This is a genomic window from Rhodococcus sp. H-CA8f, assembly GCF_002501585.1.
Classification (GTDB): domain Bacteria; phylum Actinomycetota; class Actinomycetes; order Mycobacteriales; family Mycobacteriaceae; genus Rhodococcus_F; species Rhodococcus_F erythropolis.
On the sequence record NZ_CP023720.1, the window covers coordinates 1,709,216 to 1,764,339 of the forward strand.

General features: G+C 62.9%; 59 protein-coding genes and 1 tRNA gene (2 of these 60 running past the window's edge). 37 read left to right on the top strand and 23 right to left on the bottom strand.

Annotation, left to right across the window (positions count from 1 at the left end; genetic code table 11):
• The 8 genes from CPI83_RS08230 to CPI83_RS30945 form a co-directional block, all read left to right on the top strand.
• Positions 1-221, top strand: partial view of a type B 50S ribosomal protein L31 gene (locus tag CPI83_RS08230; RefSeq protein WP_003946367.1) — the 3' portion only. 34 nt of this gene lie to the left of the window's left edge; 221 of the gene's 255 nt are visible here — the last part of the coding sequence; the start codon falls outside the window, past its left edge; it ends in the stop codon at positions 219-221.
• Entirely contained in the window at positions 221-394 is a 174-nt protein-coding gene (gene rpmF, locus CPI83_RS08235; protein ID WP_007727540.1) for a 50S ribosomal protein L32, read from the top strand. Before CPI83_RS08230 ends, rpmF begins: the two co-directional genes overlap by 1 nt.
• 18 nt (positions 395-412) lie before the next feature.
• Positions 413-1,024: a trimeric intracellular cation channel family protein gene (locus CPI83_RS08240; protein ID WP_003946409.1), complete on the top strand. Its 612-nt coding sequence runs from the start codon at positions 413-415 to the stop codon at positions 1,022-1,024.
• Between the two features lie 70 nt (positions 1,025-1,094).
• The gene (locus CPI83_RS08245) at positions 1,095-1,781 is read left to right on the top strand and encodes a response regulator transcription factor (protein WP_003946387.1); all 687 of its coding nucleotides are present in this window, start codon (positions 1,095-1,097) and stop codon (positions 1,779-1,781) included.
• 65 nt (positions 1,782-1,846) lie between these two features.
• A complete protein-coding gene (locus CPI83_RS08250) occupies positions 1,847-3,226 on the top strand; it encodes a HAMP domain-containing sensor histidine kinase (protein WP_020908630.1) in 1,380 nt (459 codons plus the stop codon).
• Between the two features lie 226 nt (positions 3,227-3,452).
• Positions 3,453-4,922, top strand: a complete 1,470-nt coding sequence (locus CPI83_RS08255) for a trypsin-like peptidase domain-containing protein (RefSeq protein ID WP_229756543.1) — start codon at positions 3,453-3,455, stop codon at positions 4,920-4,922.
• Positions 4,923-5,002: 80 nt separating this feature from the next.
• Positions 5,003-5,500, top strand: a complete 498-nt coding sequence (locus CPI83_RS08260) for a MogA/MoaB family molybdenum cofactor biosynthesis protein (RefSeq protein WP_176720912.1) — start codon at positions 5,003-5,005, stop codon at positions 5,498-5,500.
• Positions 5,501-5,506: 6 nt separating this feature from the next.
• Positions 5,507-5,683 carry a hypothetical protein gene (locus CPI83_RS30945; protein ID WP_020908628.1) on the top strand — a complete coding sequence of 59 codons (177 nt, stop codon included), beginning with the start codon at positions 5,507-5,509 and terminating at the stop codon, positions 5,681-5,683.
• A 60-nt stretch (positions 5,684-5,743) separates the two neighbouring features.
• On the opposite strand, the gene mscL is transcribed toward CPI83_RS30945, so the two are convergent.
• The 4 genes from mscL to CPI83_RS08280 all read right to left on the bottom strand — a co-directional run bounded on the left by mscL (position 5,744) and on the right by CPI83_RS08280 (position 8,091).
• The gene (mscL, locus tag CPI83_RS08265) at positions 5,744-6,166 is read right to left on the bottom strand and encodes a large conductance mechanosensitive channel protein MscL (protein ID WP_029255923.1); all 423 of its coding nucleotides are present in this window, start codon (positions 6,164-6,166) and stop codon (positions 5,744-5,746) included.
• A 99-nt stretch (positions 6,167-6,265) separates the two neighbouring features.
• The gene (locus CPI83_RS08270; protein WP_198586339.1) at positions 6,266-7,012 is read right to left on the bottom strand and encodes an SAF domain-containing protein; all 747 of its coding nucleotides are present in this window, start codon (positions 7,010-7,012) and stop codon (positions 6,266-6,268) included.
• Between the two features lie 77 nt (positions 7,013-7,089).
• Positions 7,090-7,401: an FmdB family zinc ribbon protein gene (locus tag CPI83_RS08275; RefSeq protein WP_003946378.1), complete on the bottom strand. Its 312-nt coding sequence runs from the start codon at positions 7,399-7,401 to the stop codon at positions 7,090-7,092.
• Positions 7,402-7,512: 111 nt separating this feature from the next.
• A complete protein-coding gene (locus CPI83_RS08280) occupies positions 7,513-8,091 on the bottom strand; it encodes a 5-formyltetrahydrofolate cyclo-ligase (RefSeq protein WP_021332313.1) in 579 nt (192 codons plus the stop codon).
• Between the two features lie 59 nt (positions 8,092-8,150).
• Between CPI83_RS08280 and CPI83_RS08285 the strand changes: the two genes are divergently transcribed.
• From CPI83_RS08285 to CPI83_RS08305, 5 genes are all read left to right on the top strand, one after another.
• Positions 8,151-9,062 carry a UTP--glucose-1-phosphate uridylyltransferase gene (locus CPI83_RS08285; RefSeq protein ID WP_019744725.1) on the top strand — a complete coding sequence of 304 codons (912 nt, stop codon included), beginning with the start codon at positions 8,151-8,153 and terminating at the stop codon, positions 9,060-9,062.
• A 125-nt stretch (positions 9,063-9,187) separates the two neighbouring features.
• Positions 9,188-10,447: a gephyrin-like molybdotransferase Glp gene (gene glp / locus CPI83_RS08290; RefSeq protein WP_003946353.1), complete on the top strand. Its 1,260-nt coding sequence runs from the start codon at positions 9,188-9,190 to the stop codon at positions 10,445-10,447.
• Between the two features lie 21 nt (positions 10,448-10,468).
• The gene (locus CPI83_RS08295; RefSeq protein ID WP_007727523.1) at positions 10,469-11,104 is read left to right on the top strand and encodes a GNAT family protein; all 636 of its coding nucleotides are present in this window, start codon (positions 10,469-10,471) and stop codon (positions 11,102-11,104) included.
• Positions 11,105-11,371: 267 nt separating this feature from the next.
• Positions 11,372-12,106: a gephyrin-like molybdotransferase receptor GlpR gene (gene glpR, locus CPI83_RS08300; protein WP_020908625.1), complete on the top strand. Its 735-nt coding sequence runs from the start codon at positions 11,372-11,374 to the stop codon at positions 12,104-12,106.
• A 116-nt stretch (positions 12,107-12,222) separates the two neighbouring features.
• Positions 12,223-12,298, top strand: a tRNA-Ala gene (locus CPI83_RS08305).
• 292 nt (positions 12,299-12,590) lie between these two features.
• Here the strand turns inward: CPI83_RS08305 and CPI83_RS30710 are convergent.
• Both CPI83_RS30710 and CPI83_RS30715 read right to left on the bottom strand, forming a co-directional pair.
• On the bottom strand, positions 12,591-12,845 hold the full coding sequence (locus tag CPI83_RS30710) for a hypothetical protein (protein WP_157920613.1): 255 nt from the start codon (positions 12,843-12,845) through the stop codon (positions 12,591-12,593).
• Positions 12,845-13,609 (bottom strand): hypothetical protein, encoded by a 765-nt coding sequence (locus tag CPI83_RS30715; protein ID WP_157920614.1) that lies wholly within the window; start codon positions 13,607-13,609, stop codon positions 12,845-12,847. Before CPI83_RS30715 ends, CPI83_RS30710 begins: the two co-directional genes overlap by 1 nt.
• Before the next feature lie 178 nt (positions 13,610-13,787).
• On the opposite strand from CPI83_RS30715, the gene CPI83_RS08315 reads away from it, so the two are divergent.
• Entirely contained in the window at positions 13,788-14,288 is a 501-nt protein-coding gene (locus tag CPI83_RS08315; RefSeq protein WP_003946241.1) for an ImmA/IrrE family metallo-endopeptidase, read from the top strand.
• Positions 14,285-15,286, top strand: a complete 1,002-nt coding sequence (locus tag CPI83_RS08320) for a hypothetical protein (RefSeq protein ID WP_097387072.1) — start codon at positions 14,285-14,287, stop codon at positions 15,284-15,286. The genes CPI83_RS08315 and CPI83_RS08320 overlap by 4 nt, the downstream gene beginning before the upstream one ends.
• A 42-nt stretch (positions 15,287-15,328) precedes the next feature.
• Here CPI83_RS08320 and CPI83_RS08325 read toward each other — a convergent pair whose 3' ends face one another.
• Positions 15,329-15,745, bottom strand: a complete 417-nt coding sequence (locus CPI83_RS08325; RefSeq protein WP_003946231.1) for a helix-turn-helix domain-containing protein — start codon at positions 15,743-15,745, stop codon at positions 15,329-15,331.
• Positions 15,746-16,237: 492 nt separating this feature from the next.
• Here CPI83_RS08325 and CPI83_RS30950 point away from each other — a divergent pair, with 492 nt between their 5' ends.
• The 3 genes from CPI83_RS30950 (at position 16,238) to CPI83_RS08335 (ending at position 17,900) form a co-directional block, all read left to right on the top strand.
• Positions 16,238-16,381: a hypothetical protein gene (locus CPI83_RS30950; RefSeq protein ID WP_162267916.1), complete on the top strand. Its 144-nt coding sequence runs from the start codon at positions 16,238-16,240 to the stop codon at positions 16,379-16,381.
• Positions 16,382-16,523: 142 nt separating this feature from the next.
• Complete coding sequence (locus CPI83_RS08330) at positions 16,524-17,369, top strand: SDR family oxidoreductase (protein ID WP_019744717.1); 846 nt, start codon at positions 16,524-16,526, stop codon at positions 17,367-17,369.
• Positions 17,370-17,417: 48 nt separating this feature from the next.
• Positions 17,418-17,900: a DUF2505 domain-containing protein gene (locus tag CPI83_RS08335; RefSeq protein WP_029255916.1), complete on the top strand. Its 483-nt coding sequence runs from the start codon at positions 17,418-17,420 to the stop codon at positions 17,898-17,900.
• Here CPI83_RS08335 and soxR read toward each other — a convergent pair.
• Together soxR and CPI83_RS08345 are read right to left on the bottom strand one after the other, a co-directional pair.
• Complete coding sequence (gene soxR, locus CPI83_RS08340; RefSeq protein WP_019744715.1) at positions 17,886-18,365, bottom strand: redox-sensitive transcriptional activator SoxR; 480 nt, start codon at positions 18,363-18,365, stop codon at positions 17,886-17,888. The genes CPI83_RS08335 and soxR overlap by 15 nt on opposite strands.
• A 5-nt stretch (positions 18,366-18,370) precedes the next feature.
• Positions 18,371-18,859, bottom strand: a complete 489-nt coding sequence (locus tag CPI83_RS08345) for an FABP family protein (RefSeq protein ID WP_020970333.1) — start codon at positions 18,857-18,859, stop codon at positions 18,371-18,373.
• A gap of 99 nt (positions 18,860-18,958) precedes the next feature.
• On the opposite strand from CPI83_RS08345, the gene arcA reads away from it, so the two are divergent.
• Positions 18,959-20,176, top strand: coding sequence for an arginine deiminase (gene arcA, locus CPI83_RS08350; RefSeq protein ID WP_097387073.1), 1,218 nt, complete (start codon positions 18,959-18,961; stop codon positions 20,174-20,176).
• A gap of 10 nt (positions 20,177-20,186) precedes the next feature.
• Here arcA and arsC read toward each other — a convergent pair whose 3' ends face one another.
• On the bottom strand, positions 20,187-20,540 hold the full coding sequence (gene arsC, locus CPI83_RS08355) for an arsenate reductase (glutaredoxin) (protein WP_020970331.1): 354 nt from the start codon (positions 20,538-20,540) through the stop codon (positions 20,187-20,189).
• A 94-nt stretch (positions 20,541-20,634) separates the two neighbouring features.
• On the opposite strand from arsC, the gene CPI83_RS08360 reads away from it, so the two are divergent.
• From CPI83_RS08360 to CPI83_RS08375, 4 genes are all read left to right on the top strand, one after another.
• Positions 20,635-21,318 (top strand): SDR family oxidoreductase, encoded by a 684-nt coding sequence (locus tag CPI83_RS08360; RefSeq protein ID WP_020970330.1) that lies wholly within the window; start codon positions 20,635-20,637, stop codon positions 21,316-21,318.
• A 25-nt stretch (positions 21,319-21,343) separates the two neighbouring features.
• Positions 21,344-21,703 carry a GntR family transcriptional regulator gene (locus CPI83_RS08365; RefSeq protein ID WP_097388142.1) on the top strand — a complete coding sequence of 120 codons (360 nt, stop codon included), beginning with the start codon at positions 21,344-21,346 and terminating at the stop codon, positions 21,701-21,703.
• Between the two features lie 48 nt (positions 21,704-21,751).
• The gene (locus CPI83_RS08370) at positions 21,752-22,183 is read left to right on the top strand and encodes a DoxX family protein (protein WP_020908616.1); all 432 of its coding nucleotides are present in this window, start codon (positions 21,752-21,754) and stop codon (positions 22,181-22,183) included.
• 84 nt (positions 22,184-22,267) lie between these two features.
• Complete coding sequence (locus tag CPI83_RS08375; protein WP_019744709.1) at positions 22,268-23,902, top strand: BCCT family transporter; 1,635 nt, start codon at positions 22,268-22,270, stop codon at positions 23,900-23,902.
• Positions 23,903-23,952: 50 nt separating this feature from the next.
• On the opposite strand, the gene CPI83_RS08380 is transcribed toward CPI83_RS08375, so the two are convergent.
• The gene (locus tag CPI83_RS08380; RefSeq protein ID WP_024487795.1) at positions 23,953-25,512 is read right to left on the bottom strand and encodes a phospholipid carrier-dependent glycosyltransferase; all 1,560 of its coding nucleotides are present in this window, start codon (positions 25,510-25,512) and stop codon (positions 23,953-23,955) included.
• A gap of 23 nt (positions 25,513-25,535) precedes the next feature.
• On the opposite strand from CPI83_RS08380, the gene rsmI reads away from it, so the two are divergent.
• Complete coding sequence (rsmI, locus tag CPI83_RS08385; protein WP_019744707.1) at positions 25,536-26,366, top strand: 16S rRNA (cytidine(1402)-2'-O)-methyltransferase; 831 nt, start codon at positions 25,536-25,538, stop codon at positions 26,364-26,366.
• On the opposite strand, the gene CPI83_RS08390 is transcribed toward rsmI, so the two are convergent.
• Together CPI83_RS08390 and metG are read right to left on the bottom strand one after the other, a co-directional pair.
• Positions 26,363-27,610 carry a DUF2786 domain-containing protein gene (locus tag CPI83_RS08390; RefSeq protein ID WP_232816884.1) on the bottom strand — a complete coding sequence of 416 codons (1,248 nt, stop codon included), beginning with the start codon at positions 27,608-27,610 and terminating at the stop codon, positions 26,363-26,365. The genes rsmI and CPI83_RS08390 overlap by 4 nt on opposite strands.
• An 81-nt stretch (positions 27,611-27,691) precedes the next feature.
• Entirely contained in the window at positions 27,692-29,290 is a 1,599-nt protein-coding gene (metG, locus tag CPI83_RS08395; RefSeq protein WP_020908613.1) for a methionine--tRNA ligase, read from the bottom strand.
• Positions 29,291-29,311: 21 nt separating this feature from the next.
• On the opposite strand from metG, the gene CPI83_RS08400 reads away from it, so the two are divergent.
• Together CPI83_RS08400 and CPI83_RS08405 are read left to right on the top strand one after the other, a co-directional pair.
• On the top strand, positions 29,312-30,139 hold the full coding sequence (locus CPI83_RS08400) for a TatD family hydrolase (RefSeq protein ID WP_047888456.1): 828 nt from the start codon (positions 29,312-29,314) through the stop codon (positions 30,137-30,139).
• A 77-nt stretch (positions 30,140-30,216) separates the two neighbouring features.
• On the top strand, positions 30,217-30,606 hold the full coding sequence (locus CPI83_RS08405) for a DUF6578 domain-containing protein (RefSeq protein WP_020908611.1): 390 nt from the start codon (positions 30,217-30,219) through the stop codon (positions 30,604-30,606).
• A gap of 36 nt (positions 30,607-30,642) precedes the next feature.
• Here CPI83_RS08405 and CPI83_RS08410 read toward each other — a convergent pair whose 3' ends face one another.
• Together CPI83_RS08410 and CPI83_RS08415 are read right to left on the bottom strand one after the other, a co-directional pair.
• On the bottom strand, positions 30,643-31,410 hold the full coding sequence (locus CPI83_RS08410) for an amino acid ABC transporter ATP-binding protein (protein WP_097387075.1): 768 nt from the start codon (positions 31,408-31,410) through the stop codon (positions 30,643-30,645).
• Positions 31,407-32,855 (bottom strand): amino acid ABC transporter substrate-binding protein/permease, encoded by a 1,449-nt coding sequence (locus CPI83_RS08415; RefSeq protein WP_020908609.1) that lies wholly within the window; start codon positions 32,853-32,855, stop codon positions 31,407-31,409. Before CPI83_RS08415 ends, CPI83_RS08410 begins: the two co-directional genes overlap by 4 nt.
• A 236-nt stretch (positions 32,856-33,091) precedes the next feature.
• Between CPI83_RS08415 and CPI83_RS08420 the strand changes: the two genes are divergently transcribed.
• From CPI83_RS08420 to rsmA, 3 genes are read left to right on the top strand one after another with little or no spacing between them, the layout of a single operon-like run.
• The gene (locus tag CPI83_RS08420; protein ID WP_019744700.1) at positions 33,092-34,216 is read left to right on the top strand and encodes a resuscitation-promoting factor; all 1,125 of its coding nucleotides are present in this window, start codon (positions 33,092-33,094) and stop codon (positions 34,214-34,216) included.
• Positions 34,217-34,249: 33 nt separating this feature from the next.
• Positions 34,250-35,377 (top strand): transglycosylase family protein, encoded by a 1,128-nt coding sequence (locus CPI83_RS08425; protein ID WP_020908607.1) that lies wholly within the window; start codon positions 34,250-34,252, stop codon positions 35,375-35,377.
• A gap of 9 nt (positions 35,378-35,386) precedes the next feature.
• Positions 35,387-36,286 carry a 16S rRNA (adenine(1518)-N(6)/adenine(1519)-N(6))-dimethyltransferase RsmA gene (rsmA, locus tag CPI83_RS08430; protein ID WP_003946263.1) on the top strand — a complete coding sequence of 300 codons (900 nt, stop codon included), beginning with the start codon at positions 35,387-35,389 and terminating at the stop codon, positions 36,284-36,286.
• 58 nt (positions 36,287-36,344) lie between these two features.
• On the opposite strand, the gene CPI83_RS08435 is transcribed toward rsmA, so the two are convergent.
• The 3 genes from CPI83_RS08435 to CPI83_RS08445 are packed head-to-tail and all read right to left on the bottom strand — an operon-like array spanning position 36,345 to position 39,737.
• Positions 36,345-38,606 carry a heavy metal translocating P-type ATPase gene (locus CPI83_RS08435; RefSeq protein WP_084325301.1) on the bottom strand — a complete coding sequence of 754 codons (2,262 nt, stop codon included), beginning with the start codon at positions 38,604-38,606 and terminating at the stop codon, positions 36,345-36,347.
• Entirely contained in the window at positions 38,606-39,520 is a 915-nt protein-coding gene (locus CPI83_RS08440) for a hypothetical protein (protein ID WP_092763138.1), read from the bottom strand. Before CPI83_RS08440 ends, CPI83_RS08435 begins: the two co-directional genes overlap by 1 nt.
• A gap of 7 nt (positions 39,521-39,527) precedes the next feature.
• Positions 39,528-39,737 (bottom strand): heavy-metal-associated domain-containing protein, encoded by a 210-nt coding sequence (locus CPI83_RS08445; RefSeq protein ID WP_097387076.1) that lies wholly within the window; start codon positions 39,735-39,737, stop codon positions 39,528-39,530.
• A 314-nt stretch (positions 39,738-40,051) separates the two neighbouring features.
• Here CPI83_RS08445 and CPI83_RS08450 point away from each other — a divergent pair, with 314 nt between their 5' ends.
• Positions 40,052-40,255, top strand: coding sequence for a cold-shock protein (locus CPI83_RS08450; RefSeq protein WP_003946232.1), 204 nt, complete (start codon positions 40,052-40,054; stop codon positions 40,253-40,255).
• Positions 40,256-40,352: 97 nt separating this feature from the next.
• Here the strand turns inward: CPI83_RS08450 and CPI83_RS08455 are convergent, their stop codons facing one another.
• Positions 40,353-41,321 (bottom strand): YafY family protein, encoded by a 969-nt coding sequence (locus CPI83_RS08455; protein WP_097387077.1) that lies wholly within the window; start codon positions 41,319-41,321, stop codon positions 40,353-40,355.
• Between the two features lie 96 nt (positions 41,322-41,417).
• On the opposite strand from CPI83_RS08455, the gene CPI83_RS08460 reads away from it, so the two are divergent.
• From CPI83_RS08460 to CPI83_RS08475, 4 genes are all read left to right on the top strand, one after another.
• A complete protein-coding gene (locus tag CPI83_RS08460) occupies positions 41,418-42,413 on the top strand; it encodes an ATP-binding cassette domain-containing protein (RefSeq protein WP_097387078.1) in 996 nt (331 codons plus the stop codon).
• 37 nt (positions 42,414-42,450) lie between these two features.
• On the top strand, positions 42,451-43,227 hold the full coding sequence (locus tag CPI83_RS08465) for an ABC transporter permease (RefSeq protein ID WP_019744694.1): 777 nt from the start codon (positions 42,451-42,453) through the stop codon (positions 43,225-43,227).
• 81 nt (positions 43,228-43,308) lie between these two features.
• Complete coding sequence (locus CPI83_RS08470; RefSeq protein WP_060939748.1) at positions 43,309-44,244, top strand: 4-(cytidine 5'-diphospho)-2-C-methyl-D-erythritol kinase; 936 nt, start codon at positions 43,309-43,311, stop codon at positions 44,242-44,244.
• The gene (locus CPI83_RS08475) at positions 44,244-46,052 is read left to right on the top strand and encodes an ABC-F family ATP-binding cassette domain-containing protein (protein WP_003946255.1); all 1,809 of its coding nucleotides are present in this window, start codon (positions 44,244-44,246) and stop codon (positions 46,050-46,052) included. The genes CPI83_RS08470 and CPI83_RS08475 overlap by 1 nt, the downstream gene beginning before the upstream one ends.
• Here CPI83_RS08475 and CPI83_RS08480 read toward each other — a convergent pair.
• The gene (locus CPI83_RS08480) at positions 46,049-46,546 is read right to left on the bottom strand and encodes a TetR family transcriptional regulator (protein WP_042952546.1); all 498 of its coding nucleotides are present in this window, start codon (positions 46,544-46,546) and stop codon (positions 46,049-46,051) included. The two genes, CPI83_RS08475 and CPI83_RS08480, sit on opposite strands and share 4 nt — an antisense overlap.
• Positions 46,547-46,819: 273 nt before the next feature.
• Between CPI83_RS08480 and CPI83_RS08485 the strand changes: the two genes are divergently transcribed.
• Entirely contained in the window at positions 46,820-48,058 is a 1,239-nt protein-coding gene (locus CPI83_RS08485) for an HNH endonuclease signature motif containing protein (protein ID WP_097387079.1), read from the top strand.
• Positions 48,059-48,124: 66 nt separating this feature from the next.
• Here CPI83_RS08485 and CPI83_RS08490 read toward each other — a convergent pair whose 3' ends face one another.
• Positions 48,125-49,615, bottom strand: a complete 1,491-nt coding sequence (locus CPI83_RS08490; RefSeq protein ID WP_097387080.1) for an acetyl-CoA acetyltransferase — start codon at positions 49,613-49,615, stop codon at positions 48,125-48,127.
• 139 nt (positions 49,616-49,754) lie between these two features.
• Between CPI83_RS08490 and CPI83_RS08495 the strand changes: the two genes are divergently transcribed.
• Entirely contained in the window at positions 49,755-50,579 is an 825-nt protein-coding gene (locus tag CPI83_RS08495) for an AraC family transcriptional regulator (RefSeq protein ID WP_003946247.1), read from the top strand.
• Between the two features lie 43 nt (positions 50,580-50,622).
• On the opposite strand, the gene CPI83_RS08500 is transcribed toward CPI83_RS08495, so the two are convergent.
• Both CPI83_RS08500 and CPI83_RS08505 read right to left on the bottom strand, forming a co-directional pair.
• Entirely contained in the window at positions 50,623-52,380 is a 1,758-nt protein-coding gene (locus CPI83_RS08500) for an ABC transporter ATP-binding protein (protein WP_097387081.1), read from the bottom strand.
• Positions 52,377-54,035, bottom strand: coding sequence for an ABC transporter ATP-binding protein (locus CPI83_RS08505; RefSeq protein WP_232816885.1), 1,659 nt, complete (start codon positions 54,033-54,035; stop codon positions 52,377-52,379). The genes CPI83_RS08500 and CPI83_RS08505 overlap by 4 nt, the downstream gene beginning before the upstream one ends.
• Positions 54,036-54,293: 258 nt before the next feature.
• Between CPI83_RS08505 and CPI83_RS08510 the strand changes: the two genes are divergently transcribed.
• Positions 54,294-55,124, top strand: partial view of a siderophore-interacting protein gene (locus tag CPI83_RS08510; RefSeq protein WP_020970316.1) — the 5' portion only. Its footprint extends 57 nt past the window's final position; 831 of the gene's 888 nt are visible here — the first part of the coding sequence; its start codon is at positions 54,294-54,296; its stop codon lies off the right edge, out of view.

Genomic DNA, 55,124 nt, shown 5'->3' on the forward strand with positions numbered 1-55,124 from the left:
TGGTGTTCCAGGACGCCAGCACCGGCAAGAGCTTCCTGACCCGGTCGACCGTGACGAGTGAGCGCACCGTCGAATGGGAAGACGGCGGCACATACCCGCTGTTGGTCGTCGACGTCACGAGCGACTCGCACCCGTTCTGGACTGGAGCACAACGAGTGATGGACACCGCCGGACGCGTCGAGAAGTTCGAGCGTCGCTACGGAAAGCGCAAGGCACTCTGATGGCCGTTCCCAAGCGGAAGATGTCGCGTTCCAACACACGCAGTCGCCGTGCCCAGTGGAAGGCGACTGCGCCCGATCTGGTCGAGGTCACGGCCTTCGGCCAGACCCACCGGGTTCCTCGGCGACTGGTCAAAGCAGTTCGACTCGGGGTGATCGACCCGAGCCGCATCTGACCGTGCGATCCTTGGCCGGTGCTGCTGAGGATCCTCGAACTGGTGGGCATCGTGGCGTTCGCGGCCTCGGGTGCCCTGGTGGGCGTCACCAAGCGACTCGACATCTTCGGGGTGTGCTCGGTCGGTGTGTTCACCGGCATCGGCGGCGGTATCGTCCGCGACGTCCTCCTCGGCGTCCATCCGCCCAGCTCGCTGAGCAGTTGGCCGTACTTCGGAACGGCCGCCGCCACCTCACTCGCCGTGTTCTACCTACACGAGCCGCTCAATCGACTGCGTCGTGAAATCCTGGCGCTCGACGCGCTGGGGATGGGCTTGTTCGCGAGTACCGGCGCCGTCATCGCGCTGGACAACAACGCCAGTTCGCTGGCGGCGACGTTGATCGGTGCGACCGCGGCGATCGGCGGCGGAGTGATCCGCGACGTCCTCGTCAACGAGGTACCGCTGCTCCTGCACAAAGACCTGTACGCGGTTCCCGCACTGCTCGGCGCTGCGTTGGTGGTCACAGTCTCGCAAGCCGGACTGTCCACCAACGCCGCGCTGGTGTGCGGCACGGCGTTCGCCGCGGTGTTCAGACTGCTTGCGTTATGGCGTCATTGGAGCCTGCCCGGGCCCAGGCGAACCCGGGACTGACCGCGACACGCCGGAGGCCGGAATCGGACCCTCTCAGCCGCATCTCAGCACTTCAGTCCAAACTGTCGGTATGCGTATTTTGGTGGTCGACGACGACCGGGCGGTTCGCGAGTCGCTTCGGCGGTCGCTCAGCTTCAATGGCTACACGGTCGAGCTCGCGGTCGACGGGCTCGACGCACTCGAGAAGATCCTCGCCAACCGGCCAGACGCCGTCGTGCTCGACGTCATGATGCCGCGACTCGACGGACTCGAAGTGTGCCGTCGTCTTCGCAGTGCCGGCGACGACCTGCCCATCCTCGTGCTCACCGCCCGCGATTCGGTCAGCGAGCGAGTCGCCGGCCTCGATGCCGGAGCGGACGACTACCTGCCCAAGCCCTTCGCTTTGGAAGAGTTGCTTGCCAGGTTGCGTGCACTACTGCGTCGCACCGCGCCCGATCTGGACGCCGATTCCGAAATGATGGCGTTCGAGGACCTCACCCTCGACCCGGTCACCCGTGAGGTCAAGCGCGGTGAACGATCGATCAGCCTGACTCGTACCGAGTTTTCCCTTCTCGAAATGCTCATGGCCAACCCGCGCCGCGTGCTCACCCGTGGACGCATTCTCGAAGAGGTGTGGGGGTACGACTTCCCGACGTCCGGCAACGCGCTCGAGGTGTACGTCGGCTACCTGCGTCGCAAGACGGAAGCCGACGGCGAACCGAGGTTGATCCACACTGTCCGCGGAGTCGGCTACGTCCTGCGGGAGACGCCTCCGTGATCACCGCTCCGTTCGGCAAGAACGCCGAACCGAAGAAATCCTCCACCACCCAAGCGTCTGTCGAAATGCGCCCGCCGATGCCACTGACCCGTTCGGTGTCATTGCGTTGGCGTGTGACGCTCCTCGCTGCGTCGGTGGTGGCCATTGCCGTCGCAGTCATGGCGATCGCGGCGTATGCGGTGGTTTCGCGTGCGCTCTACGCGGACGTCGATCACCAGTTGCGTACCAGGGCGGCGGTGCTCATCGACAGCAATGTCGTGCGATTCGATCCTCGCTACATCTCCGGTGCGACGCTGTACACCACCGACATCAGTGTGGCCCTGATCTTCTCGGACCTGAGCACGTACCAGCCGCCCGGTTCCGACGTGCCGATCGGCGAGGCCGAAGATGCCGTAGCGCGTGGCGAATCGGATTCTTCGCTGCGAACCGTCGACGGTCAGCGAGTGCTTGCTCAACGAACCCATGACGGAAGCACTTTGGTGATCGGTCAGCGGCTCGCGCCGACCGTTGCAGTACTGGACCGACTGGCCTGGGTGCTCTTCGTGGTCGGCGGGTGTGGCGTCATACTTGCTGCGGTGGCGGGTACTACCGTGGGCCGCACCGGTTTACGGCCCATCGCCAGGCTGACTGCCGCCACCGAACGCGTTGCACGGACCGACGATCTGACGCAGATCCCCGTTACCGGCAGCGACGAATTAGCGCGCCTGACAGAGAGTTTCAACACGATGCTGCGGGCGCTCGCCGAGTCTCGTGAGCGTCAGTCGCGCCTCGTTGCGGACGCCGGACACGAGTTGCGCACACCGTTGACTTCGTTGCGTACCAACATGGAATTGCTGATCGCGTCCAGTCGCCCCGGTGCGCCGCAGATTCCCGACGAGGACATGGCGGAACTTCGTGCCGACGTCGTCGCGCAGATCGAGGAACTGTCGACTCTGGTCGGTGACCTTGTCGATCTGGCCCGCGAAGACGCGCCCGAAACCGTGTACGAGCGCGTAGACGTCAGCGACGTCGTCGAGCGTGCGCTCGAACGAGCGCGGCGCAGGCGCAACGAAATCGAGTTCGAAGCGGTCACCACTCCGTGGTACGTCTACGGAGATCAAGCGGGCCTGTCGCGTGCGGTGCTGAACGTCCTCGACAACGCTGCGAAATGGAGTCCGAAGGGCGAACAGGTACGCGTCGAAATGCGTCCGGTCGGCCAAGGATTGTTGGAATTGACCGTAAGTGATGCGGGACCCGGCATTCCGGAGGAGGATCGGGAGTTGGTGTTCGATCGTTTCTACCGGTCGACCGCGGCACGTTCGATGCCGGGATCGGGTCTGGGACTTGCGATTGTGCGTCAGGTCGTCGTCAAGCACGGCGGCACCATCGCGATCGACGAATCCGATCGTGGGGGAGCGCTTGTTCGTATCGTGCTTCCCGGCGAACCAGGGCCGAGTGCCGAGTAGCGTGTTCTGTAGACCCGTTGGTCCCGTACTTCGGTGACTGTCGTCACGAGTTAATGCGTTCGGCCCGAGAGTCTTTCGCGCCGAACCGACAACACCGGATTTTCACGTCGAACTCTGGGTAAAGTGACAGGCACGTCTCAGCGCCTTCTCAGCAGCGCAAGGCAGCATTGTCGGCAGAACAGTTGTGACTGCCCGTCCGGTGGTCACCGTAGACGAAAGCGAGCCGATGACCGAGGACCGTAACGTCGGGCCGACCCGGCCCGAGCAGCCCAACAGCGAGCCCACCACCCAAGCGCAGCCGACAGCACCTCAGGCGCAGCCTCCCGTGCCGCCGCAGCAGCCTCAGGGGCAGGCGCCTCAGCAGCCGTACCAGCCGACCGAATCCTTTTCTCGACCCACCGAAGCCTTCGGGCAGGCGCAGCAGCAGCCCACGCAGGCTTTCGGCCACCCGCACGGTGCCCATGAGGCCGCGTACCAGCAGAGCGCCCCGTACGGCGCACCCAACCCTGGTGGCCCCGGCGGTCCGAACGGCCCGGGCGGCCACAACCAGATCCCCGCACCGCTACAGGGGCCGAACTCCGGTTCGACCACCACAAAGCCGAAGTCGGGACGCATGGCGCTGGTTGCCGGTGCTCTCGCCCTGGTCCTGGTCAGTGGTGGTGTCGGTGGCGTGGTCGGTGCCGTCGTCGCGGACCGCAACGGTGGAACCGCGACGGTCACCAACTCTCTGAACGCCCCGAAGCCCACTGCGACCAACACGTCCAATGCTCCCGCCGGCTCGGTTCAGGCCGTTGCCTCGAAGGTGGTGCCGAGCGTCGTGCAGATCGAGGTGGCCACCGCGCAGGGACAGGGCGGTGAGGGTTCCGGTGTCATCCTGTCCTCCGACGGTCTGATCCTGACCAACAACCACGTTGCCGGTGCTCAGGGAGCGCAACTTCGCGTCGCGTTCTCCGACGGAACCAAGGCCTCGGCCACCCTTGTCGGTGCCGATCCCGTCTCGGACATCGCCGTCATCAAGGTCGACGGCCGCAACGACCTCACCCCCATCGATCTCGGGAACTCCGGCGACGTTCAGGTCGGACAGCAGGTTGTGGCCGTCGGGTCCCCGCTCGGCCTTGCCGGCACGGTCACCGAAGGCATCATCTCCGCACTCGATCGCCCGGTGTCCACGAGCGGCGAGTCCGGCAACCAGAACACCGTCATCGACGCTCTGCAGACCGACGCAGCGATCAACCCCGGCAACTCCGGCGGCGCCCTCGTCAACATGGACGGCCAGCTGATCGGCATCAACACGGCGATCGCCTCGCTCGGAGCGTCGTCGGGTACCCAGGGCGGTTCCATCGGCCTCGGTTTCGCCATCCCGATCGATCAGGCACGCCGCGTCGCCGACGAACTGATCAAGACCGGCAAGGCGACTCAAGCCATGATCGGCGTGACCGTACCGTCGCAGGACAACGCCGACGGCGCAACCGTCATGGATGTCACTGCTGACGGGCCGGCCGCCAAGGCCGGTATCCCGAAGGGTGCAGTCATCACCAAGGTCGACGATCGTGTTGTCGCAGATGGTGATTCGCTGATCGCGGCAGTGCGTTCACATGCTCCCGGCGACAAGGTCTCGATCACGTACAGCGACGGCGGGCAGACCAAAACCGTCGACGTCACGTTGGGAACCGCGGCAGCGCAGGGCGGCCGATGATGTTCGGCGATCAGCAGACGATCGACCCGATCTTCGGCCAGATCGCAACGGCGTCGGGATCGGACACTACGGTAGGTGTCATGGAACTCGAAGCCACATCGGCCGGCCGCGCTCTGGTCGTCATCGTCGACGATCGCACAGCCCACGGCGACAACACCGACTCCATCGGTCCACTGGTTACGGAACTGCTGAACGAAGCGGGTTTTCTCGTCGATGCGACGGTCGCCGTCGCCGCCGACGAAGTGGAGATCCGCAACGCTCTCAACACCGCAGTCATCGGTGGCGTCGACCTCGTGATCTCGGTCGGCGGTACCGGGGTATCCCCGCGTGACGTCACTCCCGACGTGACCGCAGAGGTTCTCGATCGCGAGATCCCGGGAATTGCCGAAGCACTTCGCGCTTCCGGTCTGTCGGCCGGATCGCTCGAAGCAGGATTGTCCCGCGGCCTCGTCGGGGTTTCGGGAAGCACCGTGGTCGCCAATCTGGCGTCGACCAGACCGGCAATTCGCGACGGCATGGCAACCCTGACGGCTTTGGCGAGTCACGTCATCGCCGAGCTGTCCAGCCTCGAGGGCTGAGTCAGCTTGTCGGAGCAACCAGATACCCCGAAGAAGCCGCCAGTCGACAAGAAGCGCCTGGCGCACATCTTCGGGGACGTCTTTCCCGAGACGACGTCGGACGAGCGGGGGCCTGAAGGTTCCTCGCGATCCTCGGACGACGACTGGCTGCGCAGTCAGCGGCCCCCGCACCACGGCGGTTGAGAAGTAAATCAGGCCCTCGGACACAATGTCCGAGGGCCTGATTTGTTCTGTGAGCGCTGCCTATTCGAGCGTCTTGGCGTGGGCTCCCGTGTCGGCGCCACCGGCATTGGCGGAGAGGATGTCGCGGATCTGGATGAGCAGATCGGTTTCGCTGGCTTCCTTGTCCTCAGGCTCGGAGACGAACTTCTTCTTTGCCGCATTCGCGGGAACGATCAGCACGAAGTAGACGACCGCCGCGATGATGATGAAGTTGATGATCGCGGTGACCACGGCGCCGAAGTTCAAGAACGTCTCAGCGGTGTCACCCGTCAGCTGAATGCCCCACCCGTATTCGTTGCCGCCGCCGATCGAAGCGACGAGTGGGTTGATGATGTTGCTGGTGAATGCCGTGACGATGGCGGTGAAGGCTGCGCCGATGACCACTGCGACGGCCAGGTCGAGCACGTTTCCGCGAAGCAGGAAATCCTTGAATCCCTTGAGCATGTCGGTGTCCCCTCGAGTCTCCGATGGCAAGTGCCAGATGGTCCGTTGATACCGAACCGACTGGAAAAATCCTAGAGGAGCTTCGGACGCTTTGTGCGGTCAGCGGAATGTCACGGTGATCGCATTGGACAGGGATGCCGCGGCAACGACGTTGGCTGCCGGTGTCGGCAGAGCCAGCAGAATCACCTGTTCCTGCTGGTTACGTGTACTTTCCGACGTGGTGACCAACGCGACTACTGCTCCCGCCGCAAGAATCTGCGGGGCCTTGTCGGCAATTGATTCGTTGGGTGTGTCGGGGTGGGATGTGTCAGTGCGAGATGTGTCGGGGCCGACAGTCAGTACGTCGACGACATCCCCGCTGCGCAACATGTCCGCGACGGCCGCATCGGCAAGTCGCACGGGCACGATGCGGGCGTCGTCGGTTCCTACCGACAACCCGGCCAGCCGTGGGCTGAGAACGCGCACGTCGGTGACGGTTTCTCCGGAGCGAATCGGGCCGGCAACGGTTCTCCCGACTACCAGGTCGGTATCGGAGACAACTCCTTCCGGAAGTTGTTTCGAGTCGATCTCTCGGATCTCTACATCCGAATCCGCGATCACCTGTCCGGGAGTGAGATCGCGACTCGAGACAACTACGGCGACCATATCGGTCGCGGGATCGCCTCGGAAGAAGAGAACAACGCCGAGTGTGGCCAGCGCAACGGCTGCGATCTTGCGGACTGTCGCCGTGCGGAACCGAGTGCCGCACGTCAGTTCGACGACGCGATCGAAGGTGCTCGGGGTGAGATCGAGTTGGGCGCGCAGTGGATCGGAGCGCCTCGGCGAGCGAGAACGTGCTGACGGCATTCATGCACGTTAGGGCCGGAAGCGGTGCTTCCGGCCCTAACGATGTGAAACTGTGGACAACCCGGAGGTTGTGGAAATCAGCTTGCGGCAGCCTTCGCGGGCGCCGGCGTGCTGGTCGACGAACTCGATGTCGAAGAGGAGTCCGACTTGGACTCGGACTTCGCAGCGGGTGCCGAATCGCTCTTGGCGGGCTCGCTCGCAGTCCCGGAGCCGCCGCGGCTGTCGGTGCGGTAGAAGCCGCTGCCCTTGAACACGATGCCAACAGAGTTGAACAGCTTGCGGAGCTTGCCTGAGCAAGCTGGGCAGACCGTCAGCGAATCTTCGCTGAAGGACTGGACGATGTCGAAACGGTTGTCACATTCCGTACATGCGTATGAGTAGGTGGGCACCGGGCTTCCTCCGCACTGTGATGTTCGAGCAGCCGCGTATTTACACCGCAGCCTTTAGCACTCTACAAGTGACAGTGCCAACAGCGCTAATCAGGGATCTATTCCCGCAGATCAATCGCCTTGGAGCCGCGTGAGACCGCCGCTCGGCGTCAATGCCCATCCCATCGGAATGTCGTGGTCGTCGGCAGGCAAGGTCTCGACGAGTTCGGAGTCTCTGACAATTGCCACGAGCCGAGTCTGCGGTCCGACCGACCCGAGCGTCCGGTCGTAGAAGCCTGCGCCGCGGCCGAGGCGTGTTCCACGAAGATCCACCGCGAGAGCAGGGATCAGCATGCATTCCACGTCGGACAGGGTTTCCGGTGGTAGGACGGGTCCGACGGGCTCCCGAATGCCGTACTTCGCGGGGCGCAAACCGTCGGCACCGCTGTATTGAACCCAGGACAACGGTCCGGGTTCTCCGGTGATCGGAAGTAGTACACGCTGCGCGATCTCGGCAACGGCGTCGAGCAAGTCGGTGGATCCTGGTTCGGTGCGGGTGGGGACGTACGCACAGACGGTTGAGCCGTCGACAATCACTGAACGTATGTGCGTGATCAACGCCGCAGTTTCCGTGTTTCGAGTGTGCTCCGAGACTGCATCACGTGCTGCGAGTGCGATTTGTCGCCATTGTGCTTTTGTCTGAGGTGTCACCCCGCAACGATATTCGTCGTGCTGACCGAGCGGTAACAAGCGGCGGCTAAGGTGTTGGCATGACAGACGTTGTCGCTAGCAGCACGAGGGCCTTCCGTACGGCCGTGGTTCCCGCAGCCGGACTTGGTACGCGTTTCCTGCCTGCCACCAAGACGGTTCCGAAAGAATTGCTGCCGGTCGTGGACACACCGGGTATCGAACTGGTGGCGGGTGAAGCTGCGGACTCGGGAGCCGAGCGGCTCGTCATCGTGACGTCCCCGGGCAAAGACGGAGTGGTTGCGCACTTCGTCGAGGATCTCGTGCTCGAAAGCAAGCTGGAAGCGAGCGGAAAACTTGCTGCCCTGGCAAAGGTGCGCAAAGCGCCGGGTTTGCTCGAAGTCGATTCCGTGATTCAGGAGCAGCCCCTCGGCCTCGGGCACGCAGTCGGTTGCGTCGAGTCGGTTCTCGACGACGACGAAGATGCCATCGCGGTCCTTCTGCCCGATGATCTCGTACTCCCGCGTGGCGTCCTGGAGATCATGGCGCGAGTTCGGGCCAAGCGCGGCGGATCCGTTCTCTGTGCAATCGACGTTCCCAAGGACGCAGTGAGCGCTTACGGCGTCTTCGACGTCGAGATCGTTCCCGACGCCGTCAATCCCGACGTCCTCAAGGTCGTCGGCATGGTCGAGAAGCCGGCTGTGGAAGACGCGCCGTCGACCTTTGCCGCTGCGGGTCGCTATCTGCTCGATCGTGCGATCTTCGACGCACTTCGCCGCATCAAGCCGGGAGCCGGCGGTGAGTTGCAACTCACCGACGCCATCGCTCTCCTGATTTCCGAGGGTCATCCGGTTCACGTGGTGGTGCACCGCGGAACGCGTCATGACCTGGGCAACCCCGGCGGGTACCTCCGCGCTTCGGTTGACCTGGCACTCGACAGTGACGATTACGGTCCGTCCTTGCGTAAGTGGCTCGCGGATCGGCTCGACCGCTGAGCGTGTCGCCACGGTGGTTGCTCGCCCGATAACGCAGTATCAATGTGCTTGTCCCTTTTCGAAGGCAAGGCATCATGAGCTGACGGATATCACCGAATTTCCAGACACAGGAGGACGCGGACCAGATGCGGTCGGTTGAGGAGCAGCAGACCAGGGTTACCGCTGCTGCAGTGGCACCCCGTCCGGTTCGGGTCGCCATCTCGGAGGCGCAGGGACTGCTGTGTGCCGAGGAAGTGGTGACCGAACGCCCATTGCCGGGATTCGATCAAGCTGCCATCGACGGTTACGCGGTTCGCAGTGTCGATGTCGCCGGCGCTGGAGCCGACCTCCGCGGCGAGGACGGCGAGCCTACGGACCTCAGCTTGCCGGTGGTCGGCGAGGTGACGGCGGGCTCACGCCAACCGATCCGGTTGCAACCGCGTCAGGCCGTTCGAGTCGACACGGGCGCGCCGCTGCCCACGCTGGCCGACGCCGTGCTCCCGCTCGAAAACACCGACGGTGGTCGCGCTCGCGTTCGGATCTTCGAGCCGGTGCGTTCGGGCGATTACGTTCGCCGTGCAGGTGACGACGTCCAGCCGGGCGACGTGGCCGTTCGGGCAGGCACCATCATCGGAGCCGCGCAGGTCGGTTTGCTTGCCGCGGTCGGTCGCGACAAAGTGCTCGTCCATCCGCGTCCGCGTCTCTCCGTCATCAGCGTCGGTGGAGAACTTGTCGACGTGGATCGCACGCCGGGGCCTGGTCAGGTCTACGACGTCAATTCGTATGCCCTCGCCGCCGCAGCGCGCGATGCCGGCGCCGACGTCAACCGTGTGGGAATCGCAGGCAACGACTCGCGCCGTCTTCGCGAAGTAGTCGAAGGACAGCTGATTCGCTCGGAAATCGTTGTCATCGCCGGTGCCGTGGGCGGCGGAGCGTCCGACGAGGTTCGTGAGGCGCTTGCCGACCTGGGGACACTCGAGGTGGAGCGCGTTGCCATGCATCCGGGATCAGTGCAGGGCTTCGGCAAGCTGGGACGAGACGAGGTTCCGACCTTTCTCCTACCGTCCAACCCGGTAAGCGCACTGGTGGTATTCGAAGTCATGGTTCGCCCGCTGATCAGAATCGCGCTCGGACGCCGCCAACCGATGCGGCGAGTAGTGAAGGCGCGCACGGTGGGAACGATCACGTCGATTGCCGATCGCAAGGGTTTCCTGCGTGGTCAGCTGATGCGTGACGAAGCGACGGGGGAGTACCTGGTGCAGGCACTCGGGGGTGCGCCCGGTGCGTCCTCACATCTCCTCGCGACCTTGGCGGAAGCCAATTGCTTGGTTCTTGTCGATCGAGACGTCACCGAAGTGCACATCGGTGAAGAAGTCGACGTAGCTTTTCTCGCCCAACGTGGGTAACGCCGACCCGAGTGGGGTGTGATGTCAGTCCATCCAGGATGGCCGGAAGATCTCGGCCCACTGCGAGTGCCCGCGGGAGTGGTGACCGTCCGCCCCGTGAAGCTCCGTGACGCTGCTGTGTGGAGTCGCCTCCGCATTCGCGATCGCGAGCACCTGGAGCCGTGGGAGCCCACCGGAGAGTCGCCCTGGGATGCTCGCCACCACATCACTGTCTGGCCGTCCCTGTGCGGGAATCTTCGCTCCGAGGCGCGCAAGGGCCGGATCCTTCCCTTGGTGATCGAACTTGACGGGAAGTACTGCGGGCAGGTCACCATCGGAAATGTCGTGCGCGGCGCTCTGCGGTCCGCCTGGGTGGGCTATTGGGTCGCCTCGCACGTCACCGGTGGGGGCGTAGCCACAGCGGCCGTGGCGCTCACACTCGATCACGCATTCTCGAAGGTCGGTCTGCATCGAGTGGAGGCGACCGTTCGGCCGGAGAACGCGTCGAGTCGCGCAGTCCTACGAAATGTTGGGTTCCGGGAGGAAGGTCTTCTCAAGCGCTATCTCGATGTCGACGGCCAATGGCGTGATCATCTTCTGGTCGGAATGACCATCGAGGAAGTACCCACCACCGTCGTCGACAGATTGGTGCGGTCCGGACGCGCTTCGTGGGTGTGACCAATACGGCGCCACGAGCGTGAGAAACGCGAGCTAAACGGCAGTTACCGCTGAGTAGTCCTACTTTCGGCCGGAAAAATGTGGTTTTTGATTCAACCAGAACTTGAGACTTTTGGGACTGAACCGGAAGTTCAGTTCGGTACGCGTGTGACACATGAGTATGGTGGGGTTCGGCGCGTCGGCAACGATGCGAGGGCGTCGGCCGTTAACCTTGACTCGTCAACGGCTGGCATAGGTGCTGGTAGGTGATCGGGAGGAGGCCGCGGCATGCCTAGCTCATTCGTGTGGATCGGGCTGGTGGCCGTGTGGCTGTTCGTCCTGGTGCCGATGCTTGTCAACAAGCGCCCCAGGATCCGGCAGACGAGTGACGCGGCGCTCGCGACTCGAGTACTCCACCGCGGCGACAGCAACCCTGTTCAGCGCGGGCCGGCAGCAGGACATCGAAGCGATCCGAACTGGCAACCAGAACCAGTGCGCAGCAGCTACGACGCGGAGGACCAGATGGACACTCACGCAGAAGACGACTACACCGGCGGTCGTGCACCGGTCGGAGAATTTGTTCCCGTTCGGCGCGGCCGAGGCGGATTCGACCCCGAAGCGGATGCCATCGCCCGGGAGGCGCGGTACGCATTCCGTCAGCGGACATTGCTGGGCCTGGCATTCGTCGCGATTCTCTCGGGCGCTCTCGCATTGATCATCTCGCCGATGGTGTGGTGGTTGTTTGTGCTGACCGTGTGCGGCCTCGGTGGGTACATGGCGTACCTACGTCGGCAGGTTCGGATCGAGCAGGAGATTCGCCGCCGTCGTACCGAACGCCTCAACCGATCGCGACTCGGAGTCGAATCGCACACCGACGAAGAGTTGCGCCTGATTCCGGCGCGACTGCGCCGACCAGGAGCGGTTGTCCTCGAGGTCGACGACGAAGATCCGGTGTTCGATCACCTGGATCACTACGAAGAAGAGATCAGGCACACCGAGATGCGTCGCGCGTCCGGTCAGTGACCTATCTCGGTCGATCTTCTGGGCAGATCTTGTCGGGCCGAAAGTTCGTGTCGGGTGATTCCAACGGGAGTATTCGTTCCTGTTAGAGTTGCCGAGCACCGCTGAGGCGGTGGCACGGGGCTGTGGCGCAGTTGGTAGCGCGCTTCGTTCGCATCGAAGAGGTCAGGGGTTCGATTCCCCTCAGCTCCACCAAGAAGTACCAGCAAAAAGGGTCTTTCAACGAAAGTTGAACGGCCCTTTCCTGCATTTTCAGAGCCTGCCCGAATTGCGAAGATTTAGCTCGAGTGTGCGCCGTTTCATACGATTGCGACCGCTGATCCGGACCGTTGAGCTTCCAAGTGAGGGATGATCCTTGGGCGGATACATGTTTGCCGGAAATGTAACGAGGGTGTGTCCGGTGCGATAGGCACGATGAGTCTGCCGCAGTTTTCCGCAGGTCGGACGTATGTGTCGGGGAGGAATGTCGATGAGCCAGCCACGACGGCTAGCGATGATGCTTGTTGCTGTGATGTGCCTGATGGGTATCGGCGTCCTTGCCGTATCGGTCTTCCCTGCCATCGTCGCCGCCCAACCTGGCGGCAACAGTGGCGGTGGAAACAACGGCAACGGAAACGGCAACTACGGCAACAACGGCAACAACGGCAACAACGGCAACAACGGCAACAACGGCAACAACGGCAACAACGGTGGCGGTAACAACGGCAACGGCAACGGCAACTACGGCTGGCATTGCCACCATCACAACTGCGGTACAACGGTAATTCCGACGCCGACCACGACTGAGCCGACCACGACGACTGAGCCCACGACGACTGAGCCCACGACGACGACTGAGCCCACGACGACGACTGAGCCCACGACGACGACTGAGCCCACGACGACTGAGCCCACGACGACTGAGCCCACGACGACGACTGAGCCCACGACGACGACTGAGCCCACGACGACTGAGCCGACCACGACGACTGAGCCGACCACGACGACTGAGCCCACGACGACTGAGCCCACGACGACTGAGCCGACCACGACGACTGAGCCCACGACGACTGAGCCGACCACGACGGCTGAGCCCACGACGACTGAGCCCACGACGACGGCTGAGCCCACGACAACTGAGGCCTCGACCAACCCTTCGGCGTCGCAACGTCCGAGCAGCAGCGCTTCCCCTGCGACCAACGCAACTTCGCAGACTGAGAGTTCATCTAGCGAAGCAGCCTCCGAGACGACGCAGTCCCCTTCCGAGTCGCAGTCGAGTTCCGAGCCATCCTCGGAGGCCGCGGTTCCACCGGCTGGACCGTCTGATCCGCAGGGGCCGTCAGCAGGCGGCGGAGCACCTGCACCCTCTGCCGGTGGACCGGCGAACGCTGCGCCGGGCGCAGTCGCAGCACCGTCCGCGCCCGAGGTTCTGGCCGCACCGGCACCCGTAGCTCCCCAGGTACCGTCGAACGCTCCGAACGTCGCGAGTCCCAGTGAGAACCCGCAGGCATTCCCGACGGCGTTCACTCAAGGCCTTCCGCCGATTCTCAACGCTGCCGCCGTCGCAGGCGGTGTGGGCGGAATGGCAGTCGTAGCGGCGGGTGCGGGAGCAATGACTTTTCGCGGAGCATCGTTGCAGAAGGCACGTTTGGCTGCCGCACGTGCCGAATTCCTGGCACCCGGATCACAGGGAGGTGCGTGAGTCGTGCCGGACAGACGTTCACATCGCCGCGTTCTGGCCGCGGTGGATGCCGTATGTGACGCAGCAGCGTCGTCGGAGGCTGTGTCACTGCTTACGGTGGTACAGACAGTCGCCCGCGAGCGTGGGCGCCCGATCGAGATCGATCTGGAAACCCCGCTCGCCACCGGAGTGTGCGGTCAGCGCCGGGCCTACGACGACCACGACGTCATCGTTTTGGCTCCCGGACTACCCAATGTCGAGCGGACTCTGGCACATGAGTTGGGGCACATAGTGTTTCGTCACGAAGGTGCCGAGATCGCCGAGGCGACGCTCGAGGTCAGTGACGATTTGATTGCATACATGTTGAGTCAACGTTCTCTGCGGCGCAACGAACCCGTGCCGATGGATGACATCGCGGAGTGGGAAGCCGAGACGTTCGCGTCGATGTTGATCATGCGTCTGCGAACGATGAGTGGCCGTGGGACACCGCTGTCGGTGTTGCGGTACGACGAGGCGATCGGATGATCTTTTGGGCTGTGGCCCTTCTCGTCTGGGTTGCAGCCGGCGCGAGACTGGGTCGAGTTGTCGCGCGCACCGCGACGCCGTTGCGAATGTCGATGGTCTTCGCAGGCTTCTCGGTCGCATTGTCGTCGACGGTCATGGTGCCGGCGGTGTGGGACATCGTCGATCGAATTGCGCCGGAGCAACATGCCGCAGCGATGATCGTCATCGTCTTGTGGACCGCGTTGTCTGCGGCCAGCGCAGTCGGCGCCGTGTCTGCCTGGCCGGTGATGTCGCGTCCAGCCATGCGCGGTCTCGCCACGGTGCTGTACTCGGTGGGGCTGCTGGTGGCGATCGCGGTTTTCTTCGGATACCCAGCGCCGGCTCTGATCTTTATCATCGTCGCTCTGTCCCTTGTCATTTCGACGGGGCTACGGCACGTTGCCTGGGCGCCGTTGGGGCGCGGAATCGCATTGATCGTGACAGGTTCGTCGGTCTTGCTTGTCGTGGTCGTCGTGATGCTGGTCGAATCGATCGGTGGCACCAGCGCACTCGAATCGGATATCTGGACGGGCGCAGGGGTGTGGTTCATCGCTGCCTCGAGTGTTCTGATAGCGCTCGGCATCACGTGGGTGCTTCTCGAGACCTGGTTACGTGCCCGACGAGATCTGTACCGGCTGCGGCGGATGCACGCGCTTCTCGTCAAGCGATTCCCCGAGGTTGTCGACGCGGACAGTGCCGGAAGTACGTCAGTACTCCGGGCATCGGACATGATCGCTCAGATCATGGATGCGATGTACATACAGTCCGGCGCCGGGATGTTCGACGTCGGTGGTCAGGAACCGCCCCGGGCAGTTACCGCCCATGCAGGAATACTTGCGGGGTGGATCGCGGATCCATTGACCTCGGATGTGTTGGACACCAGATGGATTGCGCCGCCGGAGCGGATGTCGGCGCGCCGATGGGTCCTACTGTTGGCGAAGGAACTCGATGAAACGACAAAAGTAGGTCGACGTTCGTAGTCGACCTACTCCATGTCAATTCAGTGCTTCAGCACATTTGCATCAGCGTGACGCGTCGGGCGGAACCTCTGGCAAACCCTCACTCGCACGCAGCTTTTCAGCCATCGTGGTGAGCAGATTCTGCGATTCTTCCGACAGGTCGAATGCGCGGCTCGAGAGGCGGCGAAGGCCGTAACCTTGGAGCTGCGAGAGCAGTTCGAGGTCGTGATCGATCTTGGCAGCGTAGATGTCGTTGAAGAAGTAGTCGGGCTTCACCTTGAAGAACCGGGCGAACGCAGCGACTGTCTCGTCCGAGGGGTTGGTGCGCTGTCCCGAGCGGAGCTGCGAGATGTACGGCTTGGAGATCTGATGGCCGTCTTCGATGAGCGCTGCCGCAACCTCGGCGTTGGTGTGGGGTTTGCGCCCCGGAGGATGAACACTGTCGAACAGTTTGTTCAATCGTTCTGCAAAGTCAGCCATTGTGAACCGCCCCGTAATCCTCTCTAGCTAGCAATTGTCCGTTCAGTGAATCCTACGGTATCACGCGGATAACCGATCGGTAGCTCACCGTAGTCTGTTTAGTGGACCAGTTGTCAAATGTGTCCGAGATTCGATTCGTTCGGCCATTGAGTGCTCAGCTATGTCTCAGCGCACATTGAGTATCGGCCGCACGAAGATTGTGCAGCTACGGTCGCGCTATTCGAACCTTCCATTACTTGGTTAATGTGCCCAGTATCAAACCTTTTACCCGTTTTGGCGATATTAGCTAAGCGTTAGCCTGGTTTTTCATATGTGTTCCGAAAGGAAAACCGCAGTTCAGTGACGGTGTGGAGTGATGCGGTTGCAATTATGGCGACTGTTCGCGATGTTGCTCGAATCACTTCGGGGTTGAACCTTGAACGGTTTGCCGGAATGCAATCTGCGCTAGCTAAACCCCCTGCGTAGGTGCAGAATTGTGATATGAAACACACGATGAGCGATGACGAACTGCGCCGCGCGATCCGTGAAATCCAGGATCGAGCCCACGACGCACGCAAGCGTGGGGACGATGTAGCGGCGGAAGAACTCGACCGTACGGTCAGGGGCTATCAAGAGCAGATGGCTCAGCGTCTGTAGCTGTCGGTGGGTTCGGCGGCTGCCGCCGAGGTCGTGGGTTCTGGCATGCTCACGGCCGCAATGCGTGTTTCGGGGCGGCCGCACAACGCGTGCGTAGACTTTCCCGCATGTCCACAGTACGAGTGCGGGGGAGTGTCGATCCATGTCAGTAAGGTCGCTCGAGGGTAAGAAATGCCTGATCACCGGCGCTGGTAGTGGGATAGGACGCGCAACTGCACTGCGGGCATCCGAGGCCGGAGCCGAATTGTTTCTCACTGATATCAACGACCGTGGATTGCAAGAGACTGCCGCAATGGTTGGTGCCGGAGGCGGCACGGTCAGTTTGGCCAAGGCACTCGATATCTCGGATTACGACGAGGTTGTGAAATTCGGTACCGAGATTCACACTCAATTCTCTCCGATGGATGTCGTCATGAATATCGCCGGCATTTCAGCGTGGGGAACTATCGAGAACCTCGAGCATCGGCACTGGAAGTCGATGGTTGACGTCAACCTGATGGGACCGATCCATGTCATGGAGACGTTCGTTCCGCCCATGATCCGCGCTGGCAAGGGTGGGCACCTGGTCAATGTGTCTTCGGCCGCTGGGCTCTTGGCACTGCCGTGGCATGCCGCTTACAGTGCGAGCAAGTTCGGCCTTCGTGGGGTCTCCGAGGTGCTGCGATTCGATCTGAAGCGGCACGGAATCGGCGTCAGTCTGGTTGTGCCTGGTGGGGTGAAGACGCCTTTGGTGGGAACCGTGGAGATCGCGGGTATCGACCGGGATGACCCGCGGGTCAAAAAGCTCACGCACCGGTTCGAGAAGCGCGCGGTCTCCCCGGAGAAGGTGGCCTCGTGCATTCTGCGGGGAATCGAGAAGAACACGTACCTCGTGTATACGTCCAATGACATTCGATTCGGATACTGGTGGGCCCGCAAATTCGCCCCGCCTTACGAGTTCGTGATGCAAAAAGCGAACGACCAGTTCAGTAAATTGCTCAAGCGATGAGCATTAACTCCGACGGGACTTTTATCTAGTCAAATAGGGACCAAAGTCATGCCGAAGAGTTTTCACTTCGATATCGAATTCAAATATCCGATCGACGACGTGCATCGAACTTTGACTGACCCGAGTTATTGGAAAGTCCGACTCGGAGACCTTTATGCCACCTCGGACATCGAAGTTGGAGACGGATCGATCGAAGTATCCGTGTCCGAGGAAATCGACTCTGCCTCCCTCCCGACCCTGGTCGCCAAGGTTGCGCCGAGTCGACTGGGTCTGACACGGGTCGACCACTGGGGGCCTCTGTCTGACGGGAAGGCCGCAGGGTCGGTCACCGGAATCGCGCACGGACTGCCGATACGAATCGAGACGACGCTGGACCTTACCGCCGCCGAGTCCTGCACGCGACTGGTCGTCGACGGGACGGCCGAAGTGAAGATGCCGATTATCGGCGGCCAGATCGAGAAGTTGCTGAAGAAGACCGTCGAGGACTTGCTGGGGCGCGATCGGGACGCTGTCGAGTCATTTCTCGCCTGAGTCGGCGCCGAAATCCACCTCCAGAACGCGTGCACCTGGGCCGGCGGCAGCGAGTTGATCGTGAGGGTTTGCGAGGGCGCATCCCTCCAGTGAGAGACACCCGCAACCTATGCAACCGGTGAGATTGTCGCGTAGTCGTTCCAGTTGCTCGATGCGGAGATCGAGGTGGCGCCGCCATCCGGTCGACAACCGTTCCCAATCTGCGCGGTTCGGGGTACGGCCTTCAGGAAGTGTGCCGAGGGCTTCCCGGATTTCCGACAGCGGAATGCCGACGCGTTGCGAGATTCTGATGAAGGCGACGCGTCGAAGCGTGTCTCGTTGGTATCGACGCTGGTTGCCGCTGGTCCGACGACTGACGATGAGGCCTTCTCGTTCGTAGAAATGCAGGGCCGAGACGGCGACACCGCTGCGCTCGGAGAGCTGGCCGGGCGTAAGTTCCTTGGCTTTCCACGACGGCATCTCCATGGCGACTACCGGTCCGTCGCCCGGTGGAGGGTGGCGTGGAGATGATGCGTCAGCGGGGTGTCACCGTGCGCCATCCACAAGTCGTAGGTCAGGGTGTCGCCTTGGACGCGCATGACTCGCCGGACGTCGTGAACCGGTTTTGCGTCGGGCGATGCTGCGAGCGTGAGACGGGTCAAGGCGAGAGTGCCTTCGGAGTCGACGGTGCCGCGATGGATCTCCACAAATCCGGTGGGCTGGCTGACCAGCAGTTCGAGCTCACCACCAGGTGTCGGGCGCAGGTATCCCGATTCCATGTGAAGTGGTCGGCCGTCGGGGAGCCCTCGAGTGCGCGACGAGTAGGTGACAAACGGTTTCGGAGTCGGAGCGAACTCGATCTCCTCGGAGTACTCGAAGTCGTCGATGGTGGGGAAATGTCCGGCTCCAGCGCCGACCCAGCGCCCGGTGAACCTGTCGATTCCGGCGCCGCCCAGCGCCGCCTGATCCGTGCTACTCATTGCGTGGTCCTCTCGCCTGCGTCGGATCAGACGTTACGCGGGAAGATATGGCAGCTGCTCATCCCTGCTGGGTGGGGCCTACGGGATTAGTGTTCACTCATGAACGCTTCTGGCTCCGTCCCCCTCGGTGTCGATTCCGAGGTGGGCCGATTGCGATCGGTCATTCTTCATCGTCCGGGCGACGAGTTGAAACGATTGACTCCGCGCAACAACGACGAGCTGCTGTTCGACGCGTTGCCGTGGGTGGACCGCGCGCAGGAAGAACACGATCAGTTTGCGACCGTCCTTCGTGAGCGCGGCGTCGAGGTACTGCTTTTGTCCGATCTCCTCACCGAGGCGCTCGAGGTCAGTGGCGCAGCGAGGATCCAGGGAATCGCGGCCGCCGTCGACGCACGCAAGATCGGCCACGCGCTCGGGCAACACCTGGCTGCGTACCTGCGAACGGTAGAGCCGAAGGAGCTGTCGTCGATCCTTACTGCCGGAATGACGTTCGACGAGCTGCCGATCGACGCCGGCTCGACCTCGTTGGTGCGCAGGATGCATCACGGCGGTGACTTCGTGATCGACCCGCTGCCCAACTTGCTCTTCACCCGCGATTCGTCGTTCTGGGTCGGGCCACGGGTCATCATCACGTCCTTGGCGTTGTCAGCGCGAGCTCGCGAATCCTCGATCACGGATCTCGTCTACGCGCATCACCCCCGATTCAAAGGCGTGCGCCGCGCGTACGAGTCGCACACGGCTCCTGTCGAGGGAGGTGACGTGCTGCTTCTCGCGCCGGGGGTGATCGCGATCGGTGTCGGTGAACGTACATCACCCGCCGGCGCAGAAGCATTGGCGCGTAGCGTGTTCGACGACGGTCTCGCCCACAAGGTGTTGGTTGTTCCGATCGAGCAACGCCGAGCGTCTATGCATCTCGACACGGTCTGCACCATGGTCGAGGCCGACGCGGTCGTCATGTATCCGGCCATTCAGGACACATTGGCAGCGTTCACCCTTCGCAAGGAAGACGACGGGGTGAGTATTCGCGGTGCGACGCCGTTCCTCGAAGCGGCAGCCGACGCCATGGGAATCGGAAAACTTCGAGTGATCGACACCGGACTCGACACGGTCACTGCCGAGCGTGAGCAATGGGACGACGGCAACAACACGTTGGCCGTCGAACCGGGCGTCGTCGTCGCTTACGAGCGCAACGTCGAAACGAATGCCAGGCTGGAGGCCTCGGGTATCGAGGTTTTGCGAATCGCGGGTTCCGAACTGGGCTCCGGTCGCGGTGGACCTCGCTGCATGTCCTGCCCGATCGCCCGCGATCCGCTGTGAGCGGTAGACGTCAGAGAATCTCTTCCACCTTGGCTGCCGGACGCGCGAGCACCGTGCCCTTGTCAGTGACGACGAATGGGCGTTCGATCAGAATTGGGTGCTCGATCATCGCGTCGAGGATCTCGGATTCGGAAGCGTCGGCGAGTCCGAGGTCCTTGTACTGCGTTTCGCGCTTGCGAACCGCTTGACTGGGCTCGAGGCCGGCGTCGGCGATGAGTTTTTCCAGCTCGGATCGGGTAGGCGGAGTATCGAGGTACTTGACGATGGTGGGTTCGATGCCGGCTTCCCGGATGAGCCCGAGAACGGTCCGCGAGGTGTTGCACCGTTGATTGTGGAAGATGGTTGCAGATGCCATGTTCGTCATTCTGCCTCTGCGTCCGAACTCGTGGGACAAACAGGGGAACAACGGGCCGCTCCGGAGTGCTGCACTTGAAGTACCGACGTGTGAGGAGAAAACGATGACGGAACATCGAAGTGTGGACGAACGACGCGTGGTCATTGCCGGCGGGCACGGCAAGATCGCGCAGCACCTGACGTACCTGCTGGCAGGACATGGTGATCGGCCGGTAGCGCTGATCCGCAACTCCGCGCACGAGGGTGCGGTCCGCACACTCGGCGCGTTCCCCGTGGTGATCGATCTGGAATCCTCCACGGTCGAGGAAGTTGCGAAGGTACTCGACGGTGCCGACGTCGCGGTCTTCGCCGCGGGCGCCGGACCTGGTAGCTCGATCGAGCGCAAGGACTCCGTCGACCGAGCTGCGGCGGTGCTGTTGGCCGATGCCGCCGAGAAAGCGGGAGTGCGTCGGTTCATTCAGATCAGCGCCATGGGTGCTGGTGACGAAATACCGGAGAACACCGACGAGGTTTTTGCCGCCTACCTGCGGGCGAAGACGGCAGCGGAGGAAGACCTGAAGACAAGGTCTTCGCTGGATTGGACGATTCTTCGGCCAGGCCTTCTGACGGACGACGACCCGACCGGCGAAGTATTGCTTGCGCAGCCGCCCGTCGATCGAGGCTCTGTGCCTCGAGCCGATGTAGCCGCGGTCGTCGAAGCGCTCATCGATGCGCCGTCCAGCGTCGGCAAGACATTGGTTCTGACCTCCGGCCCGCATACGATCCGCGAGGCGATCGAGGGCTTGTGACCGAGAAGATACGACGAGGGTGACGATGAAGATCGCAATCGAACACGATTCCTCCACAGCTCCGTACGACCAACTGCGGCAACAGATTATCGAGCAGGTTCACGGTGGCGGATTGATCGCGGGAACCAAGATCCCGACGGTGCGAGCGTTGGCCTCGGAGCTGGGATTGGCGGCCAACACCGTCGCGAAGGCTTATCGCGCGCTCAGCGATCAGGGCATCATCGAAACGAGGGGAAAGCAAGGGACATTCATCGCTTCGGGGACCGATCCGGTGCAGGCGCAGGCCGAGCAGGCGGCGACCGCGTTTGCGCATAGGGTCCGCTCGCTCGGGTACTCCGACAGTGAGATCGTCGCCATGGTGGAGTCGGCATTGAGAGGTGCATGACACAATGTTTAAGTTGACGCTTCAACTTAAAGCTGTCAGTCTTGGCTCATGAATTCGTCGATTGCTCGTGACCTCGGACTCCTCATCGCCCGTGTCGGCCTCGGGATCATCTTCATCGCCCACGGTTGGCAGAAGTTCTTCACCTACAAGATCGCCGGAACGCAGGCCGCGTTTGAAGGGATGGGCGCCCCGCTCCCCAAGATTTCTGCGGTTGTGGCTGCATCCATCGAACTCGGCGGCGGAATCCTGCTCATCGCGGGTCTGTTGACCCCGCTCGTCGGCGCTCTGCTGTTCCTCGACATGGTCGGCGCGTTCTTCATCGTGCACGCGGACAAGGGTGTCTTCATCGACAACGGTGGCTACGAACTCGTCGTCGCACTCGGTGTCGGATCGCTCTTGATCGCTGTGATCGGCGCAGGACGCATCAGCATCGACGGATTGATCGGCAAGGGCAACGGTTGGGTTAAAACCCCAGCTTGATCGGGGTGAGAAGGCGGGTTCAACGGACGTTGAGCCCGCCTTCCGGCTTGCTTTTGGCCCATAAAGTGACGAACGTAGTCATCTATGGTGACGAAATCTGATCGATCCGAACAAGATTCCGGGGCCAACGAAGAGCGCCCGGAGACGGGCTTTACTCGAGTAGGCGTTCGGACCGACTACGTGGTGTTTTCCGTGGCGGCTGCCGCGGTGCTGGCTATTGTCGTGTGGGGCCTCGTAGCTCCCGACAACCTCGATTCGGTAACCGGAAGTGTTCTCGGCTGGTTGGTGACGAACATCGGCTGGCTCTTCGTACTCGCAGCTTCGGCTTTCGTGCTGTTTTCCATCTACCTCGCGGTCAGTCGATTCGGCGACATTCCGCTGGGCAAGGACGGTGAGAAGCCCGAGTTCCGAACCGTCAGCTGGATCGCGATGATGTTCAGCGCCGGCATGGGGATCGGCCTGATGTTCTTCGGTGTCGCGGAACCGCTTGCGCACTACGTGACTCCGCCTCCCGGCACCGACGGTGGCGTCGGAACTGCCATGGCCACCACCATGTTTCACTGGGGTCTTCATCCTTGGGCGATGTATGCCGTTGTGGGCCTTGCCATTGCATACGGGTCGTATCGCCGAGGACGCAAGCAACTGTTCAGTTCGGCCTTCATTCCGTTGCTCGGTCGCAAGGCCGAAGGGCCGATCGGCAAGGTCATCGACATCCTGGCGATCTTTGCCACACTTTTTGGTACCGCAGCATCTTTGGGGCTCGGCGCACTTCAGATCGGCTCCGGTTTCGAGGTAGTCGGCTGGATGGAAGAAGCCGGCGTATTCCTGCTCGTGGCCATCGTTGCGGTGCTGACCCTGGCATTCGTCGCTTCGGCAGTTTCCGGTGTGGCCAAGGGAATTCAGTGGCTCTCCAACATCAACATGGTGCTCGCGCTGATCTTGGCGCTGTTCGTGTTCGTTCTCGGGCCGACCGTGCTGATTCTCAATCTGCTCCCGACGACCATTGGCGCATACGTTTCCGACCTCGCCCAGATGTCCGCCCGCACGGGTGCGTCGTCGAATCCTGAAACGGGCGCGTGGCTTTCGTCGTGGACGATCTTCTACTGGGCATGGTGGGTGTCTTGGACGCCGTTCGTCGGCATGTTCCTGGCACGCATCAGCCGCGGCCGCACGATCCGCCAGTTCATCGTCGGCGTCATCGCCGTTCCCACGACTGTCAGCTTGCTCTGGTTCGCGATCTTCGGCGGCGCAGGCATCGGCGAGGAACGTGACGGAATCGGCTTGTCCGGCCGAGGCTCGGAAGAGGCTCAACTGTTCGGCATGCTCGACAATCTGCCGTTGGCCGGAGTGACGACTGTCCTCGTCATGCTGCTCGTGGCAGTGTTCTTCGTTTCCGGCGCAGACGCTGCGTCGATGGTGATGGGGACGCTCTCGCAGCGCGGAACGCTCGAACCGAGTCGCTGGGTTGTGGTCTTCTGGGGCATGTTGACCGGTGGCGTCGCAGCGCTTCTGCTGTGGACCGGTGGCTCCGAAGCGCTCGACGGCTTGCAGACCATGACGATCATCGCTGCGGCGCCGTTCGTGCTGGTCATGATCGGACTGTGCTTCTCGCTGTACAAGGATCTTTCGCACGACCCGATCATCATTGCGGCGAAGGAGCAGAAACGTGCTCTCCTACGCCCGAGGCGGGGACGTCGCGTCGGTAAGCCGACAGAGTAATCGTGAAGCGAAGGAGGCACCGAACCAGGTTCGGTGCCTCCTTCGTCTCTCTATTTCCAGCTAGGCAGCCACAGATGGTTTTGCCACGATTCCGGCGTGATCGGCATGGCGGTGAGTATCGGCCAGAGGTAGACGAAGTTGGCCACGACCAGACCGATGTACAGACTGACCGCAAGAAGTCCGGTGGTACGACGCTCGACGGACGCGCTCGCCTTGCCCAGAACATCGCCGAGGACCAGCGCAAATCCCATGACCATGAACGGGGCGAGTGCAACTGCGTAGAAGTAGTACATCTGGCGGTCGAGCGTCGCGAACCACGGAAGGTAAGCGGCGCCGTAGCCCGTCAGGACCACGGCGTATCGCCAGTCCCTGCGTACGAACGTCTGCCAGATCGCCCACGCCAACATCGGTAGTGCCAGCCACCACATCGCCGGTGTGCCGATCAGCATCACGGCCTTGACGCAGCTGGCGGCCCCGCAACCGGTGACCTGCTCGCCGTCGGCGTAGTAGTAGAGCATCGGTCGTAGCCCCATCGGCCACGTCCACGGTTTCGACTCCCACGGGTGGTGGTTTCCGGCGGAGTTGGTCAGACCGGCATGGAACTGGAGAACGTTTCCGCTGTAGTACCAGAGTGAACGCAGTGCGGAGGGAATGAAGCTCCACGTGCCGCCCTCACCGATCTCGTTACCGACGGCGTGACGGTCCACGCCGGTCTCGCTGGTGAACCAGGCCCAGTAGCTCGCGAGGTACACACCGAGCGGAATGACCACCAGCGCATACAGAGCCGGACCGATGTCGCGAACTGCGGTGCCGACCCAGGGGCGCTGCACGCGGTATGCGCGGCGCGCTGACAGGTCGAAGGCAACACTGAGCAATCCGAAGAACAGAATGAAGTACATGCCGGACCACTTGGTTCCGCATGCCAGACCGAGCAGGATGCCGGCGCCGAACCTCCACCACCGGAAACCCAGCCGTGGACCCCAGGCGGAATCGCCGATTCGACCTTCCTCGTACACCTTCGCCATTCGTTCGCGGACTTGGTCGCGATCGACCACCAGGCATCCGAGGGCGGCGAGGACGAAGAATGCCAGGAAGATGTCGAGCATCCCGAGGCGTGAGGAGACGAAGGTGACGCCGTCCACGATGAGCAGGATTCCGGCAATCGCCCCGATCAGCGTGGACCGCGTCATGCGGCGGACGATCCGGATGATCAGCAGGACCATCAGCGTCCCGACCAGGGCTGACGAGAATCGCCACCCCCAACCGTTGTAACCGAAGAGTGCTTCGCCGATCGCGATCATCTGCTTACCGATCGGCGGGTGCACCACCAATCCGTAACCGGGATTGTCCTCGATGCCACCGCCGGTCAGAACTTGCCAGCCCTGCGGAACGTAGTGCTTCTCGTCGAATACAGGTGTGCCGGCGTCGGTCGGGTAGGCGAGCATCGTGAAGCGGGTGATCGCCGCGATGGCGGTGATGAAAGCGGTGACGATCCAGCCGCGCAATCTGTCGGTCGGGCCGAAATCAGGATCCGGTACCAGCGGGCCGGGACTACGCACTACCCGATCGCTCGTGGCGGGCGTTGGCCGCTCGTCCGTCTGCACAGTCACCTGGCAATCGTAGGCTGTCAGGTATGACTGGTCGTTTGGTACTCGCCGCAACACCCATGGGAGATGTCGGTGACGCGTCCCCGCGTCTTCGGTCTGCTCTCGCAACCGCCGACGTCGTCGCTGCGGAGGACACACGACGCACCAAGTCTCTGGCGTCCGCGCTCGACGTCACCATCACCGGGAAGATCGTCAGTTTCTACGACCAGGTCGAGATTTCGCGGCTGCCCGCGTTGGTCGCCGACGTGGCCGAAGGCAAGACCGTCCTGCTGGTCACCGATGCAGGCATGCCGTCTGTCAGTGACCCCGGATATCGCCTCGTTGCCGCCTGCGTAGCCGAGAACCTCGCCGTCACGTGTCTCCCGGGCCCGTCGGCGGTCACGACGGCGCTGGCACTCTCGGGTTTGCCGGTGGAGCGGTTCTGCTTCGACGGATTCCCGCCGCGAAAGCAGGGGCAGCGCAAGACCTGGCTTTCGGCCCTGGCAACCGAGCAGCGAGCGTGTGTGTTCTTCGAAGCACCCCATCGCCTTGCCGACTGCCTCGCAGATGCGGTGGAAGTTCTCGGGCCCGATCGCCGCGCGGCCGTGTGCCGGGAATTGACCAAGACCTACGAGGAAGTGAAGCGCGGCACTCTCGGAGAGTTAGCTACTTGGGCGGCCGAGGGCGTTCGCGGAGAGATCACGGTGGTGCTCGAAGGCGCAGTACTGGTGGCATCTGATCCTGCCGATCTGGTCGACGAGGTGGAAAGGCTGGTCGAGGGGGGAGCACGATTGAAGGACGCGTGTGCTCTGGTCGCAACGGCCGGAGTCTCCAAGCGTGAGTTGTACGAGACGGTACTGGCCGCTCGAAAGGACTAGCGGGAGCGGTTCACGGCGGGTGCGCCGGGACGCAGGTTGGCGTCGTCGGCTGCAGCCTGGCCGGCGTGCCAGCCTTCGGCGTCGACGGACCGTCCGCGAGTTTTGCGGGTTGTCGGGAACAATCGATCGAATTCGGCGTCGACGGCCTCGGAAGTGGTGGCCAGGATCGGCAGAAGATCCGCGACGTCCATCGATGCCGCGTCGGCCGCTTCGGCGGTGGCTTTGGTGCCGGCGTCACGCAGGCGGTGTCCGATGCGGCTGGCGAACCCGGCCAGGAATCCCTTGCGGAACGAGGTGGTGCGTGAGCCGCCACGATTGCTCGAGTCGGCGAATTGCATTGCACGGGTTGCCTGTACGAGCAAGGAAGTGAACAGCATGTCGACTTGCTGAAGGTCGACCGGAGTGCCGACGACGGTCGCGAGTGCAATGTCGCTGAACCAGACAGTCCTGACTCGATTCGATTCGCCGATCTCGGTCAGGAGGTGAACCTTTTCCTTCACGTACGGGTTCTCGATGTGAATGCGTCGGGCATTCACGGATGTGTCGGTGACCCCGGCGCGAGAGTGGAGCAGCGCGGAATCGATGGCGTACCGGGTCATCAACTCCTGAGCCTTCGCGGTGAAAATCTCGGCTTCTTCCGCGAAGTTGGTGGCTTCCGCTTTGGCGAGTAATCCACGAATTCGCTTGAGTACCTTGGCGTCGACCTCGGTATCACCGACGCCGGCATAGGTGGTGTCGGTCCGTTGCGACGGCCAGGTGGATGGTGGCGCGAGGAACACCGTCCACTGAGGTAGGCGCATCCACGATCGCGCGACGTCGACGATTTGCGAAACAAGGAAGTAGGGATCCTGGAACAGAAGGCCGGCGGCGAGGGAGCGAAAAACGTCGTCGTCCACGGTGATTCGAGAAGCGATGCGTCGAGACTTCGCATACTGCTCGCCGATCGTCTGCAACTGCCCCACCCATTCGAGCGGTGCGCGATCGGAGGCGCGCGACGCTTTCGCATCGAACAGGATGGTGGTGGCGGCGAGATCGGCGTCGGACGCTTCTTTGCTTCGACGCGCCAGATGAATCAGATCCGCCGGCTGCCATCCGCGGTCGTACGCCGCGGACAGTTCGGAAACGAGATCTCGCACCGCGGAAACGGATTGAGGGCTGACCTCCTGAGTGGACACCCGCGCTCCGTTCCATGGCAGTGTCTGCGCCGAAGCGCTGGTTCGAATGTATGTTCTATTCGTCGTCATGGCTGGAGTGTGCACGTGGGGTCCGACACATCCGCCTGTAACCGGATATCTCGGACCCCACGTGCGGCACTCTCGCTTAGCTCATTCCTCGACGAAGCGGGGGAAAACTGGCGCCGGAGCAGGCAGTTTCCGGTTCGCGTCGATGCGTACCGCGATGTCGGCGAACTGTCGGTTCTCTTCGCTCTGGCCGAGCAGATCGAGGATGCGTGACGCCGCGTCGGGCATCACCGGCTGAACGAGAAGCCCGACGATACGGACCACTTCGAGCGTCACGTACAGAACCGTCGCCATGCGTGCCGGATCGGTCTTACGCAGAACCCACGGTTCCTGCTTGGAGAAGTACCGGTTGGTCTCGCCGAGCACGCCCCAGATGGCTTCCAGCGCGAGGTGTAGAGCCTGCACGTCGAACTCGCTGCGGCACTTGGCGAGCAGGGCATCCGCCGATGCCAGCATCGCCAGGTCGTCCTCGGTGAACTCGCCGGGGGTGGGTACCTGGGCGTCGCAGTTCTTCGCGACCATCGTCAGCGAACGCTGCGCGAGATTGCCGAGTTCGTTCGAGAGATCAGCATTCATGCGCGTCACGATCGCTTCGTGGCTGTAGCTGCCGTCCTGACCGTACGAGATCTCGCGGAGCAAGAAGAAACGGACGGCGTCGAGGCCGTACTGATCGACCATCGCGATGGGGTCGACGACGTTGCCGACGGACTTCGACATCTTCTCGCCCTTGTTGTACAAGAAGCCGTGGACGAACACCCGCTCCGGCAGTTCGATGCCGGCAGACATGAGGAATGCCGGCCAGTACACGGTGTGGAACCGCGTGATGTCCTTGCCGATGATGTGCAGGCTCGCGGGCCAGAACTTCTTGAACTCCTCCGAATCGACGTTCGGGTAACCCACACCGGTCAGATAGTTGGTGAGGGCGTCTACCCAGACGTACATGACGTGGTCCGGGTCGCCCGGGACCTTGACGCCCCAGTCGAACGTGGTGCGCGAGATCGAGATGTCCTTGAGGCCGCCCTTGACGAAGCTGACGATCTCGTTGCGGCGTGTTGTGGGGGCGATGAATTCGGGGTGCTCTTCGTACAGCGCGAGGAGACGCTCCCCGTACGCCGAGAGACGGAAGGTGTAGTTCGACTCCTCGGTCCACTCCACCGGGGTGCCGGTCTCGGTGGACTGACGGGTGCCGTCCTCCAGAAGCGTGGTCTCGGATTCGGTGTAGAAGGCCTCGTCCCGAACCGAGTACCAACCCGAGTACGTGTCGAGGTAGATGTCGCCCGATGCGGCCATCTTCTCCCAGATCGCCTTGCTGGCGACCTGGTGATCAGCGTCCGTGGTGCGGATGAACCGGTCGTACGAGATGTTCAGGACCTTGTCGAGGTTCTGGAACACGTCGGAGTTTCGAGCCGCGAGTTCGCGTACGTCGATGCCCTCTTTGATCGCTGTCTGCTGCATCTTCAGACCGTGCTCGTCGGTACCGGTCATGAAGAACACTTCATGACCGTCCAAGCGCTTGAAGCGGGCGAGCGCGTCCGAAGAGATGTACTCGTACGCGTGGCCGATGTGCGGAGCGCCGTTGGGATACGCGATCGCAGTCGTGATGTAGAACGGCGATCGTTCCGCGCCTTCCGGGGCGGCGGAGTCCGGGCGCGGGGTCTGGGAGGGTGAGGCAGGCACAGTCATGGTGGGCTTACTCTATCGGGCGTGAGCAAAGACCGTCCCGCCCCCGATGCCCCTGAGCCCTTGTCGCCTCTGATCGACGCCCATACGCACCTCGACGCGTGTGGCGCACACGACGCTGCGACCGTGGCCGAAATAGTCGATCGAGCCGAGGCCGTCGGCGTCGGACGGGTCGTCACGGTGGCCGACGACCTCGATGCTGCACGCTTTGCCGTCGACGCTGCGAACTGGGATTCGAGGGTTTACGCAGCCGTCGCAATCCATCCGACCAGGGCGAACGTCCTGGATGCCGACACCAGGGCCGAGATCGAACGGTTGGCGTCCAATCCGCGGGTCGTCGCGGTGGGGGAGACCGGGCTGGATCTCTACTGGCCAGGCAAGCTCGAAGGGTGCGCCACGATCGAGGAGCAGGTCGACGGTTTCCGGTGGCACATCGATCTGGCGAAGCGTCTCGGTAAGACGCTGATGATTCACAATCGCGAAGCCGATCAGGATCTGCTGCGGGTGCTGCACGAGGAAGGCGCGCCGGAGACAGTGGTGTTCCACTGCTTCTCCTCGGATTCGGAGATGGCGCGGGCATGCATCGACGCCGGGTATGTGCTCAGTTTTTCGGGAACCGTGAGTTTCAAGAATGCGAAGGCGCTGCGTGAGGCCGCGCTGTTGGTGCCGTCGGATCAGCTGATCGTCGAGACGGATGCGCCGTTCTTGACGCCGCACCCGTTCCGCGGGGCGCCCAACGAGTCGTACTGCCTGCCATACACAGTGCGTGCACTCGCAGACATACGCGGCGAGGATCCGCAGGCGCTGGCAGCAGCGTCCACGGCGACAGCGGAGCGCGTTTACAAGCTCTGACGCTATTCTGGTTCGACAGGTAACTCCGCGCCCGGGATCGTCGTGTCCCGGTCCGTCTACTGCGCGGGGTATTTCAGATGAATGACTACAACGTGGTCACAGTCCGCATCGAAACGTGGGAATTCGAGTGCTGTGCACCGTTGCCGGTGGTCGGCGAAAAATCTTCGTGGGCTTTGCACCCGATACCTGACTCGTTGTGGTTCGACGGGTCGGTTCATGGAGGAATCTTTCCCGACGACGTGGAACCTACTGCCGGGATCGTTCTCTCGATCCGACTCGAGCGCGGCGAATTTGTCGAACAAGAACCCAGACACTGGGTGTTGGTGCCTGGAAGCACCGATCGTGTTCGAGTCGAGAAGGTCCCACCACATTTTCGCGGAATGTCGTCGCTGGTTGCCGGTCGGCGTGGCTGGATGGAGACGGCCGTTGTCGTCGAATTGGCCACCACCTGTGCGCCTTTCCGGTAGTCCCCACTACCAAAAAGGCGCACAGGGGGCTTGCCCCTACAGGACCTTCGCCAGGAAGTCCTGGGTGCGCTGCTGCTGGGGGTTGCCGAACAGGTTCTCCGGCTTGCTTTCTTCGACGATGTATCCATCGGCCATGAAGATGACTCGATCGGAAACCTCACGGGCGAAGCCCATTTCGTGGGTTACGACGACCATGGTCATGCCCTGCTTTGCGAGGTCACGAAGCACCTGCAGAACCTCTCCCACCATCTCCGGGTCGAGGGCGCTGGTGGCCTCGTCGAAGAGCATGATGTCCGGGCTCATCGCCAGTGCGCGGGCAATGGCCACACGTTGCTTCTGCCCACCGGACAGGCTGGCGGGCTTGGCATCTGCCTTCTCCGCGAGACCGACCTGGCCCAGCAGTTTGACGGCGATCTCGCGAGCCTGATCCTTGGTCGATCGCCCGGTCTGCACCGGGGCGAGCATCACGTTTTCGACGACGCTCATGTGTGGGAACAGGTTGAAGTGCTGGAACACCATCCCGATGTGCTGGCGCACCTTGTCGATGTCGACGTCCTTGTTCGTGAGGTCGAACTGGTCGACGCGCACGGAGCCGGCGGTGATGTCTTCGAGGCGGTTGAGGCAGCGCAGGAAGGTGGACTTACCCGAACCGGAAGGCCCGATGACGCAGACCACTTCACCGCTCTTGATGTCGACGTCGAGGCCTTTGAGGACCTCGTTGTCGCCGAACGACTTCTTCAGTCCCTTGACCGAAATCTTGACCTCGGTGTCGGACTTGCCCATGTTGACGGCTGTTTCGGTCACTTGTTGATCCTCTTCTCGAGGCGGTTCGACAGCTTGGTGAGCGCCATGATGATGATGAAGTACATGACGCCGATGATCAGCCACATGTTGAACGACTGGAAGTTGCGCGCGATGATGATGCGCCCTGTCTGAGTGAGCTCGGCGAGTCCGATGACCGACAGGATCGACGTGTCCTTGAGGGTGATGACGAACTGGTTGATGTACGACGGGATCATCGTGCGAATTGCCTGCGGCATGATGACTTTTCGCATCGACTTCATGTAGCTGATGCCCAGGCTTCGTGACGCCTCCATCTGTCCCTTGTCGACGGACAAGATGCCGCCGCGGACGATTTCAGCCATGTACGCACCGGCGTTGAGCGAGAGCGTGATGATGCCTGCGGTGAAGGCGGACATCTGGAAATGCAGGGCTGCCGGGATGCCGAAGTAGATGAAGAACGCCTGCACCAACAGCGGTGTGCCGCGGAAGATGTCGACGTAGGTCGTGCCTATACCTCGGACGAACATGTTGGTGGACACGCGGCAGAGACCGAAGATCGCACCCAGGACCAGAGCGATCGCGATCGAGACGACCGAGAGAACGATCGTCAACCACAGGCCCTTGAGGAGCTGGGGATAGGTGCTCTTGATCAACCCGATGATGGAGTTGTCCGACGTCGACGCGCCCTGACCGAGGTAGGTCGAGACGATTTCGTCGTACTGGCCGTCGTCGCGCAGGTTCTGCAGTCCAGCGTTGAACATCTGGAGCAGTTCGGCGTTCTGGCCCTTGTTGACTGCGAAGCCGTAGCTCGCACCCACCTCTTTTTCGGTGACCGTCTTGAGGCCGTTGCCCTGGGTGATGCCGTAGGCGAGGACGGGGTAGTCGTCGAAGACTGCGACGGAGTTTCCGGTGCGGACCTCGTCGTACATGCTGGCGGAGTCGGCGAAATAGACTGTGGTGAAGCCGTATTGGTCCTTGATGGACTCGGCGAAGCTGGCGCCCTCGGTGCCGTTCTTGACCGCGACGCGCTTGCCCTTCAGATCCTCGTACGACTTCACGTCGTTGTCGGTCTCGAGGACCGCCATCTGCACGCCCGACTCGAAGTACGGGTCGGAGAAGTCGAAAACCTGCTTGCGGGCGTCGGTGATGGACATGCCGGCGATGACGCCGTCCGCCTGCCCGGCTTGCACGGCCTGAAGCGCAGCGTCGAAGCCGAGCTGCTTGATGTCGACCTTGAAACCTTGGTCCTCGGCGATCGCGTTGAGGAGATCGATGTCGATGCCGACGAGTTTGCCGTCTTCGTTCTCGAATTCGAACGGGGCGAATGTCAGATCGGTGGCGATCGTGTAGGTGCGACCGGGTTGCGCGCTCGCGATTCCGGGGGCGAACAGCGCTGCGATCAGCGCCAGCAGGATGGCCAGGATCGGCCACCTGGCATTACGTGGTCTGTCGAATCTTCTTCGCACTATCGCCCAGCTTTCTTCTGTCGCGCCCGGGATCGCCGGACTGCTTTGAACCAGACGAGAACATACTGCGCCCAGAGCTGAATCGATACACGGGTATCGGAGCCGGAAAGTGCAGAACACACGACACGCCGTTGCCGTTCCGTGACAAAAGTCGCATTTCGTTGTGATTTGGTTGCCGATACAACGCTCGGTCGTTACCGTATTGTGATCGAACGTCGTCTGCCTTGGGATTTCCTGTGTCGCCTTTTGCCAAGATCAACTCCACGAAGTCACCACTTCTCTATTCAGTGGTGGGTGCGTTGCTTCTGACGCTCATTGTCGGAGGTGCGCTCGCCGTGGTTCGGCACAAGACGATCACCCTCGACGTCGACGGCGACATGATTTCGCTGTCCACGATGTCGAGCAGCGTCGGTACCGCTCTCGAGGACGCCGGATACCCGGTCGATCCCAAAGACGCGCTCGCTCCGAGCGCCGATTCCTCGCTGTCCGACGGCGATACCGTCGTACTGCGCCGTGCCCGTGAGTTGGCGCTGACCGTGGACGGTCAGCCGACGACCATCTGGACCACGGCATTGACGGTCGACGAGGCATTGAAGCAGGTAGATGTTTCCGACGACTTCGCAGTCTCGGCTTCGCGCTCGCATCGTCTGCCCCTCGAACGCACCGAGCTCGACGTCGTCAGCCCGAAGACCGTCAGCGTCAGCGACGGTGGTGCTCCGGCGGCCGAGATCAAGCTCGCCGCCGTGACCGTCGGTGATCTTCTCGCGGCCAAGAATGCGCCGCTCGAGCAGGCCGACTCGGTGGTTCCCACCGCTGACACACCCGTTACCAACGGCCTGACAATTCAGGTCACCCGCGACCGCACGGACACTCGCGTCGAGACGCAGCCGATCGCGCCGCCCGAGAACAAGGTCGAAGATCCCGAGCTCGAGAAGGACAAGACCGTCGTCGAAAACCCGGGTGTTGCCGGCGAGCGCACGGCCACCGTCGAGGTCAAGACCGTCAACGGCGTCGAGGCCGGACGAACCGAACTGTCCGCGACCGTGATCAAGGAACCGGTCGCAGCAGTGGTGAAGGTCGGAACCAAGCAGACTTCCGCGCCCGCTGTGTCCAACGCGTCGACGTGGGACTCCATTGCTCAGTGCGAAGCGACCGGAAACTGGGCCATCAACACGGGCAACGGTTTCTACGGAGGACTTCAGTTCACCCAGAGCACCTGGGAAGCATTCGGCGGCGGTCAGTACGCAGCGCGCGCCGACCTCGCATCACGTGAACAGCAGATCGCGATCGGCGAGAAGGTCCGCGCCGGTCAGGGCTGGGGTGCGTGGCCGTCCTGCACCAGCAAATTGGGCCTGCGCTGACGCGCCGACACTCCACACAGAACTCAGGAACCCATGTCACCGTTCGCCAAGATCAACTCGACCAGGTCGCCGTTGTTGTACTCGGCGATTGCCGCTCTTCTCCTGACGGTTCTCGTGGGTGGCGTTCTGGCCGTCGTCCGGCACAAGACCATCACTCTCGACGTCGACGGTGAGCAGATTCACCTGAGCACCATGTCGACCAACGTCGACGGCGCTCTCGAGGACGCGGGTTACCCGATCGGTGACAAGGACGCGGTTGCTCCCGCGGCCGACGCGTCGCTGTCCGACGGCGACACCGTGGTGCTCCGTCGTGCTCGTGAGATCACGCTGACGGTCGACGGTCAGCCGCAGAAGCTCTGGACCACCGCCTTGACCGTCGACGACGCGCTCAAGCAGTTGGATGTCTCAGCGGATGTGCACGTGTCGGCGTCGCGCTCGCAGCGTCTCCCGCTCGACGGCGCCGCGCTCGACGTCTTGACACCTGTCGTCGCAAAACTGGTCGACGGCGCAAACGCGGCGGCCGACGTGCGTATCGCGGCACCGACGGTGGGCGAGTTCCTTACGGCCAACGGCACTCCGCTCGAGCAGTCGGACACGGTGGTTCCCGCCGCCGACGCTCCGCTGACCGAGGGCCTCGAGGTCACGGTGACGCGCAACCGCACCGAGAACAAAGTCGAGACCTTGCCGCTCGATCCGCCGGATCAGCGCATCGAGGATCCGACGATGAACCAGAGTCGCACGATCGTCGAGAATCCGGGCGTTCCCGGCGTGCGTGACGTGACGTTCGCCGTGAATCTCGTCAACGGTGTCGAGGCCGGACGTACACAGGTATCGGAGACGATCACCACACCGGCGCAGCCGAAGGTCGTGCGCGTGGGAACGAAGCCGGGCACCGAGGTGCCGCCCGTGGAGAACGGTTCGACGTGGGACGCGCTCGCACAGTGCGAGGCCACCGGCAACTGGGCTATCAACACCGGCAACGGTTTCTACGGCGGCGTGCAGTTCGACCAGAACACGTGGGAACGGCAGGGCGGGTTGAAGTATGCGCCTCGCGCCGACCTCGCAACCCGTGAAGAGCAGATCGCGATCGCGACGCAAACGCAGCGCACTCAGGGCTGGGGCGCATGGCCGTCGTGCTCGGGTCGCCTCGGACTGGGATAAGTTCTACTGGTGTCAGACGCCGAACAATCGAACGAACCCATCGCTACTCCGCGCGGGCAGGCAGCCCTGCTCGGTCCGGTCGAGGTGCGCGCTCTCGCCGAGGAATTCGGTGTCCGGCCCACGAAACAGTTGGGGCAGAACTTCGTTCACGACGCCAATACCGTGCGACGCATCGTCACCACGGCAGGCGTCACTCGTGACGATGTCGTTCTCGAGGTGGGGCCGGGTCTCGGTTCGCTGACGATGGCGCTGATGGACGTCGTCGATCGTGTGATCGCGGTCGAGATCGATCCCAACCTTGCGGCTCGCCTTCCCAAGACGGTCGCCGAGCGAGCGCCGGAGTTGGCCGATCGACTGACCGTCGTCGAAGCGGACGCGATGCGTGTGCTGCCTTCACAGATTCCCGGCGAGCCGACCGCGCTTGTCGCGAACCTCCCGTACAACGTCGCGGTGCCGGTGCTGTTGCATCTGTTCGCATCGCTCCCGAGTCTGCGGACCGCACTCGTGATGGTGCAAGCCGAGGTTGCCGATCGCCTGGCGGCTGATCCGGGAAGCAAGATCTACGGCGTTCCCAGCGTCAAGGCCAACTTCTTCGGCGAGGTTCGCCGCGCCGGTGCCGTCGGACGCAACGTGTTCTGGCCGGTGCCGAAGGTGGAATCAGGTCTGGTTCGTATCGACCGGTACGCGGAGCCGCCGTGGCCGATGGACGAGAAGCACCGCAAGCAGGTTTTTGCGGCGATCGATGCCGCATTCGCGCAGCGCCGCAAGACTTTGCGTGCCGCGCTCAGCGGGTGGGCAGGTTCGCCTGCCGAGGCCGAGCGACGGCTCCTCGCTGCCGGCATCGAGCCACAGACGCGTGGCGAGATGCTCGACGCAGCAGCCTTCGTTCGGCTGGCTGGAGGCGAATAGCCCCGTGCGCGGTTAAGGAGTGCAGGGACTCCCTAACCGCGCACAGGGGCTTGCCCCCTTACTTGAACCGCCGCAACCTCAGGCTGTTGCTCACCACGAACACACTGCTGAATGCCATTGCGGCACCAGCGAGCATCGGGTTGAGCAGGCCGGCCGCAGCCAGCGGGATCGCAGCCGTGTTGTAGGCGAACGCCCAGAACAGGTTGCCCTTGATGGTCTTGAGCGTCTTGCGGGACAGTCGAATTGCATCGGCTGCCGACCGCAGGTCACCTCGAACCAGGGTGATGTCGCTGGCCTCGATTGCAACGTCGGTGCCCGTGCCCATCGCCAGACCGAGATCGGCCTGAGCCAGGGCCGCCGCGTCGTTCACGCCGTCGCCGACCATGGCTACGACGCGTCCTTCCGCCTGCAGCTTCTTGACGGCGTCGACCTTGTCCGCCGGCATGACCTCGGCGAAGACGGTGCTGATCCCGACCTGATCCGCCACAGTGCGGGCGACGGTGGCGTTGTCACCGGTCAGCAGAACCGGTTCGAGGCCGAGTGCCTTCAACTGCGCGATTGCTTCGGCGCTCGTGTCCTTGACCGCGTCGGCGATTACGAGGATGCCGTGCGCCTTGCCGTCCCAGCCCACCGCGATTGCGGTGCGCCCGGCCTTCTCTGCTTCAGCTTTCGCGTCACGGAGATTTTCCGGCAACGGCATCGACCAGTCGGCGAGCAGCGCGTCTCGGCCGGCAACAACGGCATGACCCTCGACCATTCCCTGCACGCCGCGACCGGCGACGTTCACGAAATCCTCGACCGCAGGCAATTCGCCCACGGCTTCGGTCGCACCCTTCGCGATCGCAGCGGCGATGGGGTGCTCGGAGCGATGTTCGAGGGCGCCGGCCAGCCGAAGGACCTCGTCGACGGTTGTTCCTTCGCCCACCACGGTGTCCAGCAATGTCATCTGACCGGTGGTGACGGTTCCCGTCTTGTCGAGCACGACGGTGTCGACTGCGCGCGTCGATTCGAGCACCTCGGGTCCCTTGATGAGGATTCCCATCTGGGCTCCGCGGCCGGTGCCCACCAACAGAGCTGTGGGCGTTGCCAATCCGAGAGCACAGGGGCACGCGATGATCAGGACGGCGACCGCAGCGGTGAATGCCATCTCGATGGGGTTGCCGGTACCGAGCCAGTAGCCCAGTGTCGCAACGGCAATCGCGATGACGACCGGTACGAAGATGCCGGCGATTCGATCGGCGAGGCGCTGAACTTCGGCCTTGCCGTTCTGGGCGTCTTCGACCAGTGCCGCCATCTGGGCGAGTTGGGTGTCGCTCCCGACTCGGGTGGCCTCGACGGTCAAGGTTCCACCGACATTGACGGTGGCCCCGACGACGGTGTCTCCGACACCGACCTCCTCCGGGACGGATTCGCCGGTCAACATGCTCATGTCGACGGCTGAGCGGCCTTCGGTGATGATGCCGTCGGTGGCGATTTTCTCGCCGGGCCGAACGATGAAGGAGTCGCCCGCTGCCAGTTCTTCGGCGGGGATTCGTACTTCGACGCCGTTTCGCAGTACCGCGACGTCTTTTGCGCCGAGTTCCATGAGCGCGCGTAGTGCGGCGCCGGACGTGCGCTTCGACTTGTGCTCGAAGTAGCGTCCGGCGAGCACGAACGTGATGACGCCCGCGGCAACCTCGAGGTAGATGTTGGCGCTGCCGTCCATCCGGTCGACCGTCAGTCTGAAGGCGTGTTTCATTCCCGCTTCGCCCGCGGTGCCGAAGAACAGTGCATACAGCGACCAGACGAACGCTGCGACGGTGCCCAGCGAGATGAGCGTGTCCATCGTTGCGGCGCCGTGACGCAGGTTGACCCAGGCAGCCCGGTGGAAGGGAAGGGCCGCCCACACGATGACCGGTGCGGCCAGCGTGAGGGAGAGCCACTGCCAGTTGTCGAACTGCAACGCAGGAATCATCGCCATCGCGATGACCGGCACGGAGAGCAGAGTCGAGATGATCAGGCGGGTACGAAGCTCGCGCAGATCACGATCCTGCGGGGTTTCCGCATCCGGGTCGACGGTGTCTGGCGCGCTGGGCGGTTTCGGGAGCGCGGCAGCGTAACCGGCATTCTCGACGGCGGTGACCAAATCTTCGACGGGTACCCCGTCCGGGAAGGTGACCTTGGCTTTTTCCGTCGCGTAGTTGACCGTGGCTGTGACGCCGTCGATCTTGTTGAGCTTCTTCTCGATTCGTGACGCGCAGGAGGCGCAGGTCATTCCGGTGATCGCGAGTTCGACGCTGCTCGAGTTGGCAGCATTGTCGACCGCAGTCGGTGACGTCATCAGTGCCCTCCCTCGTGATTGTCTGGAACTGAAGCTGCGGAAGTGCCTGCATCAACAGTGAATTCGGCGGTGCGAACCACGCCCTCGTGCTGGAAGTCGAGGAACAGTCGGTATGTGCCTTCGCTGGGCGCCTGTGCGTGGAAGGAAATGTCAGGACCGGGAGCAGTGACGCCGTCGCCCGGTTCACCCTCGGGGTGAACGTGCAGGTAGGCGAGGTCGCCGGTGCGAAGCGCAACAAGATGACCGTAGGCACCGAGGTACGGATCGAGATCGGTGACCGGGGCTCCGTCGCGAGCAACGCTCAGCGTGATCGGGCCGCCGGCAGTGGTCAGATCACCGTCGAGAGTCACGGTGTATCCGTCGACGGTTGCGGTCGCGCTCTTCGCGGGCAGCGGCGCAGGAGTGAATTCGCCTGCCACGTCGAAGTTTCGGCCGAGTGTCAGTTGGGTGCCGTCGGTGGGATCGAAGTCCGCGAAGACTCGGTAGGTGCCGGCGACGGGCCAGGTCCAGTCGATCGACCAGGTGCCGTCTGCGGCGAGAGAAGGATGTACGTGGCGGAATTCGCTGGTGTCGTTTCGGACGACGATGAGGTGGAGCTTCTTCTCGTGCAGGAGGTCGAAATCGACGACGGGCTTGTTGGTGCTGTCGAGAATCCGGAAGGTCAAGGTTCCCGGTTCCCCAGCTCGACCGGGTGCGGTCACGTCGGTGAGTGTGTATCCGCCGGAAGAGACTTCGAGCCCTGCGGGTGTCGCCGAATCCATGCCTGGCATCGATTCAGCGGTTGATTCGTGAGTGCTGTGCTGGGTAGTGGACATGTCTATCGGGCTTCCGATTGCGGCCCCCACGCCGAGGGCGGCGCCGAAGACGGCGACCAACCCTACGGCGTAGGTGGCAAGTGTTGTCGAGGTGCGCACGGCTGACTCAGCTTGGTACGACTGCGTAGCCGGCTTCGTCGACTGCTGCGACGACGTCGGCTGCGGAGACGGGGGCATCGCTGGTGACAACGACGCGTCCGCTCGCCAATTCGACATCCACCGCGGTTACGCCCGCGATGCTGCCGATCTCTTCCTTGACGGATCCGACGCAGTGTCCGCAGGTCATTCCGGAAACGGTGTATTCGGCGGTGGTCATCGCAGATCCTTTCGCTTGTGTAAAACTCATTTTACGGATACCCGGTGTAGGTATCTCCCTGGGACTGAAGGTACCCCCAGGGGGTATGCCTGTCAACGGGTTGGGCAGTGACGAAGGCCTCAGGGAAGACAACAGGGCGGATGTGTGGTCTACTTGTGTTGGTCGTAAGTGTTTGTGTTTGTGTTTCCACGCTCGCAAATGGTTAGGTTGCGAGCGTTTGGACATCCTCCACGGATTTGTCTCAGAACGGTCGTAGTAAGTGACCCGGGCGGTCGAAGCGACTGCCTGTTGACACTGTGTTAGAGGAGATTTACATGGCAGAGGGCATCGTGAAGTGGTTCAACTCCGAGAAGGGGTTCGGCTTCATCGCTCCCGAAGACGGCAGTGCTGACGTCTTCGTTCACTACTCCGAGATCCAGAGTGGCGGCTTCCGCACTCTCGAGGAGAACCAGCGCGTGGCGTTCGAGATCGGTCAGGGCAACAAGGGCCCGCAGGCCACCGGCGTTACCATCGTCTAAGACGTCCATGTGAGTCGGGCAACCGACGCATGCCGTACTGACAAGACCCCAACTCTTCGGAGTTGGGGTCTTGTTGCATTTTGGGTGAAAAGTGCTCTCACGCATCGAGATAACGCTGAGCGGCCACTGCGGTTTCTGCTGCGATCGCGCGGCATTCCTCGCGGAGTTCGGGTGGATTCACAACGGTGAAATCGACGTCGAAAGCCCTGAGCCACATTGCGATCGACCGTAGGGAAGTGCCCGAAAGCACTATGACGCAACGCCCTTCGTCGGTGGACTCCACTGATCCCCACTGCTCATTGACCATTGGTGCTATCTGCTCGATGGGTGCATGCAGTAGAACTGTTGCGCGCGTGGAGGAATAAGCCCGGGCGACGCCGCGCGAAACGAAGTCTGCCGCGCCACCGGCCGGTAGTTCCCGCGGCGTGAACCGCGGACCGGTGGGAATCTTGGGTTCCATCCGGTCGACGCGGAACGACCGCCAGTCTTCGCGAGATAGATCCCAAGCCACCAGATACCACCGAACACCCGACCGTACGAGCCTGTACGGTTCCACCTCGCGTCGGCTCTGGGTGCCGTCGTGAGTGCTGTAGTCGAATCTCAAACGCTCGTGGTTGTGGCATACGGACGCGATGGCGGACAGTACCGACGCATCGACTGCGCTCGCGGCGGGCTCGCGTGGCACGACGTCGATCGACAGCGACTCCAGACGGTGTCGCAGCCTCGACGGCATGATCTGCCGCAGCTTCGCCAGCGCGCGCATCGAAGCCTCGCCGATGCCGACCACAGAGCCGGTCGCTCCGGACTGCAACGAGAGCGCCACCGCGAGCACTTCTTCGTCATCGAGCTGTAGCGGGGGCATCTCCGCGCCCGCTCCCAGGCGATATCCACCGCCGACGCCGACCGTCGCGTCGACCGGGTAGCCGAGATCGCGGAGGCGGTCGACGTCACGTCTGACTGTGCGCGGGGTGATCGCGAGCTTGTCTGCGAGTTCGGCACCGGACCAGTCTCGACGTGTCTGGAGCAGTGACAGCAACCGCAGTAGGCGAGCCGATGTCTCCTTCATGGCAAGAAGTCTGCCAAACATTTAGGACCCAATGCGTCCTCAATTGAAATTAGGTTGGTCCACATCCGACCAGTCGAGAAGAAATTGGGGCACATCATGAGTCGCATCAACAACGGCAGACCGATGATCGAGACGGAGGCGCTCACCAAGCACTTCGCCCAGGGCAAGAAGCTCGTGGAAGCGGTCAAGGGAGTCACTCTCGATGTAGCGGAGGGCGAGTTGGTCGCCTTGCTTGGACCGAACGGTGCCGGAAAATCGACGACGTTGCGCATGCTGACCACCTTGCTCGAGCCCACATCCGGTACTGCGCGGATCGCAGGATTCGACATCGCTGCGGCACGAAACGAGGTGCGCTCCAGCCTCGGATACGTCGGACAGGGGAACGGAGCCGGCCACAACCAGCGGGTTCGCGACGAGTTGGTGACGCAGGGGTTGTGCTACGGAATGCCCAAGGGCGAGTCGCAGGTCCGGGCCGACGAATTGCTGCGTGATCTCGAACTCACCGAGTTGGGTACTCGAAAGGTCAGTACGCTGTCCGGCGGGCAGCGACGGCGGCTCGATATCGCTCTGGGCCTGGTCCATCGCCCACCGCTCCTGTTCCTCGACGAGCCGACCACGGGCATGGACCCGCAGAGTCGGGCCAACCTCTGGGACCACATCCTGCGGTTGCGGCGCGAGATGGGCACCACGATCGTGCTGACCACGCACTACCTCGAAGAAGCGGATTCGATGGCAGAGCGGGTCATCGTCATCGACGAAGGCACTGTCATCGCGGACAACACCGCTGCCGCACTCAAGGCCGATCTTGCCGGAGATCATTTGTTGCTCACGTTCGACAACGCCGAAGCGGCCGCCATCGCGGCGTCGGTGGCCGAGCAACTTGTCACTGTGCGTGACGTCACGGTCGAGGCAAGCTCGGTGAGTATCCGTGCCGGCGAGGGTGATTCGACGCTTCCGGTATTGCTGCGTGAAGCCGATGCCCGCGGCGCCCGCGCAGTTACTGCCGACATCACCAGGCCGACTCTCGACGACGTTTTCCTCACTCTCACCGGCCGCAGCCTGCGCGAGAGCGCCGCCGCGGTTGCTTCCTAGAACTACGACGAAGAACTACGACGAACAGGAATCCGCCATGACAATCACACTCGATACCCCACGTAGCGCGCACGGCAACATTGTTCGAGACAGCGCGATCGTGATGGGCCGTGAACTGCGACCGATGTTGCGTGACCCGGTCAGCGTCATCTTCAGCCTCATCCAGCCGCTGATCCTGTTGGCCCTGTTCGGGCCTCTGCTCAAAGGGGTCCCGGGTACCGGTGACGGCGTATGGAATTGGTTCATCCCCGGTGTATTGGTGATGATCGCGATCTTCGGCACGACGATGACCGGTTCCAACCTTCTGATGGAGATGCAGCAGGGATCCCACGAGCGAATGTTGGTGACTCCGCTCAGACGCTCTTCGTTGTTGATCGGGAGGGCATGCAAGGAGATGGTTCCGCTTGCGGCGCAGGCGATTCTGATCATCCTTGTTGCGCTACCGCTCGGATTGGACGTCAATGCAGCGGGCGCTGCGCTCGGAATCGTCCTGCTGGGAGTCTTCGGCGTCGGACTCGGTGCGCTCTCGTACGCTCTCGCTCTGGCTGTGCGGGAGCAGGATTGGATGTTCTGGGTCGTTCAGCAGACGCTGATGTTCCCGCTCCTGATCCTGTCGGGAACCATGCTTCCACTCGATGACGCACCAGGTTGGATGAAGGTCCTCGTGAACATCAATCCGCTGGGCTACGTCGTGGATGCCGAGCGGGCTCTCTTTGCCGGTGACTTCGCGTCGGGCAGCGTTCTGGCAGGAATCTTCGCTGCCGTCAGCGTGGCTGTGGTCGGGCTGGGGATAGGCGTGCGCGCGGTGAAATAGCGTGGGTGTGCTTGCTGTCGGATGGGGTGCGGCGGTCGCAGGTTTTCGCCCAGGTGTTCGCAGCGCCTATTGTTGTTCCTTGTGCTCTCCGTCGTTCCTCGCCCCGTAGTTGTCCGGGCCCCGTCCAAGGTGAATCTCCACCTTGCCGTCGGGGACCTGCGAGACGACGGCTATCACGAACTGACGACCGTTTTTCAGGCATTGTCGCTGGCAGACACCGTCACGGTGGCGCCTGCGGACACCTTGACCGTGCGGGTGATCGGCGACGACGCCGCGGCCGTACCGACCGATCGCACCAATCTCGTGTGGCGCGCCGCCGAGATGCTGGCCGCCGAGGGTGGCGTGGCTTCGAATGTCGAGATCGTCATCGAGAAGGGCATTCCCGTCGCAGGCGGTATGGCCGGCGGGAGCGCCGACGCGGCAGCCGCGTTGGTTGCGCTCAATTCGTTGTGGAAACTCGACTTCTCGCGGCCTGATCTCGACGCCTTCGCGGCACGTCTCGGGAGTGACGTTCCGTTCTCGCTGCACGGTGGCACTGCCCTCGGAACCGGTCGCGGTGAACAACTTGTCCCCGTCTTGACGCGCCGCACCTTTCACTGGGTGTTGGCGCTGGCCAAGGGAGGCTTGAGCACGCCGGTTGTCTTCCGGGAACTCGACAAGCTTCGCGCCGAAGGCACACCGAATCGATTGGGTACCGCTGACGAGTTGATTCACGCGCTCACCACCGGTGACCCTCATGTGCTCGCTCCGCTGCTCGGAAACGATCTGCAGGCGGCAGCACTCTCACTCAACCCGGATCTACGACGGACGCTGCGAGCGGGTGTCGAAGCCGGAGCTTTGGCCGGCATCGTCTCCGGCTCCGGACCGACGTGCGCCTTTCTCTGCGCCGACGCACAGTCCGCGGTGGAAGTGAGCGCAGAACTTGCGGGAGCGGGGGTGTGCCGCACCGTTCGCGTGGCGAGCGGACCCGTTCCCGGAGCACGAATACTCGACAATGCGGCAAAGGGACAGCACTGATGGCGAATCTGATCAATCTGGAAAACGTGTCGAAGTCTTTCGGCGTCAAGCCGTTGCTCGACGGGGTCTCCCTGGGCGTGGAGGAAGGCGAGCGCATCGGTGTCGTCGGCCTCAACGGCGGCGGCAAGACGACCATGCTCGAAGTCCTCGCGGGTGTGGAGCAGCCGGATTCGGGACGCGTGAGCCGCGTCGGCGGATTGCGCATGGCCGTCGTGACGCAGCGCGGTGTGTTGCCTCCAGGCTCGACGGTCGGTGAAGTGGTCCTGGGGCCGCTCGGAGTGGCTCAGCACGAGTGGGCCGGCGACGCGCGCATTCGTTCAGTGCTCTCGGGAATCGGCATCGACAACTTGGGCGCAGGCGGCGAGCGGTCCGCATTGGACGCCAAGGTCGACGGCCTGTCCGGCGGTGAGCGTCGCCGTGTGGCTCTCGCTGCGGCTCTGGTTCAAGACCTCGACCTGCTCGTGCTCGACGAGCCGACCAACCACCTAGACGTCGAAGGTGTTCAGTGGTTGGCCGAGCACCTTGTCTCGCGTCGCAGCGCGCTTGTCGTCGTGACCCACGATCGCTGGTTCCTCGACACCGTCGCCACCCGAACCTGGGAGGTTGTCGGTGGCGGCGTCGAAAGCTACGAGGGTGGCTACAACGACTGGGTGTTCGCCCGCGCAGAGCGTTCGCGTCAGGCCGACGCTTCCGAAGAGCGTCGACGCAACCTTGCGCGCAAGGAACTCGCATGGCTGCGCCGCGGTGCGCCGGCCCGTACATCGAAGCCGAAGTACCGCATCGAGGCCGCGGAGGCCTTGATCGCCGACGTTCCGGCACCTCGTGACGCGGTGGCACTTGCGTCCTTCGCCCAGCGTCGACTCGGCAAGGTTGTCATCGAACTCGAAGACGCGCGTCTGGAGACCCCGGACGGCCGCGTACTCGTCGAGGATCTGACCTGGCGGCTCGCTCCGGGGGAGCGTGTAGGCCTGGTCGGTGTCAACGGCTCGGGCAAGACGACTCTGCTGCGGACGCTGGCCGGTGAACTCGAGCCGGCAGCAGGCAAGCGCATTCAGGGGCAGACCGTCCACATCGGTTGGCTCAAGCAGGAACTTGACGATCTGCCGACCGACATGCGTGTACTCGACGCGGTCAAGGACGTAGCCGAGCGAATCACGCTGGGGGACAAGGAAGTGTCAGCCGGTCAGCTGGCTGAGCGGCTGGGCTTCACACCGGCGCGTCAGCGCACCCCCGTCGGTGATCTGTCCGGTGGTGAGCGCCGCCGTCTGCAGTTGACGCGTGTCCTCATGGCCGAGCCCAACGTTCTGCTTCTCGACGAGCCCACCAACGATCTCGACATCGACACGCTTCAGCAACTCGAGGATCTGCTCGACGGCTGGGCGGGCACCATGGTGGTCATCTCGCACGACCGGTACCTGATCGAGCGCATCTGTGACACCACCTGGGCTCTCTTCGGTGATCGCAAGCTCACCAACCTGCCGGGTGGTATCGAGGACTACCTGCGTCGACGCGCAGCGATGGGGGACGGCGACAACCCGTCGGTGGCCTCGACCGCGAGTGGTGCGTCGAAGAGCAAGCAGGTCCGCGACGGTGCTGCGGATCGCGCTGCACGCAAGGAACTTTCGAAGCTCGAGCGGTCCATTGCGAAGTTCGACGACCGCGAGAAGAAGCTGCACGCTTCCCTCGCCGACGCAGCCACCGACCCGGACAAGCTGCAGAAGCTCGGGGCTGAACTCAAGCAGGTCATCGCGGATAAGGAAGCCGCCGAGGAGCAGTGGATGGAGCTGTTCGCCGAGCTGGACGGCTAGGGGAACTTCGCTCCGAATTTCTTGAAGATTCGCTCTGGATCCACGCCCTCCGGTGCTTGCTCGCGTAGCAGTGCGTCCAGAACGACCCCGTCCAATGCTGCGACCAACTCCGTTGCATCGGACGAGGTCATGCCGCGTTCGACCAAGATGTCGACAAACCGATCCCGACCACGCACCAGTTCCACTGCGAGGTCGGGATCGTGGAATGACGCGATGATCAGTTCGTAACGCGCCCGGGTGCGGCCGGATTCAGGCCCCAGCCACCGGGCCACTTGTTGCTTCGGCGTCTCGCCTGGGCGAGGAAGATCGCCGTCCAGAAGGTGTCGCACCACCTCGACTATCAGTCCACGTTGATTTGCGAAGTAGTGCCGTGCGCTGCCGTGTGGCACGCCCGCCTCGTCTTCGACGCCTCTCATCGACCAGGCTCGAAACCCAACCCGGCCCAGCAGGTCGAGCCCGGCGTCCAGAAGTGCTTCTCGCGTCGATTTCTCCACGCAGAGAAGATACCGTGATACGTTCTTCTCCGCGTGGAGAAGTTCTTGAACTGGGTTGAACTCACTGGGGGTGAAGCATGGTCGTCTTTTTCGACATCCTGCTCGTGCTGTGTGTTGTTGCGATTGTGTGTTTTGCGGGGTATGTCTTCTATCGCGTGATATTGGACGACTAGGTGAATGTTGATGTACTTCAACAGGTCTCGAGTCTTGATGTTTTCGAAGTTGTCCGTTTTGTCTCTGGCTCTCGAAAGTATGTTCGATTAAACTTTGAGCATGGACAGTCGGGATGCGTGGCAACTGGATGGTGAGGACCTCAAGGGTGAGGTTCTGGATCTGGTGCGCGCCCGGCACGAGTTGCAGTCGCGGTTGGTGTTGTTGATCGTGGAGATGTTTTCCCGAGAGGTTCTCGGCGGGAAGGGTTTTCGGGCGATCGCGCAGTGGTTGCACGGTTCGACGAATCTGGAGATCGGTGAGTGCAGTCTGCTGGTCGGGTTGGCGCGGTTGTTGATGCTCGAACCCGTTGTGGGCGATGCGTTTCACCGTGGTGACGTGGATGAGTTGAAAGCGCGTCAGGTGGCGTCGTTTTGTCAGCATCCACCGAAGAACATGACCCTGGCGGATGTGGACAAGGCCCGCGGGATTCTGCTTCGGTTGGCGTCGAAGAAGATTGCCGATTGTGATGCGGTGCGGGCGGCGATTCGGCGGATCGAGAAGCAATTTGGCAAGCGTGAGGACGGTGTTCCGGTCGGGGAAGATTCGGAACGGAACGAGTTCTACGCCTCGAAAGGCTTGTACGGGCGGGTGTCGGTGAAGGGTGATCTGGATGCGGTGAACGGGGCGCGTCTGATCACGTTGTTGTCTAGCCTGTCGGCTCCGACACCGGAGAAAGACGGCGTCAAGGACACCCGCACGCCGGCATTACGACGGGCCGATGGGTTCTGCGAACTCCTGCGCCGGTACGAGCGAGCGGGGTTGGGCCCGATCGAAGGCGGAGTGAAACCACACATCACGGTCACCGCCAGCGCGAAAGACATGACGGACCTGCAAGCTTTGAAAGACCTCCTGCCGTCCACTGAGGAACTCGGGTTTGCGTGGACGGATTGGGTGGGTCCGATCAGTATCGACACTGCCCGGATGTTGGCGTGCGACTGCACCGTGACGCGGATCTTGTTGGATGAGAATGGTGTTCCGCTCGAGTGCGGTAAGGAAGCGAGAACAGCAACGGTGCCGCAGCGGCGGGCGTTGGCGGTTCGGGATGGTGGGTGCGCGTTCCCGGGGTGCGGGACTCCGTCGGGGTGGTGCGATGCTCACCATATTGTTCACTGGGGTGATGGTGGCCCAACAGATCTCGACAACCTGATCTTGTTGTGCGGTCATCACCATCGGACGCTGCACCACACCGAGTGGCGTGTCGAGATCGGCCCGGATCGGAAGACGGTGTTCTACCCACCGATGTCGATCGATCCGCACCAGCATCCGATCGGTGGGAACAGTCCGCCCACCGCGGCGTGAATCGCGACAACTGAAGACGTGAGCACCGGGGCACAAGCATGCCCCGGTGCTCACGGCTGTCGACCGTCAGAACGTGAGCGTGAGCTTCCCGTTCTCGTCGCTGATATGAACGGTCCGTCCGATCGCCGCCGGGTTGTCACCGCGAAGCTGGGTCAGTTCGGCGGCATTCTCGGGACCGGTGTGACCGGCGACGCGGCCGCCGTCCGGCGTTGTTGCAATCACGAACCCGATCTCAGGCTCCCCGGTGCGACCGTATTCGACAGAGGCAGTGACGATTTCTGCAGTGCCCTGGTAATCGGTGATCAGTTCCGGAGCCTCCGCGGTCAAAGCGCGTGCGTCGGGATCACCGACGTACCCGTCGGCATGAGCGGCGGCCGACAGCAGTACACAGTGCTGGTATGTGAGGAATCCACCGTTGGCGTGGACGAGGGCAAGGTTCGCGCCGTCGCGAATTCGCCTGGTGACTTCAGCGACGGAATGCAGGGTGTAGCTGTTGAGCGGTCCGCCGAAGAACGAGTGACCTCCGGTGACGCTTGGGATCGCGGTATCGGGAAGTCCGAGTTCGCGGATCAACAGCTTGGGCACGATCGGGAAGCAGCTGTAGGCATCTACGATGTCGAGTGCGTCGGCGCCGACTCCGGCACCATCGAGTGTGCGATGTACGGCGTCATGCATCGCGGCCGAGCTGTCGAAGCTGTTGCGGCTGAGGATGTCCAACGGATCACTCGCACCAGCGCCGCCCCAGAGGTACACCAGTTTGCTTTCATCGATCCCGAACTCGCGGGCGGTCGACAACGAGCAGACGACAACGGCCGCAGCCTGATTGACGAAGGGCATGGCGTTGAGCATCAGCGGGTACGGCTCGGAGACCATCCGATTGCCAGGTCCGACGGTGCCGATCTCGTCTGCCGATCGGATCTCCGACGTCCAGGAGGCTGGATTCTTCGATGCCAGTTCCGAGAATGCGGCGTACATCTTCGCGGACCAGGCGAGCGATTCGCGGGCGCCGTGGCCCTCGGAAGCACTGAAACAGTTCTCGAAGAGCGGGTAGACGCGCGTCGGCACGATGAAACCGGCGCGCTGCATTTCAGGGCTTCCCAGGTCGGCCGGATCGAATCCGGGAGGCCCACCGGGCGCAGCGGTCCACCCGATCGAGTCGGGAGCGACTCCGGACTTTCGCAGCGCGGTGCTGCTGGCGTGCGATTCGCCGCCCACGAGCAGAGCAGCCGAGGATTCACCGCGAGCGATGGCCGCGCCGATCCGATCGAGGAGTGCCGCCGGCCAGTGGCCACCGATCGGCGAGGTAGAGGTGACAGTGGGGGTCGCGCCTAATCGTGAGGCAAGCAGCCCGGGGAGATCGTCGTACGACCAGCTGACCGTCTTGATCGCGAACACGGAATCGATCTGTGTTCCCAGCTCAGCGCGTCCACTGTCGTTCAACGCGGCGACGGTGGCGTCGTGAATCAAGTCAAGAGGTTCGCGGTGCCCGTCGGCAGGATTCCAGCGCAGATCGCCGACGCCGACGATGACCGGGATTCGTGATGCGTCAACCATCATGTACCTCTCGTTGCCGACCCGTAGCCGGGAGTTGCAGTCACGATATCGGGGACCCTGGTATGTGTAACTCTGGGGTCACAGTCAACCATTTTCGGGTTCCTATTTAGGTATGCCTAACGAAAGTCCTATACTCGTCTTCATGACAGCTGTGGCAGAGAGAATTTCGGTGCCCGTGGGGCCGCGTTCCATCGATCACCCCTACTCGATGACAACGGTGACTCTGAAGCTCTCTCATCAGCGGCAGTGGGCCCCGCATCGTCATCCTGAACATGAGCTGATCTGGGGAAACTCCGGTGGAATGCTCACCGTTGTTGCCGACGGCATCACTTGGGAGGTGCCGCCTTCGGCCGGACTGTGGCTGCCTGCCGGTGCGTTGCATGCCGTGAAGGCGGGCCCAGGTACCGAGTTCTTCTGCACGTACTTCCGGCCTGAGGCGCACGCCGCGCCGTCGGGTGTTCCGGGCTTGTTCGGTGTCAGCGCTCTCCTGCGTGAGGTACTCCTGCACATGCATCGGCGGAACATGCCCGACGAGGCGCGCAGTCGCGCCGAGCGGGTGGCCTTCGACATGTTGCAGCCGCTCGAAGTTGCTGCGGTGGAGGTTCCGATGCCGACCGATCCGCGAGCGTTGTTCGTTGCCGAAGCGTTGGTCGCCAATCCGGCAGACCAGCGGTCGCTGTCCGAATGGGCGCTGACGGCCGGCGGTAGCGTCCGTACGCTGACGCGTGTGTTCGCTCAGGGTACGGGAATGACCTTTGCGCAGTGGAGAATTCAGGTTCGAGTCCGCGCAGCACTGACGTACCTGGCTGCTGGCGTGCCGGTTTCGGTTGTCAGTAGGCGGGTCGGATACGAAACTCCGAGTGCTTTTGTCGCAGTGTTCCGCCGGGTCACCGGCCGGACACCCGGCAGCATGATGAACAAGGGGAGCGTGGCTCCCGAATCGGTGCCGTATCTCCTGCACGCTTGAGTTGGGTTGCACCGGGCGGAAGTGCCCGGTGCAACCGTCGCGGTCAACGCCGCGGCGCGGACCACGCTTCCCACAGTTCCGCGTACCGACCCCCGAGGTTGACCAACTCGTCGTGAGAGCCGTGCTCGACCACACGGCCGTCGTCCATCACCAGGATCTGATCGGCGTCGACGGCCTGTGAGAGTCGCTGTGCCACTGTGACAGCAGTGCGACCCCGGGTCAGAGCCAGAGCGGCATCGTCGAGGACCTTGGCTCCGGCGCTGCCCGCTTCGGCGGTCGCCTCGTCGAGAATCAGCAGCGGCGGATCCAGTAATTCGATTCTTGCCAACGCAAGTTGTTGGGCCTGTGTTGCGGTCAGCCGGTGTCCACCGTCTCCGACCACGGTTTCGAGTCCGTCCGGGAGTGCCCGCAACCAATCGGAGGCGCCGACGGTTTCGAGCGCTGCGATGATGTCGCTGTCGGTTGCCGACGGGTCGGCCAGCCGCAGATCCTCGGCCAACGTGCCGGCAAAGACGTGGACCTCCTGAGTCACGAGGGCCACCGCGCTCCGAGAGGTCGACGTTGGCAGTTCGTTCCGGGGCACCGTCCCGATCTTCACGACGCCTTCGGTCGGTTCGTAGGTCCCCGCGACCAGTTTTGCGACTGTCGATTTTCCGGCTCCGGTAGCGCCCACCAGCGCCGTGACGGTTCCTGCCGGAAGGGTGATGTTGATGTCTCGCAGAACCGGAGCGTCGCCGCTTCGGTACGAGAATGTGACGCGTTCCAAAGACGCCGAGCTGTCGACAGGTTCCTGCGGATCGGTCGGTGCGGATGGCACGGGCGCAAGGGTGACTCCGACCAGGCGAGCCAACGCGATTGTGCCTTCCTGCAATTCGTCGAACACGCTGAGAACTGCGCCCACCGGATCGAAGAGGCGGTGGAAGAACAGGGCTGCGGCGGTCGCGGCGCCGATGCTGATCTGACCGTCTTTCACCAGCCAGAAGCCTGTGATCAGCACAGCGGACAGGCCGATGTACTCCGCGATGTTGAGCCGGCCGAAGAATCTGGTGCGTAGACGCGTGGTCAACAAGCTCAGGCGGACGGCGGCCATCGATCGAGATTCGATCTGTTCGAGATGCGGCTGGGCCAGGCGAAGCGATCCGACGGTGTCGGAGTTACTCAGCGAGTCCAGGAGCTGTTGCGCACGTGCACCTTCCGCCTCTCGCTCCTCGCGATAGACCGGTGCAGACCTCGAGAGGTACCAGCGCAGTGCCTGGATCTGGATGGGTGCCGCGATCACCGCGGCGACGGCGAATCTCCAATCGAGGCTACCCAATCCGATCAGCGTCAACACGATGGTCAGTGCCGCGGTGGCAAAAACCGGAAGTGCTTCGGATACGGCCCGAGTCACCAACCGCACGTCGCCGGTGATGCGGGAGACGAGATCTCCGCGCCCGGCGCGTTCGACGTCGCTCTGCGGAAGGTCGAGAACCCGGACGACGACTTCTTCGCGAAGGTCGGCGACAACGCGTTCGCCGACGCCGGCGAGCAGGTAGTTGCTCACTCCGACGAGAAGGGATGAGGCAACCGCGATGCCGACCAACGCGAGAGTCAGTGTGCCGATGCGAGAGACAGCGTCGCCGTCTCCGTCGGTCACGGCGTCGACCATGGCGCCGAGGACCAGCGGTGTGAGCAGACCGATCGCGGTCGCGGCGGTCAGGGTGACGACTGCTGCGATCGCGGAAATTCGGTGGGGTCCCATCAACCGAAGTGCCGCGCGGCGCGCTTGTTTCGGTGTTGCGGTGGGGAGTAGTTCGTTCACAGCTCGATCACCCGATCGCAGATATCGAGCAGCACGGGGCTGCTGGTCAGAAGTATTGTGGCGTGCGCCCCGCGTACCTCGGCGATCCCGCGAGCAATGCGCGCTTCGGTGACGGAGTCGACGGCAGTGGTGGGATCGTGTAGCACCAGGACGGGCGCTTCGCTTGCCAGTGCCCTCGCCAACGCGATGCGCTGACGCTGTCCGCCGGACAAAGAATTCCCTTGCTCGGTGACTCGGGTGGCGAGGCCGAGCGGCAGTGCCGAGATCACTTGATCTGCGGCGGCCGCGGCGATGGCCTCGTCGTTGCGGCGACCGATCGGTGCGAGGGCGTCGATATTGTCGCCGACTGTTCCTATGAACAGTGCCGCGTCGTGCGGTGCTGCCAGAACGTGAGTGCGAAGTTCGTCGATGTGCAGCTCGTGAATGGCGTTGTCGCCGAGATGAATTGTTCCGCTCGAAGGCTCGATTCGACGCGCCAGTGCGTCGACCAACGCATCCGCCCACGCCGCATTCTCGGTGACGATGCCGATGATCTCGCCGCGTTTGACGTCGAGATCGACTGGTGACGCTCCGGCCAACACGACGTCGCGCAGCGTCAGGAACTCGGAGTGATTCAGGGGCACAGGTGCACCCGCGGGAGTCACAGCCTCGGTGGTCCCGAGAAGTGCTGCGACGCGGTTGGCGGAAGCACGCGCCCGTGCCAGGCCGGCGCCGAAGTAGATGATGTCGATCAACGGACCGCGAAGGAACTGTGCCAGACCCACCACGGCAACGAATTCACCGACCGAGATGCTCCCGGACGCTGCCATCCGTCCACCCACGTACGCGATGACGGCGAGGAAAGCACCGGCGATCGCAACATTGGCGGCGGAGTACATCGCTTGGTATCTCTGTGCGCGAAGGGTTGCTTCCAACGAAGTCCGGCTGGCTCCCCGATACCGCTGCGCTGCAGCATCTCCGGCGCCGATGCCGGAGAGGATTCGGAGTCCGGAGAGCAGATCTGCGGCCAGGGCACCGGCCTTGGCGCCCTGCCATTGATCGGTCTCGGCTCGGCGTTCGAGCGGTCGACTGACCACCTGCATGAGAGCCAGCACCGGGGGCGTGCCGAGGATGGCGAGCAGGCCGAGTGGCACCGAGATCACCAGCAGCGAGATCGCGGCGGTCAGCACTCCACAGGCGGCCGCAAGTTTGGTGCTCAGCGTGTGCGTGAATCCGGCCACCGAACCCGCGTCGGACGTCGCGATCGAATAGACCTCGCCCGGCATGCGCCGCGGTGACATGCCGTGCGGATCGAGGCCTCGGCGCGCGATGTCCATCCGCAAGCGATGTGCACCGTGCTCGGTGACGGAATCGGAGATGCGTGCAGCGAAGCGCCAACTGAGCAACAAGCCGGTGAAGAGAATTCCGAGAACGAGGATCCACTTTCCGAGTGCGGCGGCATCGCTGGTCGCGACAGCACGGTCGATCACCGCACCGATCACTACCGGCACCAACGCTTCCGCGACCTGGTGGCCGGTGAAGCCGACGGACGCCGCCGCCAGCTTGGCTCCGCGACCTTCGGAAGCGATCGCGCGAGTGATTACCTGGCGCGGCGTGATCGCCGGGCCGGTTGGGGGACCGTTTGTCTCGGCCGAAAGAAGTGGTGTCGAAGGCACTGGGTCCACGCTAGGGATCGTGGGCGGTAGTCAGAAGTCACACCGGTGCCAATACTTGTCGTGAACAGGCCATATGTATTGCGTTGGCCGAATTGCGATAGTAGTTGGCCCCGTTGCAGCTGAGAAGGCATCGACTCATCGACAACACTGCAATAAATTAAGGTCTACCTTACTTAGCGCGGGTTAACTATGTCCGGAAGTCGGATTTGATCCTCGTGTTCGGGTCCGGTTCATGTTCCATCGATGTTGGAGATTGTTGTGAGTCTTGTGTTCGGCGAGGTACTTCACAAGGAGTACGTGACCCCGGGAATGGTTCGTATCGTGTTCGGAGGGGAGGAGCTGACCGCCTTCGAAACCACCGGTACCGGTGACGAATACCTGCGCCTCCACTTCCCGGTCCCGGCTACAGGCGAGTTCGTTCTACCGGCGGAAGATCCGGACGCACCGCGCGGTTGGCGGTACCCGGAGGGCGAGGAACCATCCCCGTGCCAGCCGTACACCGTGCGACGGTTCGATGCCGAAACCAGCCGAATGACAATCGACTTCGTCGTTCACGAGGGCGGAATCGCCAGCGACTGGGCGCAGAAAGCCGAGATCGGTGACAAGTTGGCGATCGGCGAGTCTCGTGGCCTCTACGAGCCGCCGGCCGACGCACGCTGGCAGGTGTTCGTCGCCGACGCAACCGGACTCCCCGCACTCGGTCGTCTGATCGAACAGTTGCCGGCCGGCATGTCGGCCAAGGCGATCGTCGAGGTGGTGGACGAGTCGCACAAGCAGCAGATCACCTCGGACGCCGACGTCGAGTTCATCTGGCTGGTCGGCAGTGGCAACGGTGTTGCACCGTCGAAGCTGCCGGACGCGGTTCGCGCGATGAACCTGCCCACTGAACTCGGATACGTGTGGGTGGCAGGCGAGAGCACGATGCTCCGTGACATCCGCAAGTACCTTCGCCACGAACTGAAGTTGCCGGGTGAGCAGTACAAGGTCATCGGCTACTGGACCTACAAGGCAGAGGTCTGGAACGCGAAGTACGAGGCCCTCGACGAGAGTGTCCGCGCGGCACTCGATGCGGCCTGGGAATCGGACCGC

Bases quoted from the DNA above. Each gene is read 5' to 3' on its own strand.
- CPI83_RS08485 (WP_097387079.1), top strand. From the start codon at position 46,820: ATGGACAGTCGGGATGCGTGGCAACTGGATGGTGAGGACCTCAAGGGT.
- rsmI (WP_019744707.1), top strand. From the start codon at position 25,536: ATGACTGGTCGTTTGGTACTCGCCGCAACACCCATGGGAGATGTCGGT.
- CPI83_RS08475 (WP_003946255.1), top strand. From the start codon at position 44,244: ATGGCGAATCTGATCAATCTGGAAAACGTGTCGAAGTCTTTCGGCGTC.
- CPI83_RS08495 (WP_003946247.1), top strand. From the start codon at position 49,755: ATGACAGCTGTGGCAGAGAGAATTTCGGTGCCCGTGGGGCCGCGTTCC.
- CPI83_RS08345 (WP_020970333.1), bottom strand. From the start codon at position 18,859: ATGAGTAGCACGGATCAGGCGGCGCTGGGCGGCGCCGGAATCGACAGG.
- CPI83_RS30950 (WP_162267916.1), top strand. From the start codon at position 16,238: ATGAGCGATGACGAACTGCGCCGCGCGATCCGTGAAATCCAGGATCGA.
- CPI83_RS08455 (WP_097387077.1), bottom strand. From the start codon at position 41,321: ATGAAGGAGACATCGGCTCGCCTACTGCGGTTGCTGTCACTGCTCCAG.
- CPI83_RS08465 (WP_019744694.1), top strand. From the start codon at position 42,451: ATGACAATCACACTCGATACCCCACGTAGCGCGCACGGCAACATTGTT.
- metG (WP_020908613.1), bottom strand. From the start codon at position 29,290: ATGACTGTGCCTGCCTCACCCTCCCAGACCCCGCGCCCGGACTCCGCC.
- CPI83_RS08460 (WP_097387078.1), top strand. From the start codon at position 41,418: ATGAGTCGCATCAACAACGGCAGACCGATGATCGAGACGGAGGCGCTC.
- CPI83_RS30710 (WP_157920613.1), bottom strand. From the start codon at position 12,845: ATGGTGGCAATGCCAGCCGTAGTTGCCGTTGCCGTTGCCGTTGTTACC.
- CPI83_RS08490 (WP_097387080.1), bottom strand. From the start codon at position 49,615: ATGATGGTTGACGCATCACGAATCCCGGTCATCGTCGGCGTCGGCGAT.
- CPI83_RS08375 (WP_019744709.1), top strand. From the start codon at position 22,268: ATGGTGACGAAATCTGATCGATCCGAACAAGATTCCGGGGCCAACGAA.
- CPI83_RS08370 (WP_020908616.1), top strand. From the start codon at position 21,752: ATGAATTCGTCGATTGCTCGTGACCTCGGACTCCTCATCGCCCGTGTC.
- glpR (WP_020908625.1), top strand. From the start codon at position 11,372: ATGCCTAGCTCATTCGTGTGGATCGGGCTGGTGGCCGTGTGGCTGTTC.
- CPI83_RS08330 (WP_019744717.1), top strand. From the start codon at position 16,524: ATGTCAGTAAGGTCGCTCGAGGGTAAGAAATGCCTGATCACCGGCGCT.
- CPI83_RS08250 (WP_020908630.1), top strand. From the start codon at position 1,847: ATGCGCCCGCCGATGCCACTGACCCGTTCGGTGTCATTGCGTTGGCGT.
- CPI83_RS08425 (WP_020908607.1), top strand. From the start codon at position 34,250: ATGTCACCGTTCGCCAAGATCAACTCGACCAGGTCGCCGTTGTTGTAC.
- CPI83_RS08245 (WP_003946387.1), top strand. From the start codon at position 1,095: ATGCGTATTTTGGTGGTCGACGACGACCGGGCGGTTCGCGAGTCGCTT.
- mscL (WP_029255923.1), bottom strand. From the start codon at position 6,166: ATGCTCAAGGGATTCAAGGATTTCCTGCTTCGCGGAAACGTGCTCGAC.
- CPI83_RS08320 (WP_097387072.1), top strand. From the start codon at position 14,285: ATGATCTTTTGGGCTGTGGCCCTTCTCGTCTGGGTTGCAGCCGGCGCG.
- glp (WP_003946353.1), top strand. From the start codon at position 9,188: ATGCGGTCGGTTGAGGAGCAGCAGACCAGGGTTACCGCTGCTGCAGTG.
- CPI83_RS08270 (WP_198586339.1), bottom strand. From the start codon at position 7,012: ATGCCGTCAGCACGTTCTCGCTCGCCGAGGCGCTCCGATCCACTGCGC.
- CPI83_RS08335 (WP_029255916.1), top strand. From the start codon at position 17,418: ATGCCGAAGAGTTTTCACTTCGATATCGAATTCAAATATCCGATCGAC.
- CPI83_RS08285 (WP_019744725.1), top strand. From the start codon at position 8,151: ATGACAGACGTTGTCGCTAGCAGCACGAGGGCCTTCCGTACGGCCGTG.
- CPI83_RS08390 (WP_232816884.1), bottom strand. From the start codon at position 27,610: ATGACGACGAATAGAACATACATTCGAACCAGCGCTTCGGCGCAGACA.
- CPI83_RS08295 (WP_007727523.1), top strand. From the start codon at position 10,469: ATGTCAGTCCATCCAGGATGGCCGGAAGATCTCGGCCCACTGCGAGTG.
- soxR (WP_019744715.1), bottom strand. From the start codon at position 18,365: ATGGAGATGCCGTCGTGGAAAGCCAAGGAACTTACGCCCGGCCAGCTC.
- CPI83_RS08445 (WP_097387076.1), bottom strand. From the start codon at position 39,737: ATGACCACCGCCGAATACACCGTTTCCGGAATGACCTGCGGACACTGC.
- rpmF (WP_007727540.1), top strand. From the start codon at position 221: ATGGCCGTTCCCAAGCGGAAGATGTCGCGTTCCAACACACGCAGTCGC.
- CPI83_RS08405 (WP_020908611.1), top strand. From the start codon at position 30,217: ATGAATGACTACAACGTGGTCACAGTCCGCATCGAAACGTGGGAATTC.
- CPI83_RS08450 (WP_003946232.1), top strand. From the start codon at position 40,052: ATGGCAGAGGGCATCGTGAAGTGGTTCAACTCCGAGAAGGGGTTCGGC.
- CPI83_RS08325 (WP_003946231.1), bottom strand. From the start codon at position 15,745: ATGGCTGACTTTGCAGAACGATTGAACAAACTGTTCGACAGTGTTCAT.
- CPI83_RS08435 (WP_084325301.1), bottom strand. From the start codon at position 38,606: ATGACGTCACCGACTGCGGTCGACAATGCTGCCAACTCGAGCAGCGTC.
- CPI83_RS08255 (WP_229756543.1), top strand. From the start codon at position 3,453: ATGACCGAGGACCGTAACGTCGGGCCGACCCGGCCCGAGCAGCCCAAC.
- arsC (WP_020970331.1), bottom strand. From the start codon at position 20,540: ATGACGAACATGGCATCTGCAACCATCTTCCACAATCAACGGTGCAAC.
- CPI83_RS08360 (WP_020970330.1), top strand. From the start codon at position 20,635: ATGACGGAACATCGAAGTGTGGACGAACGACGCGTGGTCATTGCCGGC.
- arcA (WP_097387073.1), top strand. From the start codon at position 18,959: ATGAACGCTTCTGGCTCCGTCCCCCTCGGTGTCGATTCCGAGGTGGGC.
- CPI83_RS08365 (WP_097388142.1), top strand. From the start codon at position 21,344: ATGAAGATCGCAATCGAACACGATTCCTCCACAGCTCCGTACGACCAA.
- CPI83_RS08260 (WP_176720912.1), top strand. From the start codon at position 5,003: ATGGAACTCGAAGCCACATCGGCCGGCCGCGCTCTGGTCGTCATCGTC.